The organism is Streptomyces sp. NPDC093546 (assembly GCF_044765045.1).
Taxonomy (GTDB): Bacteria; Actinomycetota; Actinomycetes; order Streptomycetales; family Streptomycetaceae; genus Streptomyces.
Genome location: NZ_JBIWJG010000025.1, coordinates 1 through 42,264 on the forward strand (window position 1 = coordinate 1; position 42,264 = coordinate 42,264).

35 protein-coding genes and 1 pseudogene are annotated in these 42,264 nt (G+C 71.0%); 8 read left to right on the top strand and 28 right to left on the bottom strand.

Going from position 1 to position 42,264, the window contains the following annotated elements:
- Positions 1–111 precede the first annotated feature (111 nt).
- From ACIRNI_RS31385 to ACIRNI_RS31405, 5 genes are all read right to left on the bottom strand, one after another.
- Positions 112–804: a PepSY domain-containing protein gene (locus ACIRNI_RS31385; protein WP_403556703.1), complete on the bottom strand. Its 693-nt coding sequence runs from the start codon at positions 802–804 to the stop codon at positions 112–114.
- A gap of 134 nt (positions 805–938) precedes the next feature.
- On the bottom strand, positions 939–2,825 hold the full coding sequence (locus tag ACIRNI_RS31390; protein WP_403556705.1) for a hypothetical protein: 1,887 nt from the start codon (positions 2,823–2,825) through the stop codon (positions 939–941).
- A gap of 151 nt (positions 2,826–2,976) precedes the next feature.
- Complete coding sequence (locus tag ACIRNI_RS31395; protein ID WP_403556707.1) at positions 2,977–3,345, bottom strand: DUF6113 family protein; 369 nt, start codon at positions 3,343–3,345, stop codon at positions 2,977–2,979.
- A complete protein-coding gene (gene mshB / locus ACIRNI_RS31400) occupies positions 3,342–4,259 on the bottom strand; it encodes an N-acetyl-1-D-myo-inositol-2-amino-2-deoxy-alpha-D-glucopyranoside deacetylase (RefSeq protein ID WP_403556709.1) in 918 nt (305 codons plus the stop codon). The genes ACIRNI_RS31395 and mshB overlap by 4 nt, the downstream gene beginning before the upstream one ends.
- A gap of 37 nt (positions 4,260–4,296) precedes the next feature.
- On the bottom strand, positions 4,297–4,491 hold the full coding sequence (locus ACIRNI_RS31405; RefSeq protein WP_355364084.1) for a hypothetical protein: 195 nt from the start codon (positions 4,489–4,491) through the stop codon (positions 4,297–4,299).
- A 157-nt stretch (positions 4,492–4,648) separates the two neighbouring features.
- Between ACIRNI_RS31405 and ACIRNI_RS31410 the strand changes: the two genes are divergently transcribed.
- Positions 4,649–6,796, top strand: coding sequence for a prolyl oligopeptidase family serine peptidase (locus ACIRNI_RS31410; RefSeq protein WP_403556711.1), 2,148 nt, complete (start codon positions 4,649–4,651; stop codon positions 6,794–6,796).
- 140 nt (positions 6,797–6,936) lie between these two features.
- On the opposite strand, the gene ACIRNI_RS31415 is transcribed toward ACIRNI_RS31410, so the two are convergent.
- The 12 genes from ACIRNI_RS31415 to ACIRNI_RS31470 all read right to left on the bottom strand — a co-directional run bounded on the left by ACIRNI_RS31415 (position 6,937) and on the right by ACIRNI_RS31470 (position 24,062).
- Positions 6,937–7,977, bottom strand: a complete 1,041-nt coding sequence (locus ACIRNI_RS31415; RefSeq protein ID WP_403556713.1) for an ABC transporter ATP-binding protein — start codon at positions 7,975–7,977, stop codon at positions 6,937–6,939.
- On the bottom strand, positions 7,961–8,953 hold the full coding sequence (locus tag ACIRNI_RS31420; RefSeq protein WP_403556715.1) for an ABC transporter ATP-binding protein: 993 nt from the start codon (positions 8,951–8,953) through the stop codon (positions 7,961–7,963). The genes ACIRNI_RS31415 and ACIRNI_RS31420 overlap by 17 nt, the downstream gene beginning before the upstream one ends.
- A 22-nt stretch (positions 8,954–8,975) precedes the next feature.
- Positions 8,976–9,929, bottom strand: a complete 954-nt coding sequence (locus ACIRNI_RS31425) for an ABC transporter permease (RefSeq protein WP_403556717.1) — start codon at positions 9,927–9,929, stop codon at positions 8,976–8,978.
- A complete protein-coding gene (locus ACIRNI_RS31430) occupies positions 9,922–10,845 on the bottom strand; it encodes an ABC transporter permease (RefSeq protein ID WP_403556719.1) in 924 nt (307 codons plus the stop codon). The genes ACIRNI_RS31425 and ACIRNI_RS31430 overlap by 8 nt, the downstream gene beginning before the upstream one ends.
- Positions 10,846–10,902: 57 nt before the next feature.
- The gene (locus ACIRNI_RS31435) at positions 10,903–12,522 is read right to left on the bottom strand and encodes an ABC transporter substrate-binding protein (RefSeq protein WP_403556720.1); all 1,620 of its coding nucleotides are present in this window, start codon (positions 12,520–12,522) and stop codon (positions 10,903–10,905) included.
- Between the two features lie 211 nt (positions 12,523–12,733).
- Complete coding sequence (locus ACIRNI_RS31440; RefSeq protein ID WP_403556722.1) at positions 12,734–13,870, bottom strand: ABC transporter ATP-binding protein; 1,137 nt, start codon at positions 13,868–13,870, stop codon at positions 12,734–12,736.
- A 24-nt stretch (positions 13,871–13,894) separates the two neighbouring features.
- On the bottom strand, positions 13,895–14,956 hold the full coding sequence (locus tag ACIRNI_RS31445) for an ABC transporter ATP-binding protein (RefSeq protein ID WP_403556724.1): 1,062 nt from the start codon (positions 14,954–14,956) through the stop codon (positions 13,895–13,897).
- Positions 14,957–14,966: 10 nt separating this feature from the next.
- Positions 14,967–15,944 carry an ABC transporter permease gene (locus tag ACIRNI_RS31450; protein WP_403556726.1) on the bottom strand — a complete coding sequence of 326 codons (978 nt, stop codon included), beginning with the start codon at positions 15,942–15,944 and terminating at the stop codon, positions 14,967–14,969.
- Positions 15,945–16,062: 118 nt separating this feature from the next.
- The gene (locus ACIRNI_RS31455; RefSeq protein WP_403556728.1) at positions 16,063–17,862 is read right to left on the bottom strand and encodes an ABC transporter substrate-binding protein; all 1,800 of its coding nucleotides are present in this window, start codon (positions 17,860–17,862) and stop codon (positions 16,063–16,065) included.
- A gap of 96 nt (positions 17,863–17,958) precedes the next feature.
- On the bottom strand, positions 17,959–18,945 hold the full coding sequence (locus ACIRNI_RS31460) for an ABC transporter permease (RefSeq protein WP_403556730.1): 987 nt from the start codon (positions 18,943–18,945) through the stop codon (positions 17,959–17,961).
- Between the two features lie 598 nt (positions 18,946–19,543).
- On the bottom strand, positions 19,544–21,451 hold the full coding sequence (gene typA / locus ACIRNI_RS31465) for a translational GTPase TypA (RefSeq protein WP_403556731.1): 1,908 nt from the start codon (positions 21,449–21,451) through the stop codon (positions 19,544–19,546).
- 289 nt (positions 21,452–21,740) lie between these two features.
- Positions 21,741–24,062, bottom strand: coding sequence for an ABC transporter family substrate-binding protein (locus tag ACIRNI_RS31470; protein WP_403556733.1), 2,322 nt, complete (start codon positions 24,060–24,062; stop codon positions 21,741–21,743).
- A 260-nt stretch (positions 24,063–24,322) separates the two neighbouring features.
- Here ACIRNI_RS31470 and ACIRNI_RS31475 point away from each other — a divergent pair, with 260 nt between their 5' ends.
- The 5 genes from ACIRNI_RS31475 (at position 24,323) to ACIRNI_RS31495 (ending at position 28,933) form a co-directional block, all read left to right on the top strand.
- A complete protein-coding gene (locus tag ACIRNI_RS31475; protein WP_403556735.1) occupies positions 24,323–24,553 on the top strand; it encodes a hypothetical protein in 231 nt (76 codons plus the stop codon).
- Positions 24,554–24,614: 61 nt separating this feature from the next.
- Entirely contained in the window at positions 24,615–25,454 is an 840-nt protein-coding gene (locus ACIRNI_RS31480; protein WP_403556737.1) for a hypothetical protein, read from the top strand.
- Positions 25,454–27,361 carry a fumarate reductase/succinate dehydrogenase flavoprotein subunit gene (locus ACIRNI_RS31485; protein ID WP_403556739.1) on the top strand — a complete coding sequence of 636 codons (1,908 nt, stop codon included), beginning with the start codon at positions 25,454–25,456 and terminating at the stop codon, positions 27,359–27,361. Before ACIRNI_RS31480 ends, ACIRNI_RS31485 begins: the two co-directional genes overlap by 1 nt.
- The gene (locus ACIRNI_RS31490; protein WP_403556741.1) at positions 27,358–28,149 is read left to right on the top strand and encodes a succinate dehydrogenase/fumarate reductase iron-sulfur subunit; all 792 of its coding nucleotides are present in this window, start codon (positions 27,358–27,360) and stop codon (positions 28,147–28,149) included. Before ACIRNI_RS31485 ends, ACIRNI_RS31490 begins: the two co-directional genes overlap by 4 nt.
- A 73-nt stretch (positions 28,150–28,222) precedes the next feature.
- A complete protein-coding gene (locus ACIRNI_RS31495; protein WP_403556743.1) occupies positions 28,223–28,933 on the top strand; it encodes a PspA/IM30 family protein in 711 nt (236 codons plus the stop codon).
- Between the two features lie 19 nt (positions 28,934–28,952).
- Here ACIRNI_RS31495 and ACIRNI_RS31500 read toward each other — a convergent pair whose 3' ends face one another.
- The 7 genes from ACIRNI_RS31500 to ACIRNI_RS31530 all read right to left on the bottom strand — a co-directional run bounded on the left by ACIRNI_RS31500 (position 28,953) and on the right by ACIRNI_RS31530 (position 36,852).
- Complete coding sequence (locus tag ACIRNI_RS31500; RefSeq protein WP_403556762.1) at positions 28,953–31,463, bottom strand: SpoIIE family protein phosphatase; 2,511 nt, start codon at positions 31,461–31,463, stop codon at positions 28,953–28,955.
- A 178-nt stretch (positions 31,464–31,641) separates the two neighbouring features.
- On the bottom strand, positions 31,642–32,061 hold the full coding sequence (locus tag ACIRNI_RS31505; RefSeq protein ID WP_403556745.1) for an ATP-binding protein: 420 nt from the start codon (positions 32,059–32,061) through the stop codon (positions 31,642–31,644).
- Positions 32,062–32,246: 185 nt separating this feature from the next.
- Entirely contained in the window at positions 32,247–32,648 is a 402-nt protein-coding gene (locus ACIRNI_RS31510) for a (deoxy)nucleoside triphosphate pyrophosphohydrolase (protein WP_403556747.1), read from the bottom strand.
- 61 nt (positions 32,649–32,709) lie between these two features.
- On the bottom strand, positions 32,710–32,889 hold the full coding sequence (locus ACIRNI_RS31515; RefSeq protein WP_355364022.1) for an SPOR domain-containing protein: 180 nt from the start codon (positions 32,887–32,889) through the stop codon (positions 32,710–32,712).
- A 198-nt stretch (positions 32,890–33,087) separates the two neighbouring features.
- Positions 33,088–33,840, bottom strand: a complete 753-nt coding sequence (locus ACIRNI_RS31520) for a GntR family transcriptional regulator (RefSeq protein WP_403556749.1) — start codon at positions 33,838–33,840, stop codon at positions 33,088–33,090.
- A 100-nt stretch (positions 33,841–33,940) separates the two neighbouring features.
- Positions 33,941–35,032 carry a DUF4190 domain-containing protein gene (locus ACIRNI_RS31525; protein WP_403556751.1) on the bottom strand — a complete coding sequence of 364 codons (1,092 nt, stop codon included), beginning with the start codon at positions 35,030–35,032 and terminating at the stop codon, positions 33,941–33,943.
- 242 nt (positions 35,033–35,274) lie between these two features.
- Positions 35,275–36,852: a S8 family peptidase gene (locus ACIRNI_RS31530; RefSeq protein ID WP_403556753.1), complete on the bottom strand. Its 1,578-nt coding sequence runs from the start codon at positions 36,850–36,852 to the stop codon at positions 35,275–35,277.
- Positions 36,853–37,352: 500 nt separating this feature from the next.
- On the opposite strand from ACIRNI_RS31530, the gene ACIRNI_RS31535 reads away from it, so the two are divergent.
- Complete coding sequence (locus ACIRNI_RS31535; RefSeq protein WP_355364010.1) at positions 37,353–37,601, top strand: SCO4226 family nickel-binding protein; 249 nt, start codon at positions 37,353–37,355, stop codon at positions 37,599–37,601.
- 22 nt (positions 37,602–37,623) lie between these two features.
- Here the strand turns inward: ACIRNI_RS31535 and ACIRNI_RS31540 are convergent, their stop codons facing one another.
- Positions 37,624–38,442, bottom strand: coding sequence for a LysR family substrate-binding domain-containing protein (locus ACIRNI_RS31540; RefSeq protein WP_403556755.1), 819 nt, complete (start codon positions 38,440–38,442; stop codon positions 37,624–37,626).
- 58 nt (positions 38,443–38,500) lie between these two features.
- Here ACIRNI_RS31540 and ACIRNI_RS31545 point away from each other — a divergent pair, with 58 nt between their 5' ends.
- Positions 38,501–38,893, top strand: coding sequence for a DUF5997 family protein (locus ACIRNI_RS31545; RefSeq protein ID WP_403556757.1), 393 nt, complete (start codon positions 38,501–38,503; stop codon positions 38,891–38,893).
- A gap of 94 nt (positions 38,894–38,987) precedes the next feature.
- Here ACIRNI_RS31545 and ACIRNI_RS31550 read toward each other — a convergent pair whose 3' ends face one another.
- The 3 genes and pseudogenes from ACIRNI_RS31550 to ACIRNI_RS31560 form a co-directional block, all read right to left on the bottom strand.
- Positions 38,988–41,378, bottom strand: coding sequence for a xanthine dehydrogenase family protein molybdopterin-binding subunit (locus ACIRNI_RS31550; RefSeq protein ID WP_403556759.1), 2,391 nt, complete (start codon positions 41,376–41,378; stop codon positions 38,988–38,990).
- Positions 41,379–41,380: 2 nt separating this feature from the next.
- Positions 41,381–41,983, bottom strand: coding sequence for a (2Fe-2S)-binding protein (locus tag ACIRNI_RS31555; protein WP_403556761.1), 603 nt, complete (start codon positions 41,981–41,983; stop codon positions 41,381–41,383).
- Between the two features lie 2 nt (positions 41,984–41,985).
- Positions 41,986–42,264, bottom strand: a pseudogene (locus tag ACIRNI_RS31560) (xanthine dehydrogenase family protein subunit M); the annotation flags it as partial.

Below are 42,264 nucleotides of genomic sequence, written 5' to 3' on the forward strand. Positions count from 1 at the left end.
CGGCCCCGAACCGCTGCAAGCTCCCCAGCCCTCATACAGCCAGCGAACTACCAGACACCCCACGTGACAAGACCAGCTAACAAAGCACTACTAGGCCGTGCTGAGCCGGGGCTAGTCGCGGTCGACGTGCTCGCGCAGGATCTTGCCGTTGGTCGCGTCGACGTCGAACGTCGTCTTGTACCAGTCGTCGGTCGTGACGACGTCGACCGACCAGATGAGCTTGTTGGCGTCGTCCTCGTCGAGGTGTACGGCGGTGACCGTGCCCTTCTTCTTGTCGGTGGCCGTCTGGACGGCCTGCTTGGGCACCTGCCGTGCCTTGCGGAGCCGGTCGGCGAGCTCGCGCTTGTCGTCGGCGTCCTGGTCCCGGTCGGCCTCGGACCGGGTCACCTTGCCGGTGACGGCGTCGACGTGGACCGTGCGGACGGTGCCGTCGGTGGTGGCGACCTCGGCGGCCCACAAGGGCGTGCCGGGGGCGGGGGTGCCGGGGCTGGGCGTGGCGGGGCTGGGGCTCGCGGCGGTCGCGCGCTTGAGGTCGATCTCCACGAGCTTGCCCTGCGGCACCTCGCCGACCGCCGTGGCGGCCGCCTTGTCCCAGGGGACCTTGGCCGCCGGGACCAGGGCCTTGCGGTCGGCCTGGTCCTGGGTGAAGGGCCGGCTCGGCGGCGCGTGCGTGGGGGTGGGCGCGGCGGCCCCGGCCCGGGTCGCCTCTTCGGCCCCGCAGGCGGTGACCAGCGCGGCGGAACCGGCGAGGGCGCACACGGCGGCGACGGCACGGATACGGAGGGTGCGGTTCGTCACGCTCATGTGGCCACCCGTACCGCCGGAGCGGGGCGGCCATGCGGAGTGGGCGGAAGCCGACCCGATCGGCCGAAGCCGTTGTCGCACACGCGAAAGAGCCCCCGCCCGATCCGGGCGGGGGCTCTCTCCGTACGGGCGGGTCAGCCCTCGCCGCCGAGGTCGATCTCCTCCGTGCGCTCCGCCGGGGTCTTGCCCAGCAGGGCCGTCTGGAGGGCGTGGGCGACGTCGTCGGCGGAGACCTGGTGCTTGCGGCCGTCGCCCTTGGTGATCATGACGCCGTCGAAGACGCCGTCCAGCAGGTCGTTGATCGCCTTCTTGTCGTACACCTCGACCAGGCGGCCGTTGACTGGCTTCATGGAGAGGATCTTCGGCAGCGAGCGGGCCGGACCGAACTGGATCTGCTTGCCACCGGCCTTGATCGTGACCAGGCCGGACATCGCGGGCTTGGCGAACTCGTTCATCGCCCGGTCCAGTTCGGCCTGGGTGATCGTCGGCTGCTTGGTGGTGACGGGGAGCTCGACGACGTTCTCCGTGCCCGTCTCGACGTGGGCGCGGTACGCGTCGCGCACCGAGATCATCGAGCGCGGGACGTCGAGCGACTTGCCGGCCCTGCCCGGGACCGCGACCGGCTTGTTCGGCTGGAAGGTGATCGTCCCCTCGGTGGCCGAGCCGGAGGCGCCCGCCAGGTCCGTCAGGGCGACGCTGAGCTTCTCCTCGTCGACCGGGAACACCGGCTGGGCCGCGCGCTCGGCGCCGAAGAGGGAGCCGATGACCGAGACGGGGTTGTAGTCGCTGCCCGCGGCCGCGCGGACCGTCTCCTCGGCGTCCAGGGACAGGCCCGCCTTGTCGGGGGCCAGCTCCTCCTTCTTGCCGCCCACGGACAGCTGGAGCGGGGCGGTGGCGCGCTTGCCGAAGGCGGTCTCCAGCTTCTGGACCGCCTCCTCCTTCGTACCGCCGCCGATGTCGACGCCGAGGACCGTGGTGCCCTTGGGGACCTCGGCGTGGTTGAGGAGCAGGCCGGCGCCGTACGCCACACCGGCCAGGCCCACGACGCCCGCGCCGAGCAGGACCAGCTTGGAGCGGCCCTTCTTCTTCGGGGCGGGGGCGGCCGCGGGGGCCGGTCGCGCGGGTGCCGGGGCGGCGGCGGGCTCCCCGGGGGCGTGGGTCGCGGCCACCTGGGCCGGGCCCGTCACCGGGAACGGCGAGGGGGACGGGGACGGCGCGCCGTGGTCGGCGGGGACCACCGGGAGGCCGCTGGTCAACGTGTCCCCGGAGACGTGCCCGCCCGACGGCGGACCCGCCGGGCCCCCCGGAGCCGGGGCCGGGGCGTAGGCGTGCTCCGCGGGCTCGGGTGCGGGCGGCTGCGGCGTCAGTACGGCGGTGTCGTCCGACATGCGCGGGACCGCGCCCATGGTGCCGGTCGCCGGGCCGGTGGTCGGCCCGCTGGGGCCGGGGCCGTAGTACGGCGGCGGCGCGTCATCCACCCCCACGAGGCCCCGGAGGGACGACACGGGCGCGGACGGCTCCGGCGCGGACGGCGTGGACGCGGCAGGCGGCGCGGACGCTGCGGGCGGCGCGGGCTCGGGGGCCGGTGCGGGCGGCTTGCGCGGGGCGAACCAGTCGCTCGCCGGCTTGTCCTGACCCTGGGCCTGTCCCTGTCCCTGCGCCGGTGCTGTCGCCCGGGCTTGGGCCTGCGCCTGCGTCGGCGCCTTCGGCGCCTCCTCCGCGGGCTCCGGCCTCGCCGCCTCCCGCGCCGGGGCTGCGGCCGCGGCACCGGCCCCGGCCTCCGCCTCGCTCATCGGCTTGCGCATGACGACCGGCGGGATCGGCCGCGAACCCGGGATGTTGATCCGGATGCGCGTCGTCAGCGTGGTCTCGGTCCTGGGCTCGTCCGGCTCCGCGGCGGTCCGGGCCGCCTCCTCCGGAGCGTCGTACTGGCGCGATCCGTACGGCGGTGTACCCGAGGGGTACGCGGCTCCGCCGCGCCCCTGGGGGCCGGAGGACGAACTGTCAGTTTCACGACTCAAAGCAGGTTCTCCCGGTTGGCTCCGCCGCCCGCACTCACACCCGCGGGCGCCCGGCGGCGCGCACCACCATACTGGCCGCCGCCGGAACGCACCCCTCGCCCAGGAGAACAGGAACGGTCATTCCGGACGAAGTCCGGCGGGTCCGGGCACGTCACACGCCAAGTCGGCCGCTCGGGCCGCCCGATGGCGGCACACGCACCATGGTGGCGCACATCACAGCGACGGCCATGCCGCCCAGCAGGTAGACCAGCTCGACGATGCCGCCCGCGAAGACCCCGTCGCCCTCCGGGCGGCCGCGGCTGAGCAGCAGGACGGCGGCGAGCCATCCCGCCCCGGCCGCGCCGACGCCCACCGGTGTGCCGGTGAGGCGCAGGGCGCCGTAGAAGAGCCCCGCGGTTCCCGCCAGCGCGAGCAGCAACCCGCCCGGCACCCAGCCGCCTTGGACCAGCGAGCCCGCGACGCCCACCAGGAAGCCCAGGACGGCGAGTCCGGCGTACGAGAGGGTGCGTGCGGCGCTCATGCCCCGGCCCCTTCCGCGAGCCCCGCGAGCCCCGCGAAGAGGTCGCGCTCCCGCTCCCCCGCGGGCGCGCCGGAGCGGCCCTGCGCCAACTGGTAGTACTCCGTGGTGAAGAGGGGCTGTCCCAGCTTGTTCGACAGCGCGAAGAACGCGCCCTCCACGGTGATTTGCGTGGCGTGCGCCCGCATCGCGGCCACCTTCCGCTCCGCGTACGCGCTCCCGTCGATCTCCGCCGTGACGAGCGCGTCGGCGAGCGCGTCGTTTACGAGACCGGGTACGTCCTCGACCGCCGCCGCCTCCGGGAAGGCGCCGGCCGCGCGCAGCCGCGCGAAGCCCTCCTCGGCGACCGCCCGCGGCACCCGGTTCCAGTAGATCTTGGCGATCTCGTGGGGGTCTCCGAGGTCGCGCCGGTAGGCCGGCTCGGCGGCCAGTTCGGCGGCGCGCATGGCGACCCGGTGGGCCTGGATGTGGTCGGGGTGGCCGTAGCCGCCGTCGGGGTCGTACGTGATGAGCACCTGCGGCCGTACGGAGCGGACGACCTCGACCAGGTACGGCGCGGCGTCGTCCACGTCCGTGTGCCAGAAGGCGCCGTCGCGGTGGTTCTGCGGGGCGCCCATCATCCCGGAGTCGCGGAAGCGGCCGGGCCCGCCCAGGAAGCGGTGGTCGGTGACGCCCAGCTCCTTCATCGCGGCGGCCAGTTCGCCGACGCGATGGGGGCCCAGCCGGTCCTCCCGGTCGGGTGCGAGATGGGCGAGGGCGGGCGGGATGACCTCGCCCTCCTCGCCCTGTGTGCAGGTCACGAGGGTGACCTGGGCGCCCTCGGCCGCGTACTTGGCCATCGTGGCGCCGTTGTTGATCGACTCGTCGTCGGGGTGCGCGTGCACCAGGAGCAGACGACGGGAGGGCTGTTCCGTCATACGGACACCCTAGAACGGACCAGCCACAAGGGGCCGCTCAGAACTTGATGCCGCCGATCATGCCGGCCACGTTGGTCGTCAGCTCACTGATGGTCGGCGCGATGGAGGAGCTCGCCAGGTAGAAGCCGAGCAGCATGCAGACGGCCGCGTGCCCGCCCTTCAGCCCGGACTTCTTGATCAGCAGGAAGACGACGATCGCCAGCAGCACAACCACCGAAATCGAGAGTGCCACGGCGGTTCACCTCCATAGATATTCACGTCGGACCGGGCAGCGCGCATGTGCCGGAGGGTACATACCCATCTGGCCGTACGGATCATAACTATCCGATCTCACGCATCGATCGGTGCACGGCAGCACATGGGGGCGCACGACCGCTAGTTTCGGACGCATGACCTCCAGGCAACAGACCTCAAGGCAACAGCTTTCGTTCCCCCGTCAGTACGCCAGGACCCAGCGCTTCACCCTCGGCGCGCCCCGGGCGTTCACCGTCTCACCCGACGGACACCGGGTCGTCTTCCTCCGCTCACCCGGCTCCACCCACCGCGCCCACCAGCTGTGGCTGCTCGATCTCGAGGGCGAGCCGCGCGAGCGCCTCGCCGCCGACCCGGAAGCGCTGCTCGGCGGCGCCGAGGAGCAGTTGCCGCCGGAGGAGCGGGCGCGCCGTGAGCGCAGCCGGGAGGGTGCCGGCGGCATCGTCGGCTACGCGGTGGACGCCGCCGTGGAGTTGGTGGCGTTCGCGCTGTCCGGGCGGCTGTACGCGGCGGAGCTGCGCGCCGGTACGGCGCGTGAACTGCCCGCGCGCGGACCGGTGATCGACCCGCGCCCCTCGCCCGACGGCCGGCACATCGCGTACGTGGCGCAGGGCGCGCTGCGGGTGACCGGCGCGGACGGGGAGGGCGACCGGGCCCTGGCGGAACCGGAGGGCGCGCACCTCACCTATGGGCTCGCGGAGTTCATCGCGGCCGAGGAGATGGGCCGCTCGCGCGGTTTCTGGTGGTCGCCGGAGTCGGACCGCCTGCTGGTCGCGCGGGTCGACGAGAGCGGCGTACAGCGCTGGTGGATCTCGGATCCGGCTCATCCGGACCGGGAGCCGTCCGAGGTGGCGTACCCGGCGGCGGGGACGGCCAACGCGGACGTACGGCTGTGCTTCGTGGGGCTGGACGGGTCCCGTACGGAAGTGGAGTGGGACCGGGCGCGCTACCCGTACCTGGCGCGGGTGCACTGGTCGTCGGCGGGCGCTCCGCTGCTGCTGGTGCAGGCGCGGGACCAGCGGACGCAGGCGTACCTGGCGGTGGACACGGAGTCCGGGGCGACGCGCACGGTGCACGTGGACGAGGACCCGGTGTGGCTGGAGCTGCTGCCGGGGGTGCCGGCCTGGGCTCCGGACGGGCGGCTGGTGCGGATCGCGGACGAGGCGGGGGCCCGGGTGCTGGCGGTGGGCGACCGCGCGCTGACCGGGGCGCAGACGCAGCTGCGGGCCGTGCTGGACGTCGGCGACAACGATGTGCTCGTCCAGGCGTCGGCCGGCGAGGAGGCGCCCGGACCGGACCCGGAAATTGGCGAGATTCATGTGTACCGGGTCAATGAACTCGGCATCGAAAGAGTGTCCGAGGGCCCGGGTGTCCACTCGGCGGTGCGGTCCGGTGCGGTGACGGTCCTGGCGTCGTCGCGGCCCCGCACGCCGGGGCAGACCGTGCGGGTGCTGCGCGACGGCAAGCCGGTGGCGGACATCGCCTCGTACGCCGAGACGCCGGTGCTCTCGCCGCGCCTGACGCTCACCGAGTCGGGCCCGCACCGCATCCCGTGCGCGGTGCTGCTGCCGCGCGCGTACGAGGAGGGCGACGGGCCGCTGCCGGTGCTGCTGGACCCGTACGGCGGGCCGCACGGGCAGCGGGTGCTGGCCGCGCACAACGCGCACCTGACGTCGCAGTGGTTCGCCGACCAGGGGTTCGCGGTGATCGTGGCGGACGGGCGGGGCGCGCCGGGGCGCTCGCCCGCCTGGGAGAAGGCGGTCAAGGACCGGCTGACGCTGACGCTGGACGACCAGGTCGAGGCGTTGCACGGGCTGGCGGACCGCTTTCCGCTGGACCTGGACCGGGTGGCGATCCGGGGCTGGTCGTTCGGCGGCCTGCTGGCCGGTCTGGCCGTGCTGCGGCGCCCGGACGTGTTCCACGCGGGGGTGGTGGGGGCGCCGGTGACCGACCAGCGCCTGTACGACACGCACTACACCGAGCGGTACCTCGGGATGCCGCAGGAGGCGCCGGAGGTGTACGAGGCGAACTCGTTGGTGGGTGACGACGGTCTGGTGGCACCGCAGGAGCCGGCCAGGCCGATGATGATCATCCATGGTCTGGTGGACGACAACGTGGTGATGGCCCATACGCTCCGGTTGTCGTCGGCGCTGCTGGCGGCGGGCCGGCCCCATGAGGTGCTGCCGCTGACGGGCGTGACGCACATGACGCCGCAGGAGCAAGTGGCCGAAAACCTGCTGCTGCTTCAGGTGGACTTCCTGAAGCGGTCACTGGGCCTGTCCTGATACGGCGACCGGCCGGGGCGACATCGCTGCGCCCCGGCCGGTCCACGGCACCCGCACGGCCGTACGCCCTCCAGGCTGGCGTGTCCGTATATCGGAACGAATTCCGCGCCGTTACCCGGCTGTTAATCCCTGAGCGACCGTCAGGCGAGTGGTTCCGGGGCCGCCACCACCCGTCTCTCCTCCGCGAAGTGGCAGGCCGAGGCGTGCCGCGCCGGGCCCTCCCGGTGCGCCAGCGGCACCGGCACGGCCAGCGGCGGCACCTCCTTGGCGCACGTGTCGCGCGCCTTCCAGCACCGGGTGCGGAACCGGCACCCCGAGGGCGGGTCGGCGGGGGACGGCACGTCGCCCGTGAGCAGGATCCGGTCCCCCCGCGCCGCCCGCGCCGCCGGGTCGGGCACCGGCACCGCCGACAGCAGGGCCTGGGTGTACGGGTGCGTGGGGTGGTCGTAGATCTCGGTGTCGGTGCCGGTCTCGACGATCCTGCCGAGGTACATCACGCCGACCCGGTCGGAGATGTGCCGCACGATCGACAGGTCGTGCGCGATGAAGACGTAGCTGAGGCCGAACTCGTCCTGGAGGCGGGCCAGCAGGTTGATCACCTGTGCCTGTACGGAGACGTCGAGGGCGGACACCGGCTCGTCGGCCACGATGATCTCGGGGCGCAGGGCGAGGCCGCGCGCGATGCCGATGCGCTGGCGCTGGCCGCCGGAGAACTGGTGCGGATAGCGGTTGATGTACTCGGGGTTGAGGCCGACGACGTCGAGCAGCTCCCGCACCCTGCGGCGCCGGTCGCCCTTCGGCGCGGCCTCGGGATGGATCTCGTACGGCTCGCCGACGATGTCGCCGACGGTCATGCGCGGGTTCAGGGAGGTGTACGGGTCCTGGAACACCATCTGGATGTTGCGGCGGACGGCCTTCAGGGCGCGGCCGGAGAGCCGGGTGATGTCCTCGCCCTTGTACAGGATCCGCCCGGCCGTGGGCCGTTCCAGGTTGACGAGCATCCGGGCGAGGGTGGACTTGCCGCAGCCGGACTCCCCCACGATGCCGAGCGTCTCGCCCGCGTCCAGGATGAAGTCGACGCCGTCGACGGCCTTGACGGCGCCGGTCTGCTTCTTGAAGAGGACGCCTCGGGTGAGGGGGTAGTGCTTGACGAGCCCGCGCACCTCAAGAATCGGCGGCATGGAGGGTCTCCTTCCAGAAGTGGCAGGCGCTGCCCCGCTCGTCGGACACCTCGTGGAGCGGCGGTTCGTCGATGCGGCACACGTCGCGGGCGCGCGGGCAGCGCGGGTGGAAGGGGCAGCCGGGCGGGATGTCCAGCAGGCTCGGCGGCATGCCTTTGATGGCGTACAGCTCCCTGCCCTTGTGGGTGAGGCGCGGGATCGAGTCGAGCAGCCCGGCGGTGTAGGGGTGAGCGGGTTCCTTGTAGAGGTCGTGGACGGGCGCGGTCTCGACGATCCGGCCCGCGTACATGACGGCGATCCGGTCGGCGACGTCGGCGACGACGCCGAGGTCGTGGGTGATGAGGATGAGCCCCATGCCGAGGTCGCGGCGCAGCTCGGCGAGGAGCTCCATGATCTGGGCCTGGACGGTGACGTCGAGGGCCGTGGTGGGCTCGTCGGCGATGATCAGGGCGGGTTCCAGCGCCATGGCCATGGCGATCATGATGCGCTGGCGCATGCCGCCGCTGAACTGGTGCGGGTACTGGCCGACCCGCTCTCGGGCCGCCGGGATGCGGACCCGGTCCATCAGCTCGACGGCCTTGGCGCGGGCGTCGCGCTTCGACATGCCGCGGTGGACGACGAACATCTCGCCGAGCTGGTCGCCCACGGTGAGCACGGGGTTGAGCGCCGACAGGGCGTCCTGGAAGACCATCGCCATCTCGGCGCCGCGGATCCGGCGCCGGGCCTCCTCCTTGAGGGTGAGCAGGTCGCGGCCCTTGAAGAGGATCTCGCCGCCCGTGATCCGGGCCGGCGGCGTGTCCAGGATGCCCATGACGGCCTGCGCGGTGACGGACTTGCCGGAGCCCGACTCACCGAGCACGGCGAGGGTCTCACCGGCGTCGACCGCGTACGAGACGCCGTTGACGGCCTTGGCGACCCCGTCGCGGGTACGGAACTCCACGCGCAGGTCGCGTACCTCCAGCAGGGTGTCGGACATGGTGGGGCTCCCTAGGGGGCGTCTAGCCGAGCTTGGGGTCGAGGGCGTCGCGGACCGCGTCGCCGAGCATGATGAAGGCGAGAACGGTGAGGGACAGGGCCCCGGCCGGCCACAGCAGCATGTGCGGGGCATTGCGGATCTGGGGTGCGGCGTTGGAGATGTCGATGCCCCAGGAGACGGTCGGCGGGCGCAGGCCGACGCCCAGGAAGGACAGCGTGGCCTCCAGGGCGATGTACGTGCCCAGGGCGATGGTCGCCACGACGATGACCGGCGCGACGGCGTTGGGCGCGACGTGGCGCAGCAGCATGCGGCCGCTGCCCGCGCCGAGCGCCCGGGCGGCCTGGACGTAGTCGTGCTCCCTGGCGGTGATGACGGCGCCGCGGGCGATGCGGGCGACCTGGGGCCAGCCGAGCAGCACGATGAAGCCGACCACCGGCCACACGGCGGAGCTGGTGACGACGGAGAGGAACACCAGGCCGCCGAGGACGACGGGGATGCCGAAGAACACGTCGGCGGTGCGCGACAGCAGCGCGTCCCACCAGCCGCCGAAGAAGCCGGCGAGCCCGCCGAGGAGGCTGCCCAGCAGCGCGGCGCCGAGGGTGGCGCAGACGCCGACGGTGATGGAGGCACGGGCGCCGTACACCGTACGGGTGTAGACGTCGCAGCCCTGGGTGTCGTACCCGAACGGGTGACCCGGCGCCGAGCCCTGCTGCGACTTGGACAGGTCGCAGCGGAGCGGGTCGCCGGAGGTGAGGATCTGCGGCCAGAGGGCGATCAGGACGAGGAAGACGATGAGGAGGGCGGAGACGACGAAGACGGGGTCGCGGCGCAGCTGGTGCCAGGCGTCGCTCCACAGGGAGCGGGGGCGGCGGCCGTCGGCGCGGAGCGACCCCGCTTCGCTGAGGGCGAGGTCCATGGCGCCGCCCGCGCCGGTCGGGGCGACGGCGTCGTGCCGGTCGAGGTCGGGTTCAGGCATAACGGATCCTCGGGTCCAGGACCGCGTACAGCAGGTCGACGAGCAGGTTCGCCACCAGGAAGACGATCACCAGGATCGTCACGAAGCCGACGACCGTGGGCGCGTTGTTGCGCAGGATGCCCTGGTAGAGCTGGTAGCCGACGCCGTGGATGTTGAAGATCCGCTCGGTGACGATGGCCCCGCCCATGAGCGAGCCGATGTCGGCGCCGATGAAGGTGACGACGGGGATGAGCGAGTTGCGCAGCACGTGCCGGGTGATGACGCGGTGGCGGGGCAGGCCCTTGGCGATGGCGGTGCGGACGTAGTCGGCGCGGATGTTCTCGGCGATGGACGTCCGGCTCAGGCGGGTGACGTACGCCAGTGACACCAGGGCCAGCACGGTGCCGGGCAGGATCAGCTCGTCGAGGCGGGCGTCCGGGGAGACCGAGGGGCGCACCCAGCCCCACTTCACGCCGAGCAGGTACTGGAGCAGGTAGCCGGAGACGAAGGTGGGGACGGAGATCACGACGAGGGTGAGGACGAGCAGGCCGGTGTCGAGGGGCCGGCCGCGCTTGAGGCCGCTGACGACGCCGAGGGTGACGCCGATGAGGACCTCGATGACGATGGCGACGAGGGTGAGGCGGAGGGTGACGGGGAAGGCCGAGGCCATCAGTTCCGTGACCCGGCGGCCGTTGAAGGCGGTGCCGAAGTCGCCCCGGAAGATCTGGCCCATGTAGAGCAGGTACTGCTTCCACAGGGGCTCGTCGAGGTGGAGTTCCGCGCGGATGCGGGCGGCGGTGGCGGGGTCGGGTTCGCGGTCGCCGAAGAGGGCGGCGACCGGGTCGCCGAGGGCGTACACCATGAAGAAGATGAGGAAGGTGCTGCCGATGAACACCGGGATCATCTGGAGCAGCCGCCGGATCACATACCGTCCCATGGGAGCTCCGGTCGTCGTCGGTCGCGGGCGGTGTCGGTCGCGGTGCGGGCGCGGGCGTCAGCCGACCTTGATCCGGTCGTAGACGGGGACGCTGAACTGGTTGAGGGCCACGTCGCTCAGGCGCTCGGAGTAGCCGGCGCTGCCGTTCTGGTACCAGAGCGGGATGACCGGCATCTGCTCGGCGAGGATCCGCTCGGCGGCCTGGAAGTCCTTGACCGCCTGGGCCTGGTCGGTCGTGCGGTTGGCCTTGTCGACGAGGGCGTCGAACCGCTGGTCGCTGAACTTGCCGTGGTTGGCGGAGCCGCCGGTGTAGTACAGCGGCTGCAGGAAGTTCTGGATGAGCGGGTAGTCGGCCTGCCAGCCGGAGCGGAAGGGGCCGGACATGCGGAAGGTCGTGGTGCGGCTGCGGTAGTCGGCGAAGGTGCCGACGGGGTCGACCGTGCAGACCGGGCCTTTGCCCAGCGCGTTGTTGACGCTGTTGCAGACGGCGTCCATCCAGGCGCGGTGCGAGCCGGTGTCGACGTTGGAGGTGAGCGTCAGCCGTCCGCCGGGCAGCCCGCCGCCCTCCTCGATGAGCTTCTTGGCCCGGGCGGGGTCGTACGCGCAGGCGTCGCCGCACAGCTGCGTGTGGCCGCCCTCGCGGCCGAGGGCCGGGGAGGTCCAGTCCTTCGCGGGGGTGCGGGTCCCCTGGTAGATCTGGCGGGTGATCTCGTCGCGGTTGATGGCCATGGACAGGCCGCGGCGGACCTTCTCCATGCCGGGCTTGGACCACTCCGGCCGGTACATCGGGAAGGCGAGGGTCTGGAGGATGAGGGCGGGCTGGTTGATGTAGCGGTCGCCGAGGTCGGCGGCCGCGTTCTTCAGCGCTTGCGCGGGTACGTCGTCGACGAGGTCGAGGTTGCCCGCCATCAGGTCGGTGTAGGCGGTGTTGTTGTCGGTGTAGACGACGAGGTCCACGCCGCCGTTGTGCGCCTTGTCGGGGCCGGGGTAACCGTCCCAACGGCGCAGCTTCATGGCGGAGCCCTTCTGGTACGACTCCACGGCGTAGGGGCCGTTGCCGACGGGCTTGTCCAGCCAGCCGTCGTGGTCAGTGAAGAAGGCGCGGGGCAGGGGGACGAAGGCGTGGTAGCCGAGGGTCTCGGGCCAGGTGGAGAAGGTGTCCTTGAGGGCCACGGTGAAGGTGCGGTCGTCCTTGACGACCAGTCCGCTCATGGTCTTGGCCCGGGGGGCGCCGGAGGCGGGGTGGACGTCGTCGTAGCCGACGATGTCGCTGAAGAAGGGCGCGTTGTTCTGCTTGTTGTCGAGGTGGGCGGCGTAGTTCCAGGCGTCGACGAAGGAGCGGGCGGTGACGGGCTCGCCGTTGCTGAAGGTCCAGCCGGGCTTGAGGGTGATGGTGAAGTTCCTGGAGTCGGTCGTCCCGATCTTCTCGGCCACGAGGTCGTGGGCCTGGCCGGTCTCGGGGTCGTACCGCTTGAGGCCGCGGAAGACCATGTCGAGGACCTTGCCGCCCTGGACCTCGTTGGTGTTGGCCGGCTCGATGAGGTTCTGCGGGTCGCCCCAGGAGGAGCGCACGATCCCGTCGGCGCCCCCGCCGGCGGCGCCACCGCCGCAGGCGGTCGCCGCGAGGGCGACGGCCACGGCGCATGCGGCCGACCTGACGTGCGTGGCTCCGCGCATGGGGTGCCTCCCGTGGGGGTCGTCGGTCCCCGGGGCCTCGGTCCTCGGCCTCGCCCGCTCCTCGGTCCTCGCTCCCGGCCTGGACCCACATACCACCCCATACCGGGCGGCCCCGCACGCCCATCGCGTCCGCAGGGGTGGCAAGCGCACGCAGAAGGGCCCCGTACCGCCGTGGCTCGCGGCGGTACGGGGCCCTTCGGGCGGCGGGTGCTTACACCGTCTTCTTCGGCGTCGCCTCGGCCTCCAGGGCCGCCAGCGCCGGGTCGAGGACGATGTCCTCGCCGCGCGCCTCGGTCGTCGGCTCCTCCGGGAAGTGGCACGCCGTCAGGTGCCCCTCGCGGTTGCCCTCGACCCGGACGAGCGGCGGCTCCTCGCTCGCGCAGATGTCCTGCGCCTTCCAGCACCGCGTACGGAAGCGGCAGCCGGACGGCGGCATGATCGGCGACGGCACGTCGCCGTAGAGGCGGATGCGCTCCCGGCGCTCGGTGTCGAGGTCCGCCTCCGGCACGGCCGACAGCAGCGCGTGCGTGTACGGGTGGCGCGGGCGGTTGTAGAGCGAGTCGCGGTCCGCGACCTCCACCACCTTGCCCAGGTACATCACGGCCACGCGCTCGGAGAAGTGGCGTACGACGGCGAGGTCGTGCGCGATGAACACGAACGCGATGCCCATGTCCCGCTGGAGGTCCTGGAGCAGGTTGACGACCTGCGCCTGGATGGACACGTCCAGCGCGGAGACCGGCTCGTCCGCGACGATCAGCTTCGGCTCCAGGGCGAGCGCCCGGGCCACGCCGATGCGCTGGCGCTGACCGCCCGAGAACTCGTGCGGGAAGCGGTTGTAGTGCTCCGGGTTGAGCCCGACGATCTCCAGCAGCTCCCGGACCCGCTTCTCACGGCCGCCGGGCGGGTTGATGCCGTTGATCTCCATCGGCCCGGAGATGATCGTGCCGACGGTCTGCCGCGGGTTCAGCGACGCGTACGGGTCCTGGAAGATCATCTGGATCTCGGACCGGATCGGCGCCAGCTGCCTGCGCTTGGCGTGCGTGATGTCCTGGCCGCGGTAGGTGATGGTGCCGCCGGTCGGCTCCAGCAGACGCGTCAGGAGCCTGCCGGTGGTCGACTTGCCGCAGCCGGACTCGCCCACCAGGCCCAGGCTCTCGCCGGGGTAGACGGCCAGGTCCACGCCGTCGACGGCCTGGACCGCGCCCACCTTCCGCTTGATGGGGAAGCCCCCCATGATCGGGAAGTGCTTGGTCAGTCCTTTGGTCTCCAGCAGCGGCTCGGCCGATGACCGGTCGCGCTGCTGCGGGACCGCCTCGCCGGCGTCCTTGGTGGTGTTGTTCTCGCTCATGGTCTTAGCCCCAGTCGCCGGTCGTCAGCCCAGCCGGGGCTGAATCGTCTCGATGAAAACCTGCTGCTTCCGCTCGGCCGCGATGTGGCACGCCGAGCCCCGTCCCACGGGCAGCAGCGGGCGTTCGGTCACGCAGCGGTCCCCGTCGACCAGGTCCCGGAACTCGCACCGCGGGTGGAACGGGCAACCGGTCGGCGGGTTCAGCAGGCTCGGCGGGGAACCGGGGATCGGCCGCAGCGGCTCGCCGACGTCCCCCGACAGGCGGGGCATGGAGCTGAGCAGACCCCAGGTGTACGGGTGCTGGGGCGCCTTGAGCACCTCGCGCACGGAACCGCGCTCCACGGCCCGGCCGGCGTACATCACCAGCAGGTCGTCGGCCATGTTGGCGACGACGCCGAGGTCGTGCGTGATCAGGATGATCGCGGAGCCGAACTCCTGCTGGAGGTCCTTGAGCAGGTCGAGGATCTGCGCCTGCACGGTCACGTCGAGGGCCGTGGTGGGCTCGTCGGCGATGAGCAGCGCGGGGTTGCAGACCAGCGACATGGCGATCATGGCGCGCTGGCGCATACCGCCGGAGAACTGGTGCGGGTAGTCGTCGACGCGCGTCTCGGGCGACGGGATGCCGACCTTGCCGAGCATCTCGATGGCCCGGTCGCGGGCCTCCTTCTTGCTGGCGCCGGTGTGCTTGCGGAACGGCTCCGAGATCTGGCGGCCGATCGTGTAGTACGGCGACAGGGCGGTCAGCGCGTCCTGGAAGATCATCGCCATCTTGTTGCCGCGCAGCGTCTCCAGCCGCTTGGTCGAGGCGTCGGTGATCTCCTCGCCGTCCAGCTCGATGGAGCCGGTGATGGTGGTGGAGCGGGGGTTGTGCAGGCCCAGGATGGACAGGTTGGTCACCGACTTGCCGGAGCCCGACTCGCCCACGATGCCCAGGGTCTTGCCGCGCATGAGGTCGAAGGAGAGCCCGTCCACGGCCTTGACGATGCCGTCCTCGGTGGAGAACTGGACACGCAGGTCGCGCACCGACAGGAACGCGTCCGACTCGGTCGGGGCCGGGGCGTCCTCGGTCTTGGTGAGTGTGGTCACGGTCGTTCTCCTAGGACAGACGCACGCGCGGGTCGATGATGGCGTACAGCGCGTCCACGATGATGTTGAACATGAGGATGAGGGCGGCGCTGAAGACCATGACACCCATGGTCAGCGGCAGGTCCTTGTCGATGACCGAGTCACGGGCGAGGCGGCCGATGCCCGCCAGGCCGAAGGTGAGCTCCGTGACCATCGCGCCGCCGAACAGCGCGCCCAGGTCCATGCCGAGGATGGTGACGATCGGGATCAGCGAACCGCGCCACGCGTAGCGGAAGAAGACGAAGCGGCCCGACATGCCCTTGGCTCGGGCGGCGCGGACGTGCTCCTCCTGGAGCTGCTCGATCATCGTGGAGCGGGCCATACGCGTGTAGTTGGCGGTGAAGATCACCGACATGACCAGCCACGGGATCAGCAGACCCATGAACCATCCGCCGGGGCTCTCGCTGAACGGCACGTACTTCGGCTTGTCGAGCCAGCCGGTGCTGTAGACGAAGATGCCCATCACGACCGGGCCGAGGAAGTAGATCTGCAGCGAGGACAGCACCAGCGAGCCGCCGCTGAAGACCTTGTCGACCGCGGTGCCCCTGCGCCAGGCGGCGATCATGCCGGCGGCGAGACCGACCGTGAGGAAGACCACGAGGCCGCCGAGGGAGAGCGAGACCGTCAGCGGGAGACGGTCGATGATCGTGTCCCACACCATCTGCTGGTTGTCGAAGGAGACACCGAAGCACGGGGCCGCGCAGTGGCCGACCGAGAATTCCCGCCCGACGAAGATGCCGACCATGTAGTTCCAGAACTGCACCGGCACCGGCTGGTCCAGGCCCAGGTTCTTGTGGATGATCGCCAGCGCGTCGGGCGTGCAGTTCTTGCCGCATGCCAGCAGGGCGGGGTCCTGCGGGATGGCGAAGAACATGAAGAAGGTGAAGGCGCTGATCAAGAAGAGGATCAGGACTGCGCCGAGCGTCCGGCGCAGAAGGAATCGAAGCATGGCTGGTCGCTGCTCTCAGGACGGCGGCTGTGAGGGGTCGTGCGGGGGCCGGGGTTCTCCGGGGGTGTGCGCTCCGCCGGGCGCACACCCCCGGAAAGCCGGCCTGCCTGAGCTGTCGTTACTTCTTCAGGTACAGGCGCGTGACGTCGATGACGCTCATCTCGGTGGAGTAGCGCGCACCGCCCACGTTGGAGCCCTGAATCTGCAGCGACTTGGTGAAGTACAGCGGCGCCGCGGGGTTGATGCGCTCCACGATGTCGTGGTGCAGCGCGGTCCACGCCTTCTGGGCCTCGGCCGGGTCCGTGATCTTCTTGATCCGGGCGATCTCGGCGTTCACCTTCGGGTCGTTGATGTGGGAGTACACCGACGAACCGTCCTGCAGCTGCGTACCGTCGAACAGCGGCGGGATGACCGTGGACATGGACGGCCAGTCCTGGCCCCAGCCGGTCATGTAGAGGTCGAGACCGTTGTTGACCTTGCCGACCTGCTCGTACCAGGTGGAGCCGTCGATCTCCTTCTTCTGGACGTCGAGACCGATCTTGGTGAGCGCGTTCTCGATGACGACGGCCTGCTGCTGGCGCTTCGGCGTGTTGGCGTAGGCGTAGACGACCTTCTTGCCCTCGGCGCCCGCCTCCTTGATCAGCTTCTTGGCCTTCTCGATGTCACCGAGCGGCTTCTTCAGCTTGCCGAAGGGGTCGTAGTCCTTCTCGAAGCCCGGCACGGTGGGGGCGATCAGGCCGGTGGCGATCTCGCCGCCGTACGCGCCGCCGTCAGGCTGGAAGACGTTCGCGTTCGGCATCGCCAGGGCGATGGCGTCGCGGACCTTCTTGTCCTTCATCCGGTCGAGGTTGAAGTTCAGCTGCCAGACGTAGGGCTGGTAGCCCTGGATGGTGCGCTTCTTCGCCTCGGCGTTCGAGATGACGTTGCGGACCTGGGTCGTGGCGACCGTGCCGGTCAGCTGGACGGCGTTCTGGGCCTCGCCGCGGTCGGCCAGGATGGCCTTGGTCTGGGCCTCGTCGTCCATGTTGAACGTGATGTTGAAGCCGTCGACGTACTGGTGGCGGACCGAGTCGGTCTTCGGGTCCCAGTGCGTGTTCTTGACGAGCTTCATCGACTTGCCCGGCTTGAACTCGGCGATCTTGTACGGGCCGAGGGCGGACGGCGCGGTGTCGTACTTCTCCTTGGTGTCGGCCTTCTGCGGCACGATGGAGTAGCCGACCATGGCGAGCGCCTGCGGGAGGTCGGACTGGGGCTCCTTGAACTTGAAGACGACCGTCTTCGGGTCCGGAGTCGCCAGCACGCTGTCCGGCAGGTGCTTGCCCTTGTACGGACCGTCGGGCAGGGCCTTGCGGTACGTGGTGCCCTCGCCGGAGAGCCAGTTCTGCAGGTAGATCGGGCCGTCGCTGATGAACGGCGCGTACAGGCGCTCGATGCTGTGACGGACGTCGGCCGAGGTGATCTCGTTGCCGTTCTGGTCCTTCACACCGCTCTTGAGGGTGTAGGTCCAGGTCTTGCCGCCGTCGGTCGTCTTGCCGGCGTCGGTGGCGATGTCACCGACGACGGTGAGCTTGCCCTTGTCGTCCTCCTGGTACTGCGTCAGACCGCGGTGGAGGAGGCGGCCGAGGGCACGGCCGTCGCTCACGTAGGTCTGGCCCGGGTCCAGGTGCGAGAAGTCGTCCGTCTGGTAGATGTTGATCGTGCCGCCGGGCTTGGCGCCCGGGACCTCGGCCGCCGGACCGGTCGACGCCTTGGCGTCACCGAAGGAGACGGCCGCGGCCTGCTTGGCGGCTTCCTCCTTGCTGTGTCCCTTGGACTCGGAGCCGGCCTTTTCGTTGCTGCTGCAACCCGTCAGCGCCAGCGAGCCGGCCGCCAGGGCGACCACGGCAGCACGTGCCGCGCGCGTGCCAAAGATGCTCATGGTGATGAGTACCTATCTGTCAGTAGTGATCCAACTGTGCTGTCCGGGTACACCGCACGAAGGCGGCGGGGTGACAGCTATCCCGCTGGTATGACGTCAGCGACCGGACTTCGGGTCGAACGCGTCGCGTACCGAGTCACCGAGCAGGTTGAAGGCCACGACGAAGACGACCATGGCGACCCCGGGGAAGAACATGTACGCGGGGTCCTGCTCGTAGATGCTCGCGCCGATGGCGAACATCCGGCCCCAGTCCGGGGTGGGTTCGACGAAGCCGACACCCACGTAGGACAGGAAGGCCACCGAAAGGATCGTGGAGGGCAGCATCAGCGTCGCCTGCACGAGAATCGGGGTGACGAGGTTGGGCAGCAGCTCCTTGCGGATGATCCGCCAGGGAGAAGCGCCCGCGATCTTCGCGGCCTCGACGAACTCCCGCTCGCGCAGGGAGAGGGTCGCGGCCCTGATCAGTCGGGACAGGCCCATCCAGCCGAGGAACGACAGGACCACGATGATCGCGCCTGCGCGCAGCGCCGTGGGCGTCTCCTCTTCGGGGCTGACGAACGCCGCCACGACGACGGGCATCGACGCGATGAAGAACAGCTGGCTGGGGAAACCGAGCAGGAAGTCGGTGAACCGTCCGAGCCAGAAGTCGACCTTGCCGCCGTAGTACCCGCCTACCAGACCCACCACCACGCCGACGACGACCATGAGGATCGTCGCGGCCAGAGCCGTGTAGATGGACGTACGCATGCCGTAGAGCAGCTGCGTGAACACATCACGGCCCAGGATGGGCTCGATGCCGAACCAGAATTCGCCGGACATGCCGCCGAACGACCCGGTCGGGATGGAGAACTCGTCGAGGAGCCCGATGGTCTCCTGCCCGTAGAGGGTGTACGGGTTCTTGCCGTACACCTTCGCGATGAGCGGGGCGAGGAGTGCGATGACGAAGAAGAAGATGACGATCACAGCGGAGACGACTCCGGTGCGGTCACGCTTGAATCGACGCCACATCAACTGCCCGGGAGAGAGCCCGGCGGGGTCCTTGGCCGACGAAGCCTCGTCCTTCGACGGGGCAACCACTTCCAAGACGGCGGACGCTTCAACGCCCTCGGTCTGCGCTGGACTTGTCACGGTCGTTCCGCCCCCGTGGGGATCACTACCGCAGACACGACCCGATCGGTGCTTATGGCACCACGCATGGGGTCCTCCTCATGAGTTCACTTGTTACCGCAACAGGGATACGCGGCATCCCACCGACACCCCTGACGGCGAGATCCCCAAGTACCCCAGTGTGCTCGTGAGTCGGCGCACTCCCCACAGTGCGTGACCCATTGACCCGAGCTCAATGGAGCCAACTATTAAGTACAGCCGGGCCGTAAACCACACTTAAAGGGTCTCGTTTTGACAACATCGCCAAGACCCCGAAGCCCGAAATCCGGACAAACTGAGTACAGACAGACACCCGCGAAACGGACCGTTAACCCACGTTCCGGAGAGCGACGGTCGATATACGAACACTTCGGCAGGGAAAAGGCATTGACGCGGCCCCTCCGGAGCCCTAGGACTCGCCCCGAGGGCCCCTGCGCGGCCCGCACCGCCCCCGGGAACGGCGAACGGCCGCCGGGGCGGAACCCCAACGGCCGTTCGACACGAGGACGTACGGCTCAGCCGTACTGCCGCACGGTCAGCCGTGCTTGGCGCGCGAGGCGGCGCGGGCGCGCTCGCGCTGGTCCAGGTTGACCTTGCGGATGCGGACGGCCTCCGGCGTCACCTCGACGCACTCGTCGTCGCGGCAGAACTCCAGCGACTGCTCCAGCGAGAGCTTGCGCGGCGGGACGATCGCCTCGAAGGAGTCGGCCGAGGACGACCGCATGTTGGTGAGCTTCTTCTCCTTGGTGATGTTGACGTCCATGTCGTCGGAGCGGGAGTTCTCACCGACGATCATGCCCTCGTACACCTCGGTGCCCGGCTCCACGAAGAGCACGCCGCGCTCCTGGAGGTTGGTCATCGCGAAGGCGGTGACCGCGCCGGAACGGTCGGCGACGAGCGAGCCGTTGTTACGGGTCTGCAGCGTGCCGAACCACGGCTCGTGGCCCTCGTGGATGGAGTGGGCGATGCCCGTGCCGCGCGTCTGCGTCAGGAACTCGGTACGGAAGCCGATGAGGCCGCGGGACGGCACGACGAACTCCATGCGGACCCAACCGGAGCCGTGGTTGGACATGTTGTCCATCCGGCCCTTGCGGACGCCCATGAGCTGCGTGACCGCGCCCATGTGCTCCTCGGGCACGTCGATGGTCATGCGCTCGACGGGCTCGTGGACCTTGCCGTCGATCTCCTTGGTGACCACCTGCGGCTTGCCGATGGTCAGCTCGAAGCCCTCGCGGCGCATCTGCTCGACCAGGATGGCCAGCGCCAGCTCACCGCGGCCCTGCACCTCCCAGGCGTCCGGGCGCTCGGTGTCCAGCACGCGCAGCGAGACGTTACCGATCAGCTCGCGGTCCAGGCGGTCCTTCACCTGGCGGGCGGTGACCTTGCGGTCCTTGACGGCGGCCTTGTTGTCCGCGCCCTTGCCGGTGGCGCCACGGCCGACCAGCGGCGAGGTGTTCGTACCGATGACCATCGAGATCGCCGGCTCGTCGACCGTGATCAGCGGCAGCGCGATCGGGTTCTCCGGGTCGGCCAGCGTCTCGCCGATCATGATGTCCGGGATACCGGCGACGGCGCAGATGTCACCGGGGCCCGCTACCTCGGCCGGCTTGCGGGTGAGCGCCTCGGTCATCATCAGCTCGGTGATGCGGACGTTGGAGATCGAGCCGTCACGCTTGATCCACGCGACCGTCTGGCCCTTGCGCAGCTCGCCCTGCTCGACGCGGAGCAGCGCGATGCGGCCGAGGAAGTTGTCGGCGTCGAGGTTGGTGACGTGGGCCTGGAGGGGGGCCTCCTCGTCGTACACCGGGGCCGGGATGTGCTCCAGGATGGTGGAGAAGAACGGCTCCAGGTTGGCGGAGTCGGCCGGGACGGTGCCGTCCTCCGGCTTGGTCAGCGAGGCGATGCCGTCGCGGCCGCAGGCGTAGACGATCGGGAACTCGATCTGCTCCTCGTCCGCGTCCAGGTCCAGGAACAGGTCGTACGTCTCGTTGACGACCTCGTCGATCCGGGAGTCCGGGCGGTCCGTCTTGTTGATGCAGAGGATCACCGGCATCCGGCGCTGGAGCGCCTTGCGGAGCACGAAGCGGGTCTGCGGCAGCGGGCCCTCGGAGGCGTCCACGAGCAGCACCACGCCGTCGACCATCGACAGACCGCGCTCGACCTCACCACCGAAGTCGGCGTGGCCGGGGGTGTCGATGATGTTGATCGTGATGGGCGCCCCGCCGTCCTTGGGGTGGTACTTCACCGCCGTGTTCTTGGCGAGGATCGTGATGCCCTTCTCACGCTCCAGGTCATTCGAGTCCATCATGCGGTCGTCGACCGAGTCGAGCTGGTGCGCGGCGAAGGCACCGGCCTGCTTGAGCATGGCGTCGACGATGGTCGTCTTGCCGTGGTCGACGTGGGCGACGATGGCGACGTTACGGATGTCGTGGCGCGTGGGCATAAGTGGCTGGCGCTTCTCTCAAAATCGTGGGTGCGGCGTCTCTTGGTCCTCGTACGCCCGCCGGGCGGTCGCGCCACGGCTGTGTTCCATGGTACGGGGCACGGGCGGAAGCGGCTTCCCTGCCCATTCGGGAAGCACGGACATGCGGCGGGTGGTACGGCTCTGCGGCACTGGGGGGTGCTGGTGAGGAGGGGCCTGCGGGGCCGGACGTGAGCTTGCCCACCGGTGGGTCCGGCGGGCAAGCGACTTGAGCGGATTCTGAGCTTGACCTGCTCCTACGCGGCTTCCGTCACTTCCGACGGAAGCCGATGTCCTCGTAGCGGGGCGTCGCGAAGCCGAAGGCCCCGGCGTTGACCACGTTCGGCCGGGCCGCGACCAGCTGGGGCCGCTGGTAGAGCGGGATGGACCCGGCCGCGGCCCAGATCCGGGCATCGGCCTGCTTCACCAGCTCCCGCGCCGCCTTCTCGTCGAGCTCGGCGGCCGCCTGGTCGAAGAGCTGGTCGATGTGGTCCGTACCGACGCGCGTGTAGTTCTGCTCCACGAGCAGGGACCCGTCCGTGGCGGGCTGCGGCTTGGCGAAGATCGGCCGCCCGTCGGTCGCGGGGTAGGCGGTGGCGGGCCAGGAGTAGAGGGCGAGGTCGTAGTCGCCGGCGGCGATGTGGTCCTTGAAGTAGCTCTCGTCGGAGACCTTGACGACGTGGGTGCGGATCCCGATCCGGTCCAGCATTGCGGCGATCTTCCCGCCGACGGTCCGCAGCGCCTCCGAGCCGGGCCCGGACGGCAGGACGAACCGCAGGGTCAGCTCCTTGCCGTTCCTGCCGAGCGGCCCGCCCGCCGCCTCGGCGGAGGGTGACGCGGGCCCGGGTGCGGCGGTGCCGCGCGGGGCGTACGCGCCGGGGACGCCGCCCTTCGCCTTGTCGGCCTGGTCGGAGGTGTCCACCCTGCCGGGGTTCTCGGCGTCGTCGGTCCCGCCGACGGAGGCCGCCTGCCGCAGCAGCGCGCCCCGGACCGCCTCGACGGGGGCGGGGGCCAGGATGCGGGTGCCGTCGCCGTCGCCGGGCGACTTGTCGTCGCCCACGATGTAGAGGCCGTCGTTCGAGGGCCGGTCCGGGGCGCCCTGGCCGTGCGCGGCCGTGCGGGCCCCCGGGACGGACGCGGCCCTCGGCGTGCCCGGGGAGGCCTCGGCGCCCGCCTTCGTCCCCTCCTTCGGCTCGGCGGGCTTGCGGGCCCCGCCGCCGGGGGTCCAGCCCGCGTCCGCCAGCAGGGCCTGGGCCTCCTCGGTGTCCTGCTCGCCCAGCGCGCCGCTGCTGTCCGCGTACGCCCACTGGCCGGCCAGCGCGAGGTGGCTGCCGACCGGGTGCGCGGGCAGTCCCAGCGGCTTCAGGACGGCCTCGGCGAGCACGCGCCGGTCCAGCGCCCGGGCCACGGCCCGGCGCACCCGCTCGTCCGCGAGGGGCCCGGACTCGCCGTTCAGCGCGAGCTGCGTGTAGGCGGGCTCCAGCGACTTGCGGACGGTGAAGCCGCGCAGCGCCTCGCGCTCGGCCGCCTGCGCCGCGGCCGCCTGCCGCTCCTTCGCGCGCACCGCCTGGACGCGCGCGGCCGTGACCTCGTCGGAGCCGTACGCCAGGGCCCAGGACTTCAGCGCGGCGGACGGCGCGAGGGGAGCGGACACGGGGCCTGCGGCGGCCTGCGGTCCCGCGGCGCCCTCGGCACCCGCGGCGCCCTTCTTGCGCTCCTGCGCCGCCTGCGCGATCCGGTCGGCCGTCGCGCGGTCGATCTCGGCCAGGTCCACCGTCCCGGCGGCGAGCGCGGCGGCGCGCCCGGTGCGCGGGACGGCGCGCAGCACGAGCGTGTCGAGCTTGGCGGGCTGCCCCCACCAGCGGGGGTTGCGTACGAGGGTGACCGTGCCGGCGTCGGTGTCGACGGCCTTCAGCCGGAAGGGGCCGGCGGAGGTGGCGAGCCGCGTCCGGGCGCCGTCGTTGAAGGTGTCCGGCTTGCCGGTGACGTCCTTGGGGTAGAGCGGGGTGAACAGGGCGCGCCAGTCGGCGTACGGCTTGTTGAAGGTGACCCGCACCTCCAGGTCGCTCGCGCCGCGCTCGATCTTCTCGATGCGTTCGTACCCGGCGTTGCGGGCGGTCCAGTACGCGGAGTCCTTGCCGCTGAGCGCGCGCCACTGGGCGGCGAAGTCCGGGGCTCCGATCTCGCGCCCGTCGCTCCACACCGCCTGCTGGTGGAGCTTGTAGAGGACGACCTGCTTGGGCTCGGTCTCGATGATCTCGGCCGATTCGAGGTAGTCGGGGTTGCGCTGCGGGCGGCCGCGGTCGTCGAGGGTGAAGAGGGCGGGCAGGACGGCCCCGGCGATGCGTGCGGTGGTGGCGTCGGCGTCCGCCTGGAAGGCGTTGAGCGTGGCCGGCACGGCGTCGACGGCCCAGCGCAGCGTCCCCCCGTCGGCGACCCGGTCGCGCGCGGCGGGCGCGATGTCCTGGGGGACGGGCCGCGCGGTGCTCTCCTCGTCGCCGGAGCCGCATCCGGTCAGCGTGAGGACGGAGGCGGCGATGACGCCCCCGGTGAGGAGGGCGACGGACCGGAGAGGAGCGCCGAGGTGGGACATGTCTTATACCTCTTCGTCCTGTTTTGTGGAATTTAGAGATGATCAGACCTATTGCCCCTACACTGAAAACCACCGGCCGGGCCCGCGGCGGCGACACGGCGGTGCGGTCCGCGAAATGCCACCCGTGCGGCCCAACGGTGCCTCCAGAAGAGTGGAATCCATGCACGCGGCTTCCCAACGGGTGATGTGACGCGCAACACTCGCAGGCGCGTGTTTGCCACCCCTTTGCCACCCCCGCGATCGCGAAGTGAGGGTATTCCATGGCACTTCAGGACGATTTGACCGAGGTCAAGCGAAACCTCGAAGAGCTCGCCCGTTCGATCATCCGGCTGGAGCAGAACCTCGCGCAGCAGCGCGAGGGAACGTCCCCGTCCGCGGCCGTCGGCAGGCCGGAGGGCCTGGTGACCATCTCGGACGATCCGTACGACTCGTCCCTCTGGATCGACACGGACGACGAGGGTCTGGGCGCCCGGGGCCGGCGCGCCCCCTGACGGGACCGGGGGTCGGCACGCTCGCCCACACCCACCCACAGGCCCCTCCTAGGAGACCCCGTTGGCCACAGGGACCCAACAACCACACACCGAACCGGCGGATCCATCGCGCACCGGCGTGCACAGCGCCACCCGTGCCGCCATCGCGCCCCGCCACCTGCGTACCGACCGCTGGTGGCTCGCACCCGCCGCCACGGCCGCCGGACTGCTGGCGTTCATCGTCTACTCCACCTGGCGCGCCTTCGCCAACAGCGACTACTACGCCGCGCCCTACGTCTCGCCGTTCTACTCGCCGTGCCTCGCCGAGAACTGCGCGCCGATGAAGGGCGGGCCCAACTGGGAGATCTTCGGCAGCTGGTGGGGCCTCTCCCCCGCCCTGCTGATCCTGATCTTCCCGCTCGGCTTCCGGCTGACCTGCTACTACTACCGCAAGGCGTACTACCGGGGCTTCTGGGCGTCGCCCCCGGCGTGCGCGGTCGCCGAGCCGCACAAGAAGTACACCGGCGAGACCCGCTTCCCGCTGATCCTGCAGAACATCCACCGGTACTTCTTCTACGCCGCCCTGCCGGTCGCCGGCATCCTCACGTACGACACCGTGCTCGCCTTCCGCGACGCGTCGTACGCCTGGGGGCACATGGGTCTGGGCACGCTGGTCTTCCTCGTCAACATCGTGCTGATCTGGGCGTACACCCTCTCCTGCCACTCCTGCCGGCACATCGTCGGCGGCCGGCTGAAGCACTTCTCGAAGCATCCGGTGCGCTACCGGCTGTGGAGCTGGGTCGGCAAGCTGAACGCCCGTCACATGCAGCTCGCCTGGGCGTCGCTGCTGAGCGTGGCGCTCGCCGACTTCTACGTGTACCTGCTCGCCACGGGCGCTTTCGAGGATCCGAGGTTTTTCTGATGACGCAAGCGGAACGGCAGCAGTGGGACGTCGTCGTGGTCGGCGCCGGCGGGGCGGGGCTGCGGGCCGCCATCGAGGCGCGCGAACAGGGCGCCCGTACGGCCGTGGTCTGCAAATCGCTGTTCGGCAAGGCCCACACCGTGATGGCGGAGGGCGGCATCGCCGCCTCCATGGGCAACGTCAACGCCGGGGACAACTGGCAGGTGCACTTCCGCGACACCATGCGCGGCGGCAAGTTCCTCAACCAGTGGCGGATGGCCGAGCTGCACGCACGCGAGGCCCCCGACCGGGTGTGGGAGCTGGAGACCTGGGGCGCCCTCTTCGACCGCACCAAGGACGGGCGCATCTCCCAGCGCAACTTCGGCGGTCATGAGTACCCCCGCCTCGCGCACGTCGGGGACCGCACCGGCCTGGAGCTCATCCGTACGCTCCAGCAGAAGATCGTCTCCCTCCAGCAGGAGGACAAGGAGCGCTTCGGGGACTACGAGGCCCGGCTGAAGGTCTTCCAGGAGTGCACGGTCACCCGCGTCCTGAAAGAGGACGGCCGCGTCTCCGGGGCCTTCTGCTACGAGCGCGAGTCCGGCCGCTTCTTCGTCCTGGAGGCCCCGTCCGTGGTCCTCGCGACCGGCGGCATCGGCAAGTCCTTCAAGGTCACCTCCAACTCCTGGGAGTACACCGGCGACGGCCACGCGCTGGCGCTGCTGGCGGGCGCGCCGCTGGTGAACATGGAGTTCGTCCAGTTCCACCCCACCGGCATGGTCTGGCCGCCGTCCGTGAAGGGCATCCTCGTCACCGAGTCCGTCCGCGGCGACGGCGGCGTGCTGCGCAACAGCGACGGCAAGCGGTTCATGTTCGACTACGTCCCGGACGTCTTCAAGGAGAAGTACGCCGAGACGGAGGAGGAGGGCGACCGCTGGTACGAGGACCCGGACAACAACCGGCGCCCGCCCGAGCTGCTCCCCCGCGACGAGGTCGCCCGCGCGATCAACGCCGAGGTCAAGGCGGGGCGCGGCTCCCCGCACGGCGGGGTGTTCCTCGACGTGTCGACGCGCATGCCGGCCGAGACCATCAAGCGGCGGCTGCCGTCGATGTACCACCAGTTCAAGGAACTGGCGGACGTCGACATCACCGCCGAGCCGATGGAGGTCGGCCCGACCTGCCACTACGTGATGGGCGGCGTGGCCGTCGACTCGGACACGGCCGCGGCGGTCGGCGTCCCCGGCCTGTTCGCCGCCGGTGAGGTCGCGGGCGGCATGCACGGCTCCAACCGGCTCGGCGGGAACTCCCTCTCCGACCTGCTGGTCTTCGGGCGCCGGGCCGGGCTGTACGCGGCGGAGTACGCGACCGGCCTCGGCGAGCGCCCGCGGGTGGACGCCGCGCAGGTCGACGCGGCGGCGGCCGAGGCGCTGCGGCCGTTCGGCCCCGAGGGCCTGGAGCCCGCCGAGGTCCCGGAGAACCCGTACACGCTCCACCAGGAGCTCCAGCAGACGATGAACGACCTCGTCGGCATCATCCGCCGCGAGGAGGAGATGGCGCAGGCGCTGCGCACCCTCGCCGAGCTGCGCCGGCGGGCGGGGCGGGCGGTCGTCGAGGGCCACCGGCAGTTCAACCCCGGCTGGCACCTGGCGCTGGACCTGCGCAACATGCTGCTGGTCAGCGAGTGCGTGGCGCGTGCGGCGCTGGAGCGCCGGGAGAGCCGCGGCGGCCACACCCGGGAGGACTGCCCGGGCATGGACCGCGAGTGGCGGCGGATCAACCTGCTGTGCAAGCTCGCGGCGCCCGACTCCGCGCGCGGGCAGATCACCCTGGAACGCACGACGACCGAGCCCATCCGTACCGACCTGCTCGCTCTCTTCGACAAGGAGGAGCTGGTCAAGTACCTCGCCGAAGAGGAGCTCTACGAGTGACCACGTACGACGCGAGCTTCCGGGTGTGGCGGGGCGACACGGCCGGCGGCGGTCTGAAGGACTTCACCGTCGAGGTGAACGACGGCGAGGTCGTGCTCGACATCATCCACCGGCTCCAGGCCACGCAGGCCCCGGACCTGGCGGTGCGGTGGAACTGCAAGGCGGGCAAGTGCGGTTCGTGCAGCGCGGAGATCAACGGCCGTCCGCGGCTGATGTGCATGACGCGGATGTCGACGTTCTCGCGGGACGAGACGATCACGGTGACGCCGCTGCGGGCCTTCCCCGTGGTGCGGGACCTGGTGACGGACGTGTCCTTCAACTACGAGAAGGCGCGTGAGGTGCCGTCGTTCGTGCCGCCGCAGGGGCTGGCGCCGGGCGAGTACCGGATGCAGCAGGTGGACGTGGACCGTCCGCAGGAGTTCCGCAAGTGCATCGAGTGCTTCCTGTGCCAGGACACCTGCCATGTGGTGCGCGACCACGAGGAGAACAAGACGGCCTTCGCCGGGCCGCGCTTCCTCATGCGGATCGCGGAGCTAGACATGCACCCGCTGGACGCGGCGGCGGACAGCGGCCTGGACCGCAAGGCGACGGCGCAGGACGACCACGGGCTGGGCTACTGCAACATCACCAAGTGCTGCACCGAGGTCTGCCCCGAGGGCATCAAGATCACGGACAACGCCCTGATCCCGCTGAAGGAGCGGGCCGTGGACCGCAAGTACGACCCGCTGGTGTGGCTCGGCAGCAAGATCGGCCGGCGTCCGGTCGCGAAGCCCCAGAAGGGGACATAGCCTCACAGATGTGACGCTGGGTACCGGCCCCCCGTACGCGTACGGGGGGCCGGTGTCATCGAGGAGAGGTGCCATGACCAGCAAGCAGACCGTCCTCGGCCGCGTGGCCCAGCTGGCGAAGGCCGACGTCAACGCGCTGCTCGACCAGGCGGAGGATCCGCGGCGGATGCTGGACGAGCTGATCCGCGACTACTCCACGCACATCGCCGAGGCCGAGCGGGCGGTGGAGAGCACCCTCGACGGCCTGCGGCTGCTGGAGCAGGACCACGGGGAGGACGTCACGGCGGCCCACGAGTGGGGTGAGAAGGCCCGTGAGGCGAGCCGCAAGGCCGACGACCTGCGGATGGCGAACCGCGGCGGCCTCGCGGACAAGTTCGACACCCTCGCGAAGGTGGCCCTCGGGCACCAGCTCCAGGCCGAGGAGGACGCACGGGCCGCCGAGCCGACGATCGCGGCCCAGCGGGAGCTCGTGGCGACGCTGCGGGACGGCCTGGAGCGGATGCGGCAGAAGCTGACCGCGCTGGAGGCGGCGCGTACGGACGCGACCGCCGTCAGCCGTACGCCGAAGCTGGACGTGGTCCGCTCGATCGACGTCCTCGACCCCACGAGCGAGCTGAACCGCTTCGACGACAAGGTGCGCCGCGAGGAGGCCAAGGCGCTGGGCAAGCAGGAGCTCGCGGCCTCGTCCCTGGACGGCCTCTTCGAACGGCTGGACCTGCCCGACCTCGCCACCCGCCGCGCGGAGATCGAGGCGCGGCTGGCGGCGCTGAAGGCGGCTGCGTAACCACTCCTTCGGCTTCGGCTCAGAACATGCTCAGGAGCTGGTCGACCGTCGGTTCCGAGGGGCTCGTGCCCGAGGGGAGCGGGAGGTCGAACCAGACCGTCTTGCCGCGCGGTGTGCGCCGCGAGCCCCACGAGGTGCTGAGCAGGCCGACGAGCTGGAGGCCCCGGCCGCCCTCGTCGGTGTCGCGGGCGCGGCGGCGGCGCGGCTGGACCAGGCCCGCGTCCCACACCTCGCACACCAGGGTGCGGTCGCGCAGCAGCCGCAGCCGGATCTCGCCCTCGCCGTACCGCAGGGCGTTGGTGACCAGCTCGCTGACGAGCAGCTCCACGGTGTCGACGAGCGGCTCCAGCTCCCAGGCGGTCAGCTGGGCCCGGGCCAGTTCGCGGGCGCGGCCGACGGAGCGCGGCTCGCGCGGCAGGCGCCAGTCGCCGACCGCCTCGGCGGGCAGTCCCTGGACGCGGGCCATGAGCAGGGCGATGTCGTCCTCGCCGTGGCGGGTGTCCAGGGTGGTGAGGACGTGGTCGCAGACGTCCTCCAGCGGCCGCGCCGGGTCGGTGAGCGCGCTGCGGAAGGCCCGCAGGCCCTCGTCGAGCGGGTGGTCGCGGGACTCGACGAGCCCGTCGGTGTAGAGGGCGAGCAGCGCGCCCTCGGGGAGCTCGATCTCGACCTCCTCGAAGGGCTCGCCGCCGACGCCGACGCCGAGGGGCATGCCGGGCGGTACGTCGAGGAGGAGCGCCTCCTCGCCCTGCTCGACCAGCACCGGCGGGAGGTGGCCGGCGTTGGCGAAGGTGCAGCGGCGGGTGACGGCGTCGTACACCGCGTACACGCAGGTGGCGAGGTAGACCTCGGAGCGTTCGGCCGCGCCGCGGCCGGCGCGGCCGGCGCCGGTGGGGGTGCCGAGGCCGCGGGCGATCTCGTCGAGGTGGGAGAGGACCTCGGCCGGCTCCAGGTCGAGCTGCGCCAGGGTGCGGACCGCCGTGCGCAGTTCGCCCATCGCGACGGCGGCGCGCAGCCCGCGGCCCATGACGTCGCCGACGACGAGGGCGGTGCGGTGCCCGGGCAGTTCGATGACGTCGAACCAGTCGCCGCCGACCTCGGTGGCGGTGTTGCCGGGCAGGTAGCGGCAGGCGATGTCGAGGCCGGCCGCCTCGGGGTCGCCGGGCGGCAGCAGGCTGCGCTGGAGGATCAGCGCGCGTTCGTGCTCGCGGCGGTAGAGCCGGGCGTTGTCGATGCAGACGGCGGCGCGGGCGGCGAGCTCGACGGCGAGGGCCCGGTCGCGTTCGCCGAAGGGCTCGCTGCCCTTCGTACGGGAGAACTGGACCAGCCCGACGACGGTGTCGTGCGCGACCATCGGCACCACGAGGGTGGACTGGACGAGGCTGCCGTCGGCGGCCGGCAGGGTCTGCGGGCGGCCGGTGCGCAGGGCGGCCGCGCAGGGTGAGTTGAAGGGGTAGCGGTGGACGGCGCCGACGTCGATGGGCGCGGTGTCGCAGCAGCGGGGCACCTCGCCGGGGTTGACGCTCTGGCTCACCAGCGGGGTGTCCGACACGGCGCTGGCGAAGGCGACGCGGCGCAGGTCGGCGCCTCCGTCGGCGGCGCGCCCGGGCGGGGCCTCGTCGCCGGTGAGCAGGCCCTGGTAGAGGTCGACGGAGGCGAGGTCGCAGAAGCCGGGGACGGCGACGTCGAGGAGCTCGCGGGCGGTGGTCTCCAGATCGAGGCTGTTGCCGATGCGGGCGCTGGCCTCGTTGAGGAGGGCGAGGTTGCGGCGGGCGCTGGCGGCCTCGCGGGCGGCGATCTGGCGGCGGGTGACGTCCGTGCCGAGGCCGGCGACGCCGATGGGGCGGCCGGTGCCGCTGTGCACCCGGTAGAGGTTGATCGACCAGTGGCGGTGGTCGGTGGTGCCGGGCACGGAGCCGGTCAGCTGGAGGTCGGTGACGGCCTCGCCGGTCCGCAGGACGCGCTGGAGCGCGGCGGTCATCCGCTCCGCCTCGGGTCGCGAGAGGTAGTCGTGGACGGTACGGCCCCGGTGGTCGTCGACGGAGCCGCCGAAAACGGTGGCGAAGCGGCGGTTGGCGCGCTGGACCGTCAGGTCGGTCCCGAAGAGGAGAAACCCGAAAGGCGATTGACCGAAAATCGCCTGTGATGCGGCAAGATCGGTCTCGATCCGCCGGAGCGCGCGGACGTCGACGACGATGCACAGCGCGCCCCGCTCGCCGTCCGCGGTCTCGCTCGGCATCACGTACAGCTCGGCTATGCCGCGGGTGACGCGCTCGCCGGGGATACGGAAGGGGACGAGGCCCGTCCATTCCTTGCCGTCGAGGATCTCGGCGACCTTGCGGTGACCGCGCGGGCGCAGGTCGGGGGGCATGAACGCCTCGACCGGGTCCTTGCCTCTGACCTCGCGGGCCGGGATGCCGAACAGCTCGGCGGCGCGGAGGCTCCACTGATCGACCAGGCCGTCGGGGCCTATCGAGAAGGACGCGACTCTGATGTAGTCATAGATCGAGCCAGGCGGGCTGCTCTGCCACATGACGCCGCTCGCCGTCTCAGGTATCTCGCTCACGCGACCGTCCCCTCCAGCTCACCGCACCGGACCGGCCATTCCCGCAGTATTCAGCACTACGGCCCCCGTCGGCACGCCGTTCACGATCACAGGGTGGTCTCGGTCGTTTTGAGCCTGCCCGGAAAGTGATCGTCCCTTCACTCTTCTAACCAGGCAGGACCAGCTCGAACCACACGGTCTTTCCCGCGCGCCCCCTGCGGGTCCCCCAGCGGCGGGCGGAACAGGCCACGAGCTGAAGCCCGCGGCCCCCTTCCTCGTCGGGTCCGGCGGACCGCTCCAGGGGCGGATCCGGAAGCGGATCGGAGACCTCCACGGTGAGGGCGGGCACCCCGTCCCGGTGCGGCGGACGGCTCAGCCGGACCCCGATGGGCCCGGAGGCGTACCGCATGGAATTGGTCACGAGCTCGCTCACCAGCAGCACCGTCACATCCCCGACGGCCGCGTCCAGATCCCAACCGCGGAGCGTCTCCCGGACGGCGTGCCGGGCGGTCCGTACGGCGTCGAGCTCGGCCGGGAAGGTCCACTCGGCGACGCACTCGCCTTTGGTGTCGATCACGCCGACCACTTCCCAGAGCGAGGCAGACCCACGTCCATTTTTTGGGGGGTTAATCGGGACATACCCGATATTCGGGGCGCACTATCGTGTCGGGGGGCGCATGGTGGCACGAACGGCGTACAGCGGGCGTCAGGGTCCCGAGGCGGGGCGGCCTCTCAGGACCGCTTCTCAGGCCTGCCGCTCAGACCTGCCTCTCAGGACTGCTCCGCGGGGAAGTAGCCCGCCACCGCGGCGACGGCGGGGCGGTCTTGATCCAGCCAGTCGACACTGTCCAGTTCACGGCGGTCCAGCCACCGCAGCTCGTCATGGTCCTGCAGCGCCCGCGGCTCCCCCGTGATGAGCCGCGCCGTCCAGACCTGGAGGACGTACCCCGGAGCCAGCGGCCACTCGCCGGGCACGCGCTCGACCGGCACGGTCTCCACGCCCAGCTCCTCGCGCAGCTCCCGCACGAGCGCCTCCTGCGCCGTCTCGCCGGCCTCCAGCTTGCCGCCGGGCAGCTCCCAGCGGCCGGCGAGCGCCGGCGGGGCGCTGCGGCGCGCGGCCAGGAGCCGCCCCTCGTCGAACACGGCTCCGGCCACCACCACACGATCCGTCATGCGCCGGAGCGTAACCCGCGCCCGGTCAGCGCAGTCAGCACGGTGAGAAGGGTCCGAAGGGTCAGACGGTCGTCTGGCCCACCCGCTCGACCCAGTACGTCTGCTCGTGCCCGCGCGAGTCGAGGCTGTCGGCGAGCTTCTGCGCCTCGTCCCTGGTGGCGCACCTGCCCACCCGGTACTGGTTGCCGTTGTCGTCCTGGCGAATGACCAGCCAGGGGAGTACCGCACCGCTGTCGTTCATCGCACCTCTCCCCGCGCCGGCGCGCATATCTCTAAGGATCCCGACGAAACCGCACTCCGCATATGCCCGAGCTTACGCCTGACCTTTACGCAGCGGATACGGGTTTTCACAAAGAGATACGGTTCCAGCCAGGGAACCGGCACAGAAAGGGGGCGCACTCGGCTGAGTGCGCCCCTTGCGCGGAGCCGAGAAGCCCCGTCAGCGCACCGGCAGGTGGTACGAGAGCCGGTAGCGGTCGGCGGGCACCACCACATCGGCCGTCTCCACCGCCCGCCCCGAGGCGAAGTACGTCCGCTCCACCACCATCACCACGTGCCCCGGCACCCCGCCGAGCGTCAGCAGCTCCTCCGCGAGCCCGGGCCGCGCGCCGACCTCCTCCACCACGTTGTCCACGACGACGTCGATGGCCGCCATCCGCTCGACGACCCCGCAGCCACCGAGCGGCCCCTCCTCCGGCAGCATGACCGGCGTGCGCCCGGTGACGGCGAGCGGCTCCCAGGAGGTGGAGAGCATCATCGGCTCACCGCCCTCCCGGAAGACGTACCGCGTGCGCATCACCCGCTCCCCGAGAGCAATGCCGAGCCGCTCGGCGATGGCCGCGCTCGCGCGCTCCTGCTCACTGCTGGACTCCCAGGTGCCGCGCGCCCCCTCGTCCGCCTGCTCCTGCCGGAAGGGGGTGGCTCCGGAGGGCCTGCGGTAGCCGGAGCGCGCGATCCGGCGCGGCACTGGCCGCTCCCGGACGTACGTCCCCGAGCCGGAGCGGCCCTCCACCAGACCCTCGGCCATGAGCACCTTGCGGGCCTCCAGGGCGACGGTGTCCGAGACCCCGTACTCCTCGCGGATGCGGGCCTGCGAGGGGAGACGGGTGTGCGGCGGCAGCGAGCCATTGACGATCTTCTGCCGAAGATCGCTCGCGACGCGCAGATAGGCGGGCTGCTCACCGAATGTCACGGGCCACTCCCATCAGCTTGACAGACAGCTACAGCGTGGCAACCGACGGTTGAGCCCCGCAAGCATGAGCCAGAGATTCACCCAAAGTGATGACGGCCGTTCAGACGGCCGCGCCCGCACCGGAACCCGAGCCCGACTCCCCCGACTGGCCCGGGTCCTCCGGGTCCTCCGGGTCCTCTGGGTCCTCGGTCGGATCGTCCGGCGGGGTGTCCGCCAGCCCGAGCGCGGTGCGCGCCTCGGCCCCCAGGTCGTACGGAAGGGCGTCGTACCCCCGCTCGTAGTGCTCCCAGAAGGCGTCCGGGTCCGAGGTGTCGGCCGCCTTCTTCCAGTGCCCGCGGGCGGACTTCAGCTGCGCCACGAGCTCCGTGACGGCCTTCTTGGACGCGGCCGGCCACTGGTACTTCTCCAGCGCCGCGGCCGACGCCGTCAGCGTCGCCTCGACGTCACGGGCCCACGCCGTGTTCGCTTCGAGGTCGTCGTCGGCGCTCTCCTCCGGCTCCTCCATGAGGGCGGTCTCGATCGGGTTCAGCGCCAGGAGGTAGGCGAGCTGGTGGGCGTCGAGGTTCGTGGCGTCCGCGCGCACCGACCCGGTCAGCTTGCCGGTCTCGGCGGTGACCGAGCAGCTCACCTCGCGGTCGCCGTACCGCCAGCTGTCCTCGCTCGGCTGGTAGTAGTACAGCCAGGCGTTGTCCGGGAGCGCCCAGGCGTCCATCGCGTACGCGTTGCTGATCGTCTCGCAGCGCTCCTCGGCCTGGGCGTCGAGCGCCTTCTCGCCCGGCCACTCCTTGCCGAAACCGGTGAGCTTGAAGGAGCCGGTGATCTCGCCGTCGTGCGGCCGGGAGCACGGGACGATCTCCACCTCGGCCGCCTCCGCCTCGGGGCCGCCGGCGGTCCGGTCGAAGCACTGCCCCTTGCGGAGGTCGAACGTGGAGCGAGTGCTCCGCTCCTCCCTTATCGCCTCCCGCAGGCCGTCGTAGGCCTCGCGGAAGCCACCGCCGGCGATCCCGGCCGTGACCAGCAGCGTGCCGACCAGGGACATGACCATGCCCCCGATGGCGAGCCCCTTGCCGCGCTCGCCCTTCTTCTTGATCCGCGCGAGGGCGATGGCCCCCAGGATCATGCCGAGCGGCGGTACGCAGCAGAGGATGCCCACGATCAGGGACGCGATGGAGAGCCCGTTGATGGGGGGCACGGGCGGCGGGGGTGGGCCGGGTGCACCGGGGATGCCGTACCCCGGTATGCCATAGGCGGGATGGGGCTGCTGGGGCGGGGGCCACCCCTGGGAGGACGGTTCCACGGCTGTGCGGTGCTCCTGTCGGGGCGGATTCGAGCATCTGAACGGGGGCGCGCGGCATCGTACGCGACACGTGAAAGGGCGGCCGCCAGGGGATGGCGGCCGCCCTTCACGTGCGGTGGGACGGGTGCGTCAGAACGTCAGAACTGCAGGGCCCAGGAGTCGATCTTCCCGGTGTCGTAGTTGGCGTTGTCGCTCACCCGCAGCTTCCACGTGCCGTTCGCGACCTCCGAGGAGGCGTTGACGGTGTACGTGGTGTTGATGTTGTCGGCGCTGCCGCCGGTGCCGTAGCCCTTGAGCGTGTACGCGGTGCCGTCGGGCGCGATCAGCTGCACCTGGAGGTCGCCGATGTACGTGTGGACGATGTTCACGGGCACCTGGAGGGCGGACGGGGCGTTGCCCGTGACGCCGGAGACGGTGACCGGCGATTCGACGGTGGCGTTGTCGTTGATCGCGTAGTCGGCGGTGTTCTCGAACCGCTTGCCGGGAGGCGGCGTGGTGCCGCCGTCGCCGACGTACAGCAGGCGGTTCGGGGAGCCGGTGCCCGGGTTGGTGACCACGCCGGTGGTGGCGGCGGAGGTCAGCGCCGAGGCGACCTGGGACGGGGTCGCCGTCCGGTTGTTGGCCAGGTACAGCGCGGCGGCGCCCGCGACGTGCGGGGTGGCCATCGACGTACCGGAGATGGTGTTGGTGGCGGAGTCGCCGGTGTTCCAGGCCGAGGTGATGGAGGAGCCCGGCGCGAAGATGTCCACGATGCTGCCGTAGTTGGAGAAGCTGGACCGCGCGTCGGTGTTGGTCGTGGAGCCGACCGTGATCGCCTCGCTGACGCGGGCCGGCGAGGTGCTGGACGCGTCGCGGCCGTCGTTGCCGGCGGCGATGGCGTACGTGACGCCGGAGGCGATGGAGTTGCGTACGGCCGTGTCGAGCGCCGAGTCGGCGCCGCCGCCGAGGCTCATGTTGGCGACGGCCGGCTTGACGGCGTTGCGGGTCACCCAGTCGATGCCGGCGACGACCTGGGCGGTGGTACCGGAGCCGGAGTTGTTGAGCACGCGGACGCCGACGATCTTGGCCTTCTTGGCCACGCCGTACGCGTTGCCGGCGACGGTGCCGGCGACGTGCGTGCCGTGGCCGTTGCCGTCCTGCGCGGTGTTGTCGTTGTCGACGGCGTCGTAGCCGTACGTGGCCCGGCCGCCGAAGTCGCCGTGGGTGATGCGTACGCCGGTGTCGATGATGTACGCGGTGACGCCGTCCCCGGCCGGCTCGGGGTAGGTGTAGCTCTGGTTGAGCGGCAGGGCGCGCTGGTCGATGCGGTCCAGGCCCCAGGAGGGCGGCGACGGCTGGGTGCCGTTGATGCTGAAGACGCGGTTCTGGACGACGGAGTCCACGGCCGGGTCGGCGGCGAGCTTCTTCGCCTGGGCCTCGGAGAGCTCGACGGCGTAACCGTTGAGGGCCGAGGTGAACGTCTTCTCGATCTTCGCACCGTACTTCGCGGCGACCGCGCGGCCCGCCTTGGACTCGGCGGGAGCCTCGGACTCGTCCAGGGTGACGATGTAGCTGCCCGCGACGGCGTTGGGAGCGCCCGCGTACTGGATGACGCCTTCCGGAGCCTGCTCTGCCGCGGCGGACGGCAGGGCGGACGCGGTGCCGAGCGCCAGGGCGGCGACGGCTATGGCGCTGGCCGCGGCGAGTCTTCGCCGCGAGGTACGCATCACTGACATGTGAGGGGTCCTCCTCATCGGGTGGTGCGCTGCTGTGGGGGTGCGACACCCAGGCATGGACATGCGCATGACAAGCCGCACGTCAAGGAGACGCCGCCGCGTACGCGGCGTTTCCCGTACCTGACTGCCGAGCGAAAGATTGGCTGATCCATAGGAATCGCACAAGGGTGCCGACGCTCCGGTAACAAGGTCGCCACACCGCCGTCACGCCGGAGTCCCCGGTCCCGGCAGGGGGCTTCGCCTGTCCGCATTGCGGAGTCCGCTGCCCCGTATCCGCCCTGACCTGGGTCTGGCCTCCGCATGCCGGGGCGTCCGCGACGGCGGCACCCTCCCGACCGTGGCCGGAAATCAGTTCCGTGCGGTGTGCGGAGACTTGGCCGAACGGAGCCTGTTCGCCGAGCCCGCGGGTGTGGCGGCGTGCCGTGCGGCGCGCAGGGGGCCGGTTACCGGTGCAGCATGGAAGAGAGGCCCACAACGACGACCCCGGAGGTGTGGGAGCCATGGGCACATACATGGACGTCCACCGCGGAATGAAGGGCATCACGTCCGACCAGCTGCGCGAGGCGCACGAGGCGGACCTCGCCATCGAGAAGGAGGAAGGGGTCCACTTCGAGAGGGCATGGGCCGACCCGCAGTCCGGCACGGTCTACTGCCTGTCCACCGGTCCCTCGGCGGACGCGGTGAAGCGCATCCACGAACGGACCGGCCACGCGGCCGACGAGATCCACGAGGTGCCGCTGTCGGTGTGACGCGAGGGTCACCGATCCCGGACTACGACCGGCGGCGGGGCTTCCCGCTCTTGCCGCCGCTGCGGCCGGCCGGCTTCCCGGTCGACTTTCCGGAGGCTTTTCCGGCCGACTTCCCGGCCGACTTCCCGGCCGCCTTCCCGGTCGACCCTCCGGCGGCGGGCTTGCGCCGTGCGCCGGTGGCCGTCGTCTCGGGGCGCTTCCGCTGCTTCGGCTCAGCGGCCGGGGCGGCGGCGCGGCCCCGGGTGCTGTTGACGGTCCGCCCCCGGACGATCCCGATGAAGTCCTCCACCATGTCGGTGGTGGCGTCCTCCGGCCACGACAGCGCGACACGCGACTGCGGAACCCCGGTGACCGGCCGGTACGTGAGGTCCCTGCGGTGGTGCAGACGCGCCAGCGACTGCGGGACGAGCAGCAGGCCCACCCCCGCCGCCACCAGCTCGATGGCGTCCGCCGTCGTGGCGGGGCGCTCGATCGCGGGCCGCCCCGGCGGGTGCTCCCAGTCGAGGGTGTCGTCGAGGGGATGGAAGACGACCTCGTCGGCCAGCTCCTCGGCGGAGACCTCCTCGACCGCCGCCACGATGTGGTCCTTCGGGACCACGACCACCGTCGTCTCGGTGTAGAGCGGGATCGCGCTGAGGTCCGTCCCGTCGACCGGCAGCCGCAGGAAACCGGCGTCGGCGCCGCGCCGGCGCAGTACGCCGGGGGCTTCGGCGGCCGGCACCGCGACGAGCTCCAGCGGGATGTGGGGCAGGCGCTCCTGCCAGATCCGCACCCACTTGGCGGGTGTCACGCCCGGGACGTACGCGAGCCGGAACGAGGGAGGTGCTTCCGAGCCTGTCACCCGGCCAGATTACCGGGCGTGGTCGGCGGTCGCGCGCATGCTCGATATCCTTGACACCATGACGTCGCACAAGACCGCCCAGACGATGAAGCCCGCGACCGCGGCGAAGAAGCTGGGTGTGTACCTCGAGGCCACCCCCGCCGAGTTCCGTGAGGGTGTCGTCACGCGCGACGAGCTGACCGCCCTCCAGTCCGACCCCCCGGAGTGGCTGCGCGAACTGCGCCGCAACGGCCCGCACCCCCGCCCCGTCGTCGCCGCCAAGCTGGGCGTCTCCATCTCGGGCCTCGCCCGCGGCGGAGTGACGGAGGCCCTCACCACCGAGCAGATCGAGGCGCTGAAGCAGGAGTCCCCGGAGTGGCTCCAGAAGGAGCGCGCCACGCAGGCCGAGGTCCGCAAGGAGGCGGCGCGCCTGAAGGCGAAGCAGGCGGAGCAGACGGAGCAGGGCGAGTAGCCCACGCGACGCCACGTTCCTGACCGCGCCTACGGTACGTAACGAGAAGGGCCGGCTCCCGAGGGAGCCGGCCCTTCTCGTATGCGCACGCGCACTACAGCGTGCCCGTGAGGTGTTCCGGCCGTACCGGCGTCTTGTTGAGCTCCAGGCCCGTCGCGTTCCGGATCGCCGCGAGGACGGCCGGGGTGGAGGACAGGGTCGGGGCCTCGCCGATGCCGCGCACGCCGTACGGCGCGTTCGGGTCGGCCAGTTCGAGGTAGTCGACCGGGATGGTCGGGGTGTCGAGGATGGTGGGGATCAGGTAGTCCGTGAAGGAGGGGTTCTTCACCTTCGCGGTCTTCGGGTCGACGATGATCTCCTCCATCACGGCGACGCCCAGGCCCTGGGTGGTGCCACCCTGGATCTGGCCGACGACGGACAGCGGGTTGAGGGCCTTGCCGACGTCCTGGGCGCAGGCGAGCTCGATGACCTTGACGAGTCCGAGCTCGGTGTCGACCTCCACGACCGCGCGGTGCGCGGCGAAGGAGTACTGGACGTGGCCGTTGCCCTGGCCCGTCCGAAGGTCGAACGCCTCGGTCGGGCGGTGGCGCCACTCCTCCTCGACCTCCACCGCCTGGTCCTCCAGGACGTCCACCAGGTCGGCGAGGACCTCGCCGCCGTCGGTGACGACCTTGCCGCCCTCCAGGAGGAGTTCGGCGGTGGCCCACGCGGGGTGGTAGGCGCCGAACTTGCGGCGGCCGATCTCCAGCACCTTCTCGCGGACGATTTCGCAGGAGTTCTTGATGGCGCCGCCGGTCATGTACGTCTGGCGGGCCGCCGACGTCGAACCGGCCGAGCCCACCTGGGTGTCGGCGGGGTGGATGGTGACCTGCTGGACACCGAGCTCGGTGCGGGCGATCTGCGCGTGGATCGTGACACCGCCCTGGCCGACCTCCGCCGCGGCAGTGTGGACCGTGGCGACGGCCTCGCCGTTGATCACCTCGATGCGGACCTTGGCGGTGGAGTAGTCGTCGAAGCCCTCGGAGAAGCCGACGTTCTTGACGCCGACCGCGTAGCCGACGCCGCGGACGACGCCCTCGCCGTGCGTGGTGTTGGACAGACCGCCGGGCAGCGCGCGGACGTCGGCGCCCGCGGTGGTCTCCCACTGGCGCTCCGGCGGTAGCGGGCGGGCCTTGACGCGCCGCAGCAGCTCGGCGACCGGTGCGGGCGAGTCCACCGGCTGGCCGGTCGGCATGATCGTGCCCTGCTCCATGGCGTTGAGCCGGCGGAACTCCACCGGGTCCATGCCCAGCTTCGCCGCGAGCTTGTCCATCTGCGCCTCGTACGCGAAGCACGCCTGGACCGCGCCGAAGCCGCGCATGGCGCCGCAGGGCGGGTTGTTCGTGTAGAGGCCCACCGCCTCGATGTCGACGTGGTCGATGACGTACGGACCGGCCGAGAGGGACGCGGCGTTGCCGACGACCGAGGCCGTGGACGACGCGTACGCCCCGCCGTCCAGCACGATCTTGCACTTCATGTGCGTGAGCTTGCCGTCCTTGGTGGCGCCGTGCTCGTAGTAGAGCTTCGCCGGGTGCCGGTGGACGTGGCCGAAGAACGACTCGAACCGGTTGTAGACGATCTTGACCGGTTTGCCCGTCCGGAGCGCGAGCACGGAGGCGTGGATCTGCATCGAGATGTCCTCGCGGCCGCCGAAGGCGCCGCCGACACCGGCCATCGTCATGCGGACCTTCTCCTCGGGCAGGCCGAGGACCGGGGCGATCTGCTTGAGGTCCGAGTGCAGCCACTGGGTGGCGACGTAGAGGTCGACACCCCCGTCCTCCGCGGGCACGGCGAGGCCGGACTCGGGGCCGAGGAAGGCCTGGTCCTGCATGCCGAAGGTGTACTCGCCCTCGACGATGACATCGGCGCGCCTGCGGGCCTCCTCCACGTCGCCGCGGATGATCGGCTGGCGGTGCACGATGTTCGGGTGGGGAACGTGCGCGGCGTGGTGGTCGACGCGGTTCTCGTGCACGAGTACGGCGTCGGGAGCGAGCGCGGAGGCCTCGTCGGTGACGAGCGGCAGCTCCCGGTATTCGATCTTGATCTTGGCGGCGGCGCGGCGGGCGGTCTCCGGGTGGTCGGCGGCCACCAGGGCGACCGGCTCGCCGTGGTGACGGACCTTGCCGTGGGCGAGGACCGGGGTGTCCTGGAACTCCATGCCGTAGTACTTCATCGGGGCCGGCAGGTCGTCGTACGTCATCACCGCGTAGACGCCGGACGTGGCCAGCGCCTCGGAGGTGTCGATGGACACGATCTCGGCGTGCGCGACCGTGGACCGCAGGATCTGCCCCCAGAGCATGTCCTCGTGCCACATGTCCGAGGAGTAGGCGAACTCGCCGGTGACCTTGAGGGTGCCGTCGGGGCGGAGCGTCGACTCGCCGATGCCGCCCTTGGCCCGGGAGCGCTGGGTGACGTTGGTGGGGATACCCGTGGTGGTTCCGGCCATGATCAGACCACGCCTTCCTGGAGTCCTTGAGCTTCCCCACGGGCGGCCGCCAGGCGGACCGCGTCGAGGATCTTCTCGTAACCGGTGCAGCGGCAGAGGTTGCCGGAGAGCCCCTCGCGGATGTCCTCGTCCGTCGGGGAGGGGTTGCGCTCCAGCATCTCGTCGGCCGCGACGAGGAGGCCCGGGGTGCAGAAGCCGCACTGGACGGCGCCCGCGTCGACGAACGCCTGCTGGATCGGCGAGAGCGTCGCCCGCGGGGAGGGGCTGGTCTCGTCGCCGGTCCGCGCGCCGGTGACCGTGCCGTCGTGGGCTTTCTTGCCGGCGTGGGTGCCGCGACCCCCGTGCGCGGCACGCTGTTCGGCGTAGTCGGCGAGGCCCTCGACGGTGACGACCTCGCGGCCCTCGACCTGGCCGGCCGCGACCAGGCACGAACACACCGGGACGCCGTCCAGGCGGACCGTGCAGGAGCCGCACTCGCCCTGCTCGCACGCGTTCTTGGAGCCGGGCAGGCCCACTCGCTCGCGCAGCAGGTAGAGGAGGGATTCACCTTCCCAGACGTCGTCGGCTTCCTGCCGACGGCCGTTGACCGTGAAATGCACGCGCATGGTCACGCCACTCCTTCCGCGACGCCACGGCCCGTGCCGTTGCGGTACTGCTCCCAGGTCCAGCCGAGCGTGCGGCGGGCCATGATCCCGACGGCGTGACGGCGGTAGTTCGCGGTGCCTCGTACGTCGTCGATCGGGTTGCAGGCGGCGGAGGCGAGCTCCGCGAACTGCTTGGCGACCGACGGGGTGATGATCTTGCCGTTGTCCCAGAAGCCGCCCTCTTCGAGCGCGGCGTTCAAGAACTCCTCGGCCGCCTTGGCCCGCACCGGGGTGGGGGCCGC

Excerpts from the sequence above, each read along its gene's own strand:
- ACIRNI_RS31385 (WP_403556703.1), bottom strand. The coding sequence starts at position 804 with ATGAGCGTGACGAACCGCACCCTCCGTATCCGTGCCGTCGCCGCCGTG.
- ACIRNI_RS31395 (WP_403556707.1), bottom strand. The coding sequence starts at position 3,345 with ATGAGCGCCGCACGCACCCTCTCGTACGCCGGACTCGCCGTCCTGGGC.
- mshB (WP_403556709.1), bottom strand. The coding sequence starts at position 4,259 with ATGACGGAACAGCCCTCCCGTCGTCTGCTCCTGGTGCACGCGCACCCC.
- ACIRNI_RS31410 (WP_403556711.1), top strand. The coding sequence starts at position 4,649 with ATGACCTCCAGGCAACAGACCTCAAGGCAACAGCTTTCGTTCCCCCGT.
- ACIRNI_RS31415 (WP_403556713.1), bottom strand. The coding sequence starts at position 7,977 with ATGCCGCCGATTCTTGAGGTGCGCGGGCTCGTCAAGCACTACCCCCTC.
- ACIRNI_RS31420 (WP_403556715.1), bottom strand. The coding sequence starts at position 8,953 with ATGTCCGACACCCTGCTGGAGGTACGCGACCTGCGCGTGGAGTTCCGT.
- ACIRNI_RS31425 (WP_403556717.1), bottom strand. The coding sequence starts at position 9,929 with ATGCCTGAACCCGACCTCGACCGGCACGACGCCGTCGCCCCGACCGGC.
- ACIRNI_RS31430 (WP_403556719.1), bottom strand. The coding sequence starts at position 10,845 with ATGGGACGGTATGTGATCCGGCGGCTGCTCCAGATGATCCCGGTGTTC.
- ACIRNI_RS31435 (WP_403556720.1), bottom strand. The coding sequence starts at position 12,522 with ATGCGCGGAGCCACGCACGTCAGGTCGGCCGCATGCGCCGTGGCCGTC.
- ACIRNI_RS31440 (WP_403556722.1), bottom strand. The coding sequence starts at position 13,870 with ATGAGCGAGAACAACACCACCAAGGACGCCGGCGAGGCGGTCCCGCAG.
- ACIRNI_RS31450 (WP_403556726.1), bottom strand. The coding sequence starts at position 15,944 with ATGCTTCGATTCCTTCTGCGCCGGACGCTCGGCGCAGTCCTGATCCTC.
- ACIRNI_RS31455 (WP_403556728.1), bottom strand. The coding sequence starts at position 17,862 with ATGAGCATCTTTGGCACGCGCGCGGCACGTGCTGCCGTGGTCGCCCTG.
- typA (WP_403556731.1), bottom strand. The coding sequence starts at position 21,451 with ATGCCCACGCGCCACGACATCCGTAACGTCGCCATCGTCGCCCACGTC.
- ACIRNI_RS31470 (WP_403556733.1), bottom strand. The coding sequence starts at position 24,062 with ATGTCCCACCTCGGCGCTCCTCTCCGGTCCGTCGCCCTCCTCACCGGG.
- ACIRNI_RS31475 (WP_403556735.1), top strand. The coding sequence starts at position 24,323 with ATGGCACTTCAGGACGATTTGACCGAGGTCAAGCGAAACCTCGAAGAG.
- ACIRNI_RS31485 (WP_403556739.1), top strand. The coding sequence starts at position 25,454 with ATGACGCAAGCGGAACGGCAGCAGTGGGACGTCGTCGTGGTCGGCGCC.
- ACIRNI_RS31495 (WP_403556743.1), top strand. The coding sequence starts at position 28,223 with ATGACCAGCAAGCAGACCGTCCTCGGCCGCGTGGCCCAGCTGGCGAAG.
- ACIRNI_RS31500 (WP_403556762.1), bottom strand. The coding sequence starts at position 31,463 with ATGTGGCAGAGCAGCCCGCCTGGCTCGATCTATGACTACATCAGAGTC.
- ACIRNI_RS31510 (WP_403556747.1), bottom strand. The coding sequence starts at position 32,648 with ATGACGGATCGTGTGGTGGTGGCCGGAGCCGTGTTCGACGAGGGGCGG.
- ACIRNI_RS31515 (WP_355364022.1), bottom strand. The coding sequence starts at position 32,889 with ATGAACGACAGCGGTGCGGTACTCCCCTGGCTGGTCATTCGCCAGGAC.
- ACIRNI_RS31530 (WP_403556753.1), bottom strand. The coding sequence starts at position 36,852 with ATGTCAGTGATGCGTACCTCGCGGCGAAGACTCGCCGCGGCCAGCGCC.
- ACIRNI_RS31535 (WP_355364010.1), top strand. The coding sequence starts at position 37,353 with ATGGGCACATACATGGACGTCCACCGCGGAATGAAGGGCATCACGTCC.
- ACIRNI_RS31545 (WP_403556757.1), top strand. The coding sequence starts at position 38,501 with ATGACGTCGCACAAGACCGCCCAGACGATGAAGCCCGCGACCGCGGCG.
- ACIRNI_RS31550 (WP_403556759.1), bottom strand. The coding sequence starts at position 41,378 with ATGGCCGGAACCACCACGGGTATCCCCACCAACGTCACCCAGCGCTCC.
- ACIRNI_RS31555 (WP_403556761.1), bottom strand. The coding sequence starts at position 41,983 with ATGCGCGTGCATTTCACGGTCAACGGCCGTCGGCAGGAAGCCGACGAC.